The sequence below is a fragment of the Streptomyces sp. CAI-85 genome, assembly GCF_013363615.1.
GTDB classification, from domain to species: domain Bacteria; phylum Actinomycetota; class Actinomycetes; order Streptomycetales; family Streptomycetaceae; genus Streptomyces; species Streptomyces antibioticus_B.
Genome location: NZ_JAANNX010000038.1, coordinates 1 through 47,291, shown reverse-complemented (window position 1 = coordinate 47,291; position 47,291 = coordinate 1). Strand labels below are relative to the sequence as shown.

Here is a 47,291-nt window from a genome sequence, read left to right as displayed (position 1 = left end):
GTTAAGCACGCCGCCAGCGTTCGTCCTGAGCCAGGATCAAACTCTCCGTGAATGTTTACCGGTCATCCGGTGCAACACATCACGGGAGCGGAACGAGAGGAGGAATAGTCCCCTCGCATCCAGCGTCCTCGCTGTGTTTGTTTCTTCAAAGGAACCTCATCCACGGCTATCACTGCCGATGGACGGGGTATCAACATATCTGGCGTTGATTTTTGGCACGCTGTTGAGTTCTCAAGGAACGGACGCTTCCTTCGTACTCACCCGAGAGACTCTCTCAGGCTTTCCTCCGGGCAGTTTCCCTTCGGTCTTGCGTTTCCGACTCTATCAGATCTTTTCCCGATCCGATTTCCTCGGCGCTTTCCAGGTCCCGCTCTCGCGTTTCCTTTCCGGCGGTTCCGACTCTATCAGATCCTTTCGGCGTCTGATTCCCAGTCAGAGGGGGTTTGCCTTCCCGGCTGTTGGGCCGTTCCGACGTCTCAAACCTTAGCGGATCCGCTCGGCAGTTCCTAATCGGGCTGCCGGCCCCGAATCGAATTGAATTCGGGCATGCGAATTCAACCCCGTCGGGAGATCGTGCGTTTGGTGTGAGGTGCCGCCAGAGCGGCGGAGCGTCACCGAAGAACCGTTACGGCTCCGCGGCAACCCGAAGAACTCTACGGATCCCGACGGGTCGGGTCAAGCCCCTCTGTCAAGATCTTTTCGCTGTCCCTGGTGAAGACCTTGGTGGAGCCCCTGGTGGAGGGGGTCAGTCCAGGTCGCTGAGCCGTCCGCCGGCGTCCGGCTGGGCGTGCTCCACCCGGCGCAGGAGACGGGTCAGGGCCTCGCCGAGGGTCGCGCGCTCGTCCGCGGCGAGGTCCTGGAGCAGCTCCTCCTCGAAGACCGAGGCGAGCCGCATGGCTTCCAGCCACTTCCCTCGGCCCTCCGGTGTCAGCTCCACGATGACGCGGACCCGGTTGGACTCGTCCCGCTCCCGGGTCACCAGCCCCTCGGTCACCATGCGGTCGATCCGGTGAGTCATCGCGGCCGGCGTCAGGCCCAGCCGCTTGGCGAGGTCGCTCGGGCCCATCCGATAGGGGGCGCCGGAGAGGACGAGAGCCTTGAGGACCTCCCACTCGGCGTTGCTGATGCCGAGGGCGGCGGTCTGGCGGCCGTACGCGACGTTCATACGGCGGTTCAGCCGGGAGAGCGCGGACACGATCTTCTCGACCTGGGGGTCGAGGTCCTGGAACTCGCGCTGGTAGGCGGCGATCTGTTCCTCGAGTGTCGGCTCCGGGACGCCGCTGGTGTCGGCCATGGCGGCAGTATCCCACGATCGCCCTTTGCCTTGAAGTTCTTCGATGTGTACTCTTTAGCTTCGAACTTTAGCTTTGAAGTCTTCACTCCTAACTGGTTGAGAGAGGTGAACGTGACCATGGCGATGGGCGCAGCGATGCGCCGGATCCACGTGGGCAACGCACTCAGCGCGTTCGGGCTCGGTTTCACGGTCCCCTACCTGTACGTCTATGTGGCGCAGGTACGGGGCCTCGGAGCCATGACGGCGGGACTCGTGCTCGCCGTCTTCGCCGTGGCCGCGCTGATCGTGCTGCCGTTCGCCGGCCGGGCGATCGTGCGGCGCGGACCACTGCCGGTCCTGCTCGTCGCTCTGGTCACCGCCGCGCTGGGCGCACTGAGCCTGGGGCTGGCCGGCAGTGCGGCCGCCGTCCTGGCCGCCTCGGCGGCGCTGGGTGCCGGGCAGGCCGTGATGCAGCCGGCGCTCGCGACGATGATCGTGGACTGCTCGACCGCGGCGACGCGGTCGCGGGCCTTCGCCACGCAGTTCTTCCTTCAGAATCTCGGCCTGGGCGTCGGCGGTCTGATCGGCGGGCACCTGGTGGACACCACGCGTGTCTCGTCGTTCACCCTGCTGTTCTCCATCGAGGCGGCGATCTTCCTGATGCTGGCCGTCGTGATGACGACCGTGCGGATGCCGCGCGCCCCGCGCGTGGAGGACGCGCCCCAGGGGTCCGCCAAAGGCGGCTGGAAGCAGCTCCTCGGCAATCGGGCCATGGTTCAGCTCTGTGTCCTGGGCTTCGTCCTGTTCTTCGCCTGCTACGGCCAGTTCGAGTCGGGTCTGAGCGCGTACGGCGTGGAGGCGGCCGGGATCTCCACCTCGGCGCTGGGGACCGCGCTCGCCGCCAACACCGCGGTGATCGTCGTCGCGCAGTTCGCGGTGCTGCGGTTCGTCGAGCGGCAGAAGCGGACCCGGGTGATCGCGGCCGTCGGGCTGATCTGGGCCGTGGCGTGGGCCGTGGCCGGGTACGCCGGTCTCGGGCACGGCAGCCAGGCGATGGCGACGGCGGCGTTCGTGTCGACGTACGCGCTGTTCGGGCTGGGTGAGGCGATGCTGTCGCCGACCGTCGCGCCGTTGGTGGCCGATCTGGCGCCGAGCGGGCTCGCGGGGCAGTACAACTCGGCGTTCGCGCTGGTCAAGCAGCTCGCGCTGGCCGTGGGGCCGGCGGTGGGCGGGCCGATGGGGGCCTCGCTGCACGCGCCGTACATCGTGACGTTCCTGCTGTTCTCGCTGGGGATCAGTTGGCTCGCGCTGCGGCTGGGCAGGCAGCTCACCGCCGTGCAGGATCAGCCGTGGCTGGTGCGGAACCGGGTGGTGGCCAAGGGTGGGGCCGCTGTGGAGTCCGTGGGCGCGGGGGCCTGAGGTCGTCGTACGGGCGGGCGGTCGTCGTGCGGTGCGCGGCGGCCGCCCTCTCGTCGTGCGCGGGCCGGGTCAGCGGACGGCGGTCACCAGGGTCGCGGTGAAGGGGAAGGCCGTGGTGGCCTCGGGGAGGCGGTCGACGATCGAGCGGGCCGTCCTCAGGAGTGCCTCGTCGTCGTCGCTGTCGGCGATGGCCTGGCCCCAGGGGGTCGCGGAGAGATGGCCGGGGACGTACTCCTCCAGCGGGGGGAGGGTGACGGTGAACGTCAGCCGGCTGCGGATGATGTCGTGGAAGCCGGCGCGGGCGGCGGCCGCGGTCAGGCGGTCGGCCGCTTGGAAGGCCGCCTCGAAGGGCACCACCGTCTCTCCGTGCTCGGCCAGGGCGTCGCGCTGGGCGACGAAGTAGGGGGAGTCGTCGAGGTGGGACCAGACGGTGGCGGCGAAGCGGCCGCCGGGGCGGGTGACGCGCGCGGTCTCCCGCAGGGCGGCGTCGAGGTCGGGGAAGAACTGGGCGCCCTGCTGGCAGAGCACGGCGTCGAAGGCCGCGTCGGGGTAGGGGAGGTCGTCGGCCGGGGCGGGGGTGAACTCGATGTCCGGGTAGAGGCGGGGGTGGCACGCCGTGGCGATCTTGAGCATGCCGTCGTTCAGGTCCGCGCCGGCGACGCGTCCGGTGGGGCCCGCCTGGGCGGCCGCGGCGCGTGCGGCGAAGCCGGTGCCGCAGGCCAGGTCGAGGACGGTGGCGCCGGGGAAGAGGTCCGCGGCGTCCACGAGTGCCGTGACGAAGGGCGCCATGAGGGGCGCGACGTAGTGTTCGTAGCGCTCGGGGGCGCTTCCCTTGAGGTGAAAGCCCGTTGCGTCTGCCATGGGGAGCTAGTAGCACCGGGGGGCGGGTTCGCCTAGGTGCTACGCGCGGGGAAGGGGTGTTCGGGTCCCTGTTTCGGTCGTTTCTCCCTCGCCGCGTGCTCCGTCAGCCCGCCCGGTCGGCCGGTTTCGGCAGGGCGAACTCGCACCACACCGCTTTTCCGCCGCCGGGGGTGCGGCGGCTGCCCCAGTGGGTGGCGATCGTGGCGACGATGGCGATGCCGCGGCCCGACTCGTCGGCGGGCTCGGCGCGGCGGCGGCGCGGCAGGTGGTCGTCGCCGTCGGTGACCTCGATGATCAGGCGGCGGTCGGTGCGGCGCAGGCGCAGCCGCATCGGCGGGGTGCCGTGCTGGAGGGAGTTGGCGACGAGTTCGCTGGTGGCGAGGACGCCGGTGTCGTGCAGTTCGGGCGGGAAGCGCCAGCTCGTGAGGACGCCGGAGGCGAAGGCACGCGCGCGTGGGGCGGCCTCGACGCCGCCGAGGAGGTCCAGTGCGGCGTTGCGGAACAGTTCGCCGTCGGGGCCGTTGCGGGCGGGGTGCTGGAGGACGAGGACCGCGACATCGTCGTCATGGTCGGCGGTGACGCCCGCCGAGCGGACCAGACGGTCGCAGACGACCTGCGGGGTGCCGGTGGCGCCGGCCAGGGCGCGCTCCAGGGCGGCGATGCCCTCGTCGAGGTCTTCGTTGCGCCGCTCGACCAGGCCGTCGGTGTAGAGGACGGCGGTGGAGCCGGGGCCGAGGGCGATGGAGCCGGAGGAGTGCATCCAGCCGCCGGTGCCCAGGGGCGGTCCGGTGGGTTCGTCGGCGCGCTGGACCCGGCCCTGGTCGTCGCGGACCAGGATGGGCAGATGGCCGGCGGAGGCGTACACCAGGCGGCCCTCGTTGGGGTCGTGGATGGCGTAGACGCAGGTGGCGATCTGGTTGGCGTCGATCTCGGTGGCGAGGCCGTCGAGGAGCTGGAGGACCTCGTGCGGGGGGAGGTCGAGGCGGGCGTAGGCGCGGACGGCGGTGCGGAGCTGGCCCATGACGGCCGCCGCGCGGACGCCGCGTCCCATGACGTCGCCGATGACGAGGGCGGTACGGCCGCCGCCGAGGGTGATGACGTCGTACCAGTCGCCGCCGACCGCGGCTTCGGTGCCGCCGGGCTGGTAGGTGGCGGCGATGCGCAGGTCGTCCGGCTGTTCGAGTTCCTGGGGGAGCAGGGAGCGCTGGAGGGTGACGGCGGTCTCGCGCTGGCGGCGCTCGCTGGCTCTGAGGCGTTCGGCGGCCTCGGCGTGGTCGGTGACGTCGGTGGCGAAGACGAGGACGGCGCCTTCGCCGTTCTTCTCGGCGGCCGGGGTGCAGGTGAAGGTGTAGGAGCGGCCGTCGGGGGCCTTGCGGGACTTCAGGGTGCGGGGTTTGCCGCTGCGCAGGGCCTGGTCGAGGAGAGGGAGCAGGCCGAGGTCGCGGAGTTCGGGGAGGGCCTCGGCGGCGGGTGCGCCGCAGGAGCGGTGGCCGAAGGCGGCGGTGTAGGCGTCGTTGACGTACGCGAGGCGGTGGTCGGGGCCGTGGACGAGGGCGACGAGGGCGGGGACGCGGTCGAGGACCTCACGGACCGGGAGTTCGTCGACGGCGGGGACGGGGGGCGGTTCGTCGGTCAGGTGTTCGGCGCGGGCCGCGGGTACGGAGCCCTCGCTCCGCCGGTCCGTGGTGGTGACCGGGTGCTCGGCCCGCGCGGCGGCGCGGCGCTGCGTTCCGGGGAGCCGGGCGCTCCAGCGCGTGAAGTTCACGAATCCTTGCCTCGTGTAGTCGTCGTCGGCCGGCTCCGGGCCCGGCCTGGGCTCCGGTGGCCGCGCGGCGGTGGCCGCACATTGTCGCAGTACCCGGGAGGTGGAGCGGGTGGGAACGGCGTCGTGGGATGGGTGGGGACGGGGGGTTGGGGAGGGGCTCGAGCGCGGGGGCTGTGGGCAGGGAGCAGTCTGGCAGTGCGGCCGCCGTCGGGGGTCCGGTATTCGTCAGACGCGGGGGCGGCCGGGGGAGTTCCTGGATCCGGTCAGGACGACCCCTTCGGGTCGTCGGAAGACCTGTCAGAAGGCTTTCCACCGGCCGCGAGTTCGAACTCGGCGCGGGGATGTTCGAGAGATCCGAGCGAGACGATCTCCCGTTTGAAGAGCCCGGAAAGCGTCCATTCGGCGAGCACGCGTGCCTTGCGGTTGAAGGTGGGCACGCGGCTGAGGTGGTAGGCGCGGTGCATGAACCAGGCCGGGTAGCCCTTGACCTTGCGCCCGTAGACCTGGGCGACGCCCTTGTGGAGGCCGAGCGAGGCGACGGATCCGGCGTACGCGCGGGAGTAGGTGCGCAGGGGTTCGCCGCGCAGGGAGCGCACGATGTTGTCGCCGAGGAGCTTGGCCTGGCGGACGGCGTGCTGGGCGTTGGGCGCGGTGAGGGCGCCGGGTTCGGAGGCCGTCACATCGGGTACGGCGGCGGCGTCACCGGCTGCCCACGCGTGCGTGACGCCGTCGACGGCCAGCTCGGGGGTGCATTTGAGCCGGCCCTGCTCGGTGCGGGGCAGGTCGGTGGCGGCGAGCACGGGGTGGGGTTTCACCCCGGCGGTCCAGACGACCGTACGGGTCGGGAAGCGGGCGCCGTCGCTGAGGACGGCGATGCGGTCGGCGCAGGACTCCAGGCGGGTGTCGAGCCGTACGTCGATGTTGCGGCGGCGCAGTTCGCTGACGGTGTAGCGGCCCATGTCCTCGCCGACCTCGGGCAGGATCCGGTCGGACGCCTCGACCAGGATCCACTTCATGTCCTCGGGTTTGACGTTGTGGTAGTAGCGCGTGGTGTAGCGGGCCATGTCCTCCAGTTCGCCGAGCGCCTCCACGCCCGCGTAGCCGCCGCCGACGAAGACGAAGGTGAGGGCGGCGTCGCGGATCGCGGGGTCGCGGGTGGAGGAGGCGATGTCCATCTGTTCGATGACGTGGTTGCGCAGTCCGATGGCCTCCTCGACGGTCTTGAAGCCGATGGCGAAGTCGGCGAGGCCCGGGATCGGGAGGGTGCGGGAGACGGAGCCGGGCGCGAGGACCAGCTCGTCGTACTCCAGTTGCCGGGGTCCGGTGCCCTCCTCCTGGGTGGCGAGGGTGGTGAGGGTCGCGCTGCGCTTGGCGTGGTCGACGGCGGTGACCTCGCCGACGAGGACCCGGCAGTGCGGCAGGACGCGGCGCAGCGGGACCACGACGTGCCGGGGGGAGACGGCGCCGGCGGCCGCCTCGGGCAGGAACGGCTGGTACGTCATGTACGGCTCGGGGGTGACGACGGTGATCTCGGCCTCGCCCCGGCGGAGTTCCTGTCTCAACTGCCGCTGGAGCCGCAGTGCCGTGTACATCCCGACGTAGCCGCCGCCGACAACGAGAATGCGCGCACGTTCCTTCACCATCCCATGACGCACCGGGCGCCGGACTTTGTCCACAGCCTCGACAATTTGTGTGACCGCGCGTCATGGCGCCGCGGGGTTGGCCGAAACCGGGGAGTGCGCGGCAGGTTCGCAGGTCAGCGGGGGTGCGCCGGGGTGCCGGAAGGGGCGCAATCGGGACGTATACGGCTCGTACTCCGATCGGGGGGCGCTCCGTGCGGAACCTGCCCCTTCTGAATTGACTGTCTCTCAACTATGTTCGTGTCGACGGGGTGTAGGGGGATACACCTTCCGTGTCCGCGAGCGGCGGACGCGGGCCGGTCGCGATCCCCTGTGCCACACACCCCAGGTTTTCGATGACGGGGAGTCTCCGGGGGGAGACGTCATTACCGGGGGATCATTCATGCACATTCAGGACACTCATTGGTCGTCCGCCTCCGCCCTCGCGCACAGCGGCGGCGCGGGAGCGTCGGTGGACAGCGGACGCGGGGACGCGCGCAGCGCACCCCTGCGCGTGGACGCACAGCGCAATCTCGAACACGTCCTGCGGGCGGCGCGCGAGGTCTTCGGCGAGCTGGGGTACGGCGCGCCGATGGAGGACGTGGCGCGGCGCGCGCGCGTGGGCGTGGGCACGGTGTACCGGCGGTTCCCGAGCAAGGACGTCCTGGTGCGGCGGATAGCCGAGGAGGAGACCTCCCGGCTGACCGAGCAGGCCCGGGCGGCGCTGGGGCAGGAGGACGAGCCGTGGTCGGCGCTGTCGCGCTTCCTGCGGACGTCGGTCGCCTCGGGCGCCGGACGCCTGCTGCCGCCGCAGGTGCTGCGGGTCGGCGTCGCCGAGGAGGACGGCGCCGAGGGCGCGCCGGCGGACCAGGCCCGGGTGCCACAGCAGCGGACCCAGCCGGGCGGCGGCGAACTGCGGCTGGTGGCCGACGAGGGTGCGTCGGGGGCTGCGGGTGCTTCGGCTGCCGCCTCGGACGCGGCGGGTGCCTCCCTGGGCGACGACTCCGGGGCGGCGGCGCTGCTCGACGTGGTGGGCCGGCTCGTGGAGCGGGCGCGCGAGGCGGGCGAGCTGCGGCCGGACGTGTCGGTCTCCGACGTCCTGCTGGTGATCGCCACGGCCGCGCCCTCGCTGCCGGACGCGGCGCAGCAGGCGGCGGCCTCGGCGCGACTGCTGGACATCCTGCTGGAGGGGCTGCGGTCCCGGCCGACCCCGGCTTCCTGACACGGACCGTCCGTCGCGGCTGCGGTCGCGGCGGCGGTCCCGGAGCGGCGGTCCCGGGCCGGCGGCCCAACTCGTGCCCTGAGAACGGCAGTTGAACCTTCCCCGTTCGAGTGAAAGTTAGTACTGGATCTCGACAGTTCCCCACGGAAGAGTGGATGGTCCGTCCTGGCGGGTCGCGAGCAAAGTCGCTATGGCAGTCTGACCCGGTGGTCTGGACGGGTAGGACAGTCGGCGGGGGCTTTCCGCGATGAGCGTTGACGGACGCGACGAGCAGGTACCGAGCCAGGGCGGGCGGGCGAGTGCGTCCGGTGCCCCCGGCGGGCGCTCCGGCGGCCCAGGTGCCCAGGGCGCACCACAGGGCGGTGTACCGGCCCAGTGGGAGCGGTCCGACGACGGCGTGCTGCCGCCGCCGCGCGATCTGCCGCCGCCCGACACCGATCTGATCGCCCGGATGCGCTCCGGGGACGACAGCGCGTACGAGGAGCTGTACCGGCGCCACGCCGACGCCGTACGCCGCTACGCCCGCACCTGCTGCCGGGACGCCCACACCGCCGACGACCTCACCGCCGAGGTCTTCGCCCGCATGCTCCAGGCCGTGCGCGGCGGCTCCGGGCCCGAGTACGCCGTCCGCGCCTATCTGCTGACCTCAGTGCGGCGGGTGGCCGCCGGCTGGACGCAGTCGGCCAAGCGCGAGCAGCTCGTCGACGACTTCGCCGTGTTCGCCACACAGGCCGCGCGCGCCTCCGAGGTGGCCGACGACACGGTTTCCATGGGCTCCTTCGGGGCGGGCCTGGACCTCGGCGCCGACGTCCTCGCGATGCACGAGGCCGAACAGTCCATGGCCATGCAGGCCTTCCGCTCGCTGCCCGAGCGCTGGCAGGCCGTGCTCTGGCACACCGAGGTCGAGGACGAGTCGCCCAGCGAGGTCGCGATGCTCTTCGGCCTCGACGCCAACGGCACGCGCGTGCTCGCCAGCCGCGCCCGCGAGGGCCTCAAGCAGGCGTACCTCCAGGCCCATGTCAGCGCCACCCTCACCGACGACGAGGAGTGCGCCGCCTACGCCGACCAGCTCGGCACCTACGCCCGCCGCCGACTGCGCACCCGTGCCGAACGGGGCCTGCGCAAGCACCTGGAGGAGTGCGCCAAGTGCCGGCTGGCCGCCCTCCAGATCGAGGAAGTGGCCAGCAGCATCCCGGCGGTGGTGCCGGTCGCGGTCATCGGCTGGTTCGGCGCCGCCGGATACGCCAAGGCCCTCGCGCTCGTCGCCGGGGGCACCGGAGCGGGCGCTGCGGGCATCGCGGGCGCGGCGGCCGCGGCGAGCGGCGGCACCTCGGGCGGCGCCGGAGCCGGAGGCGGGGCGGCCGTCTCGGAGGGGCTGGGCGCCCCGGTCAAGGCCGGGATCGCCGCCGGTGTGGTGGCGGTGGCGGCCGCCGTCGTCGCCCTCGCGCTCGTCGGCGACGACAGCCCGGTCCCACGGCCGCAGGCCGAGCCCGCGCCGTCCGCGCCCGTGGTCCAGCCCGAGGTGCCCACGCCCACGCCGACCCCCACCCGGGCGCCCGCGCCGGTGCCGCCGGTGGTCGTCCCGGCCGCCGCCCCGACGCCGACGCCGACCCCGACACCGCGGGCCACGCCCACCCCGACACCGACCCCCACACCTACGCCGACCCCCTCGCCCACCCCCACACCGACTCCGACGCCCACGCCGACCCCGACGCCCACTCCCCCGCCGGCTCCGGCCGTCTTCCCGCTGAGCGAGCTGTCCTTCGACATCACCGGGGACGGCAGCGGACCGGAGATCCGGCTCGCCCGCAGCAGTTGGGTGTGGCAGCGCTCCGGACTGTCCATCGCCGGGCGGGAGTACGCGCGCGGGGTGACCGTGCACGGCGCCTCCGGCGTCACCGTCGACCTCAACCGGCCCTGCACCGCCTACGACGCGATGGTCGGCCTCGACGACCTGACGATGAAGCTCGGCAAGGTCACTTTCGCCGTCCTCGCCGACGGGGTCCCGCTGTGGCGGTCCGGGGTGATCGAGGGCGGTGACCCCGCGGTGCCCGTCCATGTGAACCTCGCCGGCCACGAGACCGTGCGCCTGGTGGTCGAACCGCACAACCACTTCGACAAGCTGGCCCTCGCGGACTGGGCGGACTCCAAGTTCACCTGCGCGTAGGCCGCCTCAGCGCCGCGCGGGCACGGCGTGGGCGTGGGCGGCGGCCGTCAGCTCACGCACCACCTCGGCCACCGGCAGGGCCTCGCCCCTGGCCCGTTCCGCCGCGTACCGCTCGGCGCCCAGGGCCGTACGGGCCGCGGCTTCCGCCTTCGCCGCCTGCGCGGCCTGCGGGGCCGGGCGGGGGAACGGGCCGAGCAGCACGTCGGCGGCCGCCAGCAGTCCCGCCGCGCGCGGGTAGTCCCCGAGCCGGACCAGCAGGTCGACGGCGCTGTCCACCAGCGCCGACATGATCGCCTCGGAGCACTGGTCCACCAGCGCCCGCCGCAGCGCGTCGGCGAGCAGCGGCAGACCGTACGCCGGACCCGACTCGGCCGCCAGGATCTGCGCGTCGAGCATCCGCAGCGCCGCCGTGAACTGGGGCGGCGGGCTGCCCCTCCCCGTCTCCACCCGGGCCGCCTCGCACAGCTCGCGCGCGCCGGCCACATCGCCGTCGGTGAGCGCGATATGGGCCCGCAGCAGGGACACGAACGCCTGGGCGTCCAGGGCGCTGTGCCGGTCGGCGGCGATCTGCGCCTCGTCGAGCGCCGCCCGGGCGGCGTCGAGGTCGCCCGAGCGGTAGGCGATCTCCGCGAGCCGGGTCATCAGGAACGGCGTCTCGGTGTACGCCCCGACCTCGTACGCCAGCCGCAGCCCCTCGCGGTACTCCTGTTCCGCCTCCGCGAAACGGCCGCGCGCCATCGCCGCCTCGCCGGACGCGCCGCACACCTGGGCCCGCATCCAGCGGTCGCCGACCCGGCGGGCGATCTCCCGCAGCTCGGCGAGGTCGTCGTCGACGCCGCGCAGCCGGCCGGGCGAGTCGACGACCGTGTGCGCGCGGAACATCAGGGCGCAGCCCAGCTCCCATTCCCCGCCGTGGCGGCGGCAGTTGGCGACGGCCTCGTCCATCAGGACACGGACGTCCATCACACCGCCCGTCGAGACCCGCGCACCGCCCGTCGGGAGGCTCACGTCCGACGGGCCGAGCGGAGCCTGCGGGTCGAGCGGCTCCCTCGGGTCGAAGGGGGCCGGCGGGTCGACGCCGTCCCGGAGCTGGAAGGCCGTCACGGGCCAGATCAGGCCGGGCATCCTGGCGGACTCGGGGCCACCGCGCTCGTACCGGGCGAGCAGGCGCAGCAGGTACTCCCGGTACCGCCCGTCGGTCCTCATGCCCGGCCGGGACTCGGACAGCAGGAACAGATGCAGCATCCGCAGGTCCATCCGCCCGGTGTGCCGCGGATGGTGCCGCTCACCGTCCGGCTCGGCGAGGAAGACCTCCAGGGGGTCGACGGCGGCCATGCGGGCGTCGAGGTCGTCGGGGACGGTGCCCGGGCCGTCGGTGAAGGTGTCCAGGACCGCGGCCAGGCGAAGGGTGCCGTCGGTCCACTCGGCGCCTTCGTGACGGTAGTTGCGCAGCCACCAGAACCAGCCCATGGCCAGGCACAGGGCGGTGGCCTCCTCCTCGTCGCCGGAGGTGAGCGCGCGCCGGGTCGCCACCCGGATGTTGTCCAGCTCGGTCTCCAGCCGTGCGATCCACGGCAGTTGCTCCGCGGTGCGCAGCTTGGAGTCGGCCCGCTCGGTGAGCGCGCGCACCCACGCGCGGTGCCGTCGCTCGGCGGCCACGCGCGCGTGCGGGACCTCGGCGGCGCGCTCGGTGGCGTACTCGTGGATCGTCTCCAGCATGCGGTAGCGCATGCCCTCGGTGCCGTCCGGGCCGGGCGGGGCCGGGGTGGCGACCACCAGGGACTTGTCGACCAGGGCGCCGACGAGGTCCGCGACCGGGCCCGTGCACACGGCCTCGGCGGCGTCGAGGTCCCAGCCGCCCGCGAAGACGGACAGCTCGCGCAGCAGGGTCCGCTCGGGTGCGTCGAGCAGGTCCCAGGACCAGTCGACGACGGCTCGCAGGGTCTGCTGGCGGGGCAGGACCGTGCGGCTTCCGGAGGTGAGGAGGCGGAAGCGGTCGTCGAGCCGGTCGGCGATCTGACGGGGGGTGAGCAGGCGGAGCCGGGCGGCGGCCAGTTCGATGGCCAGGGGCAGGCCGTCGAGCCGGCGGCAGATCTCGGCGACCGCCTGTTCGTCCCGCTCCCGGAGGGCGGCGGCCGCGTCGGGACGGACGGCGGCCGCGCGGTCCCTGAAGAGGCGGTGCGCCTGGTCGGGCAGGAGGGGTTCGACCGGGCGGACCTGCTCGCCGGGGACGCCCAGGGGCTCACGGCTGGTGGCGAGGATCGTGAGGCCCGGGCAGCGGGTGAGGAGGGTCTCGGCGAGGGCGGCGGCCGCGCCGATGACATGCTCGCAGTTGTCAAGGATCAGGAGTTCGCTGCGCGGGGCGCAGTACTCGACGAGCAGGGCTACCGGGTCGTCCTGCGGGACGGCCAGGTCGGAGGCCAGCAGGACGGTCTCGCGCAGACCGAGGGCGCTGACCACCGCGCCCGGCACCGCCTCCGGCCGGTCCAGCGGGGCCAGTTCGACCAGCCACGCCTTCGGAAGCCCGGCGGCGGCTTCCTCGGCGAGACGGGTCTTGCCCGAGCCGCCCGGTCCGGTGAGGGTGACGAGACGGGCCCTGTGCAGAGTGGAACGGATGGCGTCCAGCTCGGGTTCCCGGCCCACGAAAGAGGTAAGACGCGGACGCAGGTTGCCGCTCCGCTCGGGCGGTGGGGGTGGGGTGAGGGGCGCTGTCCGGTGGACGGGGGCGAAATCCGGGGCGGGACCCCAGGCAGGCTCCGTCCCCGCCGAACGGCCGCCGCCCGCCTCCCCGTCGAGAAGTTCGGTGTACAGCGCACGCAGCTCCGGCCCGGGGTCCGTGCCCAGGCCGTCGGCGAGTGTGCGGCGGGCCGTCTCGTAGGCGGCGAGCGCGTCGGCGGCGCGGCCGGTGTCGCGCAGGGCGCGGATGAGGAGGGCGTGCAGCGGTTCGTCGTACGGGTGCGCCGCGGTCAGTTCCGACAGGCGGGGGACGGCCTCGTGGGCGCGGCCGAGGAGGAGGTCCGCCTCGGCGCGGGCCCGGACGGCGTCCCGGTGCAGGGCCTCGGGGCGGGCGGCCGCGGTGCGGTCGGGGAGGTCGGCCAGGGCGGGGCCGCGCCACAGGGCGAGGGCGGTGTCGAGGGCGTGGACGGCGTCGGACGGGTCGCCGTGGCGCAGGGCGGTGGTGCCGCGGTGCACGAGTTTCTCGAAGACGAAGAGGTCCACATCGTCCTCGGTCGCGGCGAGGCGGTAGCCGCCGGGTCCTGAGGTGACGGCGTCCTTGCCCACGGTGCGGCGCAGCCGGCCGACGAGGGCCTGGAGGGCGGCGGGGGCGTCCTGGGGCGGGGCGTCGGCCCAGACCTCGTCGATGAGGACGTCCGGGGCGGTGAGACGGCCGGGCCGCAGCGCCAGCGCGGTGAGCAGCGTGCGGAGCCGGCTGCCGGGAACGGGTACGGGGGTGCCGTGGTCGTCCGCTGTCTGGGTGACGCCCAGGATTCTGTACCGCACCCGCCCATTGTCACCGGGGCGCGGGGAAGGGCGTCGCCGATTTACCCGTGACCGGCTGGAGTGGCCTGCCGACCTGCCTGACAGGCCGCCCCGAAGGCGCGGACGCGGCTCAGCCCGAGGGCTCACGGCCCGCGGCTCAGCCTGGCTACTCAGCCACCGAAAACGCGGCCCGCGGCTCCTCCCGGGCGCCTCGACCTCCGAAGGCTCCGCCCGACGGCGACGTCCCCACTCGGCGACTCGGACCCGGAAGGCTCCGCCCGACGGCCCCACCCGGCGACTCTGCCCGGACGCTCGGCCCCAGAGGGCTCCACCCGACGGCCCCGGCCCGGACACCTCAAACCGACGACTCCACCCGGACGCTCGGACCCGGAAGGCTTCACCCGGCGGCCCCGCTCGGGCTACTCGGCCCGGCGGCCCCGCCCGGCGACTCAGCCCGGACGCTCGGACCCAGAGCGCTCCGCCCGGACCCTCGGAGCCGGAAGACTCCGCCCCACGGCCCCGCTCGGGCGACTCGGCCCGACGACCCCGCCTGGCGGCTCAGCCCGACAGCTCCGCCCCGACGCTCGGCCCCAGAGGGCCCCGCCCGACGGCCCCGGCCCGGACGCCTCGGACCGACGACTCCACCCGGACACTCGGACCCGGAAGGCTCCACCCGGCGACTCCCCCCAACGGCCCCGCTCGGCGATTCGGCCCGACGGCCCCGCCCTGGCCGACCTCCCCGACAGCTCCGCCCGGACGCCCGGCTCCAGAGGGCTCCGCCCGGACCCTCAGACCCGGAAGACTCCGCCCAACGGCCCCAGCCCGACGGCTCGGCCCGACGACCCCGCCTGGCGGCTCAGACCGACAGCTCCGCCCCGACGCTCGGACCCAGAGGGCCCCGCCCAACGGCCCCAGCCCGGACGCCCCGCTGCCGCGAAGGCCCCACCCGACGCCTCACCCCCCGAAGGACACCAAGGCCCCCTCCCCCGAAAGACACCGCAAGCCCCCTCACCCACCCCGAAAGACACCACAGGCCCCCCACCCACCTCAAAGGACACCGCCCGCCCCTCACCCCCCGGACGAAACCGCCCGCCTCTGCGGTGCGATACCCGCCGGCACCGCACGTGCGCGTGCCGGTGTTCCTGTCCAGCAGGTGCCTCGGCGGGAGAGGAGGCGGCGGAGCCAGAGTTCGAGGGAGACGAGGTCGGCCAGGCCGTCCAGGGGGAGGCGTTCGCCGGAGGCGGCCGCTCTGAGGGCCTTGCGGACGACTCTCGCCTCGATCAGGCCCGCCTCGGCGAGGAGGGGCGCGTCGAAGAGGGAGAGCAGCGGGTCGGTGGACATCCGCAGGCCCGCGCGGGCGGCGGCGTCGGCGGACGCCTGGGAGGGGGTGCCCCAGCCGGCCGGCAGATCGGCGATGCCGGACGCCTTGAGCACCGTACGCAGGATCTCCGCGCGGGCGCCGGGCCGTACGCGCAGGGTCTCGGGGAGGGCGCGGGAGGCGCGGACGACCTGGTTGTCGAGGAAGGGCGCGTGCAGGCGCTGGGAGCGGATCTCGGCGGCCTGCTCCAGGACGCGGAGGTCGGCGGCGTGCCGGGACAGGGCGGCACGCGCGCGGTGGTCGCCGGGGCGCTGTCCGGGGCCGCCGCCGTTGCGGTACGCACCGCCCTCCAGGCGAACCGATACTTCAGCCAGGGCCTCGCCCGTCAGCCAGCGTGCCGCGGGCCCGGGGCCGCCCCACGCGAGGGCGGCGAGGGAGGCACCGACGGCGCCGCCGGGCTCGTCGAAGCGGCGCTGGCGGAGCCGTTCCGCGAGGCCCTCCACGCCGGCGCCGTAGGGGGTGCGGGCGAGGCGGCGGGCCGCGCCGTACACGCGCGCGGGGACGAGGACCGAGCCCTCGGCCTTGGTGAGGGCAGCGACGGGGCGCACCAGGTGCCGTCGCTTGCGGTCCATCAGCAGGTCGGCGAGGCGGGCCGGGTGGGCGTCGAGGACCTGGCGGGCGCCGTGGCCGGTGAAGTGGTCGGCGCTGCCCGCGGCGAGCCGCGCGCGGTGCCGTGCGGCGGTGACCAGGCTCGGGCCGGGTTCGTCGGTCAGCGGGCCGTCCAGGTCGGCGTACGGCAGGGTCTCCTCGTCGCCCGCCACGACGACGTGGTGCAGGCGCGGGTTGGCGGCGAGGGTGCCGGCCCGCTGCACCTCGGCCTCGCGGCCGCCGACGGCCAGATCGTTGAAGGTGACCGCCAGAAGGCGTTCCCCGGCGCCGGTGCCGTGGCCCAGGACCGTGCCCGGCCGGCCGGGCAGGCCCGCCGCCAGCAGGGCGAGGGTGCCCGAGGCGGGACCGCCGGAGAGGTCGGCGCCGATGCCGGGGACGGGCATCCCGCGCGCGGCGCGCCGTTCGGCGGGGCCCATGCCGGGGACCGGGCCCGGATCGATGTCAGGGACGTGGCGGGGTGCGGCGAGGCGGGCGCGGACGGCGTCGACGAGGGCGTCGCGGACGCCGTCGACGGCGCTGTCCGGGTCGGCCGGGGGTGCCGCGACGGCGAGGGAGGCGACCGGCTCGTAGCCGGCGATCTCACGCGCCCCGGCGCGCAGAATCAGCGCGTGCCCCGGCGGAACGCGTCGTACGCCGTCGTAGGGGGTGGAGTCGTGCAGGGCGGCCGGGACGTCGGGGGCGGCGAGGAGCGCCGCGAGGTGGCCGAAGTCGAGGTTGGCCTCGATGAGGTCGGCCAGCGGCAGCGCGGCCGTCGCGTAGGCGGTGCCGCCCGCCCACGGGGTGTGGAACACCGGGCGGGCGCCCGCCAGATCGCCGCAGACGGTGATGCGCCGGCCGACCTGGACGACCGCGGTGTAGCTGCCGGGCCAGGCGGTGAGATGGCGCAGCGCGCCCCCGCGCGCGGCGAACAGCCCCACGCGCAACTGCTCGTCGCTGGCCCCGCAGATGCCGAGGACGGCGATCCGGGTCTGGGCGTCGGCCCGGACGACGCGCACCTCGTCGGGGCGCCAGTCGCCGACCGCCCACAGCGGATCCGGGTCACCCCACAGGAGTTGGGACCCGACGGGGTGCAAGGTCTCGCCCTCGTCGCCCACTTGGCCGCCGTAGGGCTCCCGGCCGTCGAATCCGACGGTCTTGCCGAGGGCACCAGCGGCGGTGCTGCTCCATCCCACCAACCACCGCATCGACGCCTCCACAGGCTGTGGACAAACGAGTGCACCGTACGAACGGTTCACATGCTGCCACGAAGAACGCGTGCCAGAGGGAGGCGGCGCGGCTTGCGATCCGGGGAGTGTGCCCGCACACCGGCGCCGGCGACGGCGGGAGGGGGCGACGACACCCCTGCCGCTGCGACGTGAATGCGCCCCCGCTACGCTCCCCGAAAACGCCCTGCGCGCCCTCGATTTGCATGGTGGGAGGCGTTGTCACCCATGGAACAGAGGGTCGGTTTTCAGCCAAATCCCGTACGCGCGGGCCGAGTCGGCGCGCCGACGGGCAGGCTGCGCACACGCTCCGTACACACGCGCGTGCCCGTGACGGGCAGCGCCGGTCCGGGAGACGGACGCCGCCTCCCGGACCGCTCCGCCGCCCGCGGGGATGAAGGCGGCGGTGTCCCCCAGCCCACTGGATCCAGTACAGCGGGCCGACCCACGCACGGCCCATGGAACCGCTTCCCCCATGGCCGGAGAAGAGCGCACGCACGGGCGCACGGCCACACAGCGGGAGCACACCGCGACAGACCGTGCCGAAGCCCGCACTTCAGTACGGACCACAATCCCGCCATCCGGAAGAATGCCCCTTAACGCTTGGGATGCGGCGAACTACGCTGGGTTTACGAATGCCGCATGGTTATGCCAAGCGCGGCAGCCGTCTGTGTCGAGGGGTGGCGCAATGTCCAGGGAGCAACGCGGGCCGAACGAAAAACTCGGCGCCGTTCTCGCCCTCGCGGGAATCAGCAACGCAGGACTCGCGCGGCGCGTCAACGACCTAGGCGCCCAGCGCGGGTTGACACTTCGCTACGACAAGACGTCCGTGGCGCGCTGGGTGTCGAAGGGCATGGTGCCGCAGGGCGCCGCGCCACACCTCATCGCGGCCGCCATCGGACAGAAGCTCGGCCGCCCGGTGCCGCTCCACGAGATCGGCCTGGCCGACGCGGATCCCGCGCCCGAGGTCGGCCTCGCCTTCCCGCGGGACGTCGGCCAGGCCGTGCGCTCCGCCACGGACCTGTACCGCCTCGACCTGGCCGGCCGCCGGGCCGGCTCCGGGGGCATCTGGCAGTCGCTGGCCGGATCGTTCGCGGTAAGCGCGTACGCGACGCCCGCGTCCCGCTGGCTGATAACCCCGGCCGACAGTTCGGTGGCGCGTGAGCCCTACTCGCTCGAGGGGTCGGGCGCACCGCTCAAAGTCGGCCACAGCGATGTGCAGAAGCTGCGGGAGGCCGCCGAGGACGCCAGGCGGTGGGACTCCAAGTACGGGGGCGGCGACTGGCGTTCGTCGATGGTGCCGGAGTGCCTGCGGGTGGAGGCGGCGCCGCTGCTGCTCGGGGCGTACTCCGACGAGGTCGGACGCGCCCTGTTCGGGGCGAGCGCCGAACTGACCAGGCTGGCCGGGTGGATGGCCTTCGACACCGGCCAACAGGAGGCGGCGCAGCGGTACTACATCCAGGCGCTGCGCCTCGCGCGCGCGGCGGCGGACGTCCCCCTGGGCGGCTATGTGCTGGCGTCGATGTCGCTCCAGGCGACCTACCGGGGCTTCGGCGATGAGGGCGTCGACCTCGCGCAGGCCGCGCTGGAACGCAACCGGGGGCTGGCCACCGCCCGCACCATGAGCTTCTTCCGTCTCGTCGAGGCCAGGGCCCACGCGCGCGCGGGCGACGCCCAGGCCGCCGGGGCCGCCCTCAAGGCGGCCGAGAGCTGGCTGGAACGCGCCCGCGAGGGCGACAACGACCCGTCCTGGCTCGGCTTCTACTCCTACGACCGGTTCGCCGCCGACGCCGCCGAGTGCTACCGCGACCTGAAGGCGCCGCGCCAGGTCCGCCGCTTCACGGAACAGGCGCTGTCGCAGCCGACGGAGGAGTTCGTGCGCTCCCACGGGCTGCGGCTGGTGGTCTCGGCGGTCGCCGAGCTGGAGTCGGGCAACCTCGACGCCGCCTGCGAGCAGGGTGTGCGGGCCGTGGAGGTCGCCGGCCGGATCTCCTCCGCCCGCACCACCGAGTACGTGAAGGACCTGCTGCACCGCCTGGAGCCGTACGGCGACGAGCCGCGGGTCGTGGAGCTGCGCGAGCGGGCCCGGCCGCTGCTGATGGCCGCCCCCGCCTGACGGCCCCGCCTGGCGCCCGGGCCGCCCCCGTCCGCCCCGTCCCGGGGCCCCTCCCCCACGTTTGAAGGCATTGTCAGTGGTGCAGTGCACTATCGGATGTGGGAGGTGGTGCGGGTGCAGGTGCGGAACACCGCGTACGACTGTGATGTGCTCGTCGTCGGCGGCGGCATCGTCGGGCTGTCGGTGGCGTACGCGCTCACGCGGTCCGCGCCGGGCACCCGGGTGACCGTGCTGGAGAAGGAGCCGGGACCGGCCCGGCACCAGACCGGCCGCAACAGCGGGGTGATCCACAGCGGGATCTACTACCGGCCGGGCTCGCTCAAGGCGCGGTACGCGGTCCAGGGTGCCGCGGAGATGACGAAGTTCTGCGCCGAGTACGGCATCCCGCACGCGGTCACCGGCAAGCTGATCGTCGCCACCGACCGCGCCGAGCTGCCCCGGCTGCACGCGCTCGTCCAGCGCGGCCGGGAGAACGGCATCGTGGTCAAGGAGCTGGGCGCCGCCCAGATCGCGGAGTACGAACCCGAGGTGCGCGGCCTCGCCGCGATCCATGTGCGCTCCACCGGCGTCTGCGACTTCACGGCCGTCGCCCGTCGGCTCGGCGACGCCTCCGGCGCGGACATCCGCTACGGCGAGCGGGTCGTCCGGATCGACCGCCGGCCCGAGCGGGGCGTCGCCGTGCTCACCGCGCGCGGGGAGATCGTGCGCGGCCGGGTCCTGGTGAACTGTGCCGGGCTGTACTGCGACGACATCGCCCGGATGACCGGCGACGAACCCGAGGCGCGGATCGTGCCGTTCCGCGGTGAGTACTACGAGCTGACCCGGCCCGGCCTGGTGCGCGGGCTGGTCTACCCGGTGCCCGACCCGGCGTTCCCGTTCCTCGGCGTGCACCTGACCAGAGGCATCGACGGCGGGGTGCACGTCGGGCCGAACGCGGTACCGGCGCTGGCCCGCGAGGGGTACGGCTGGGGTGTCGTCCGGCCGCGCGAGGCCCTGGCGACGGCGGCATGGCCCGGCACCTGGCACATGGGCCGCCGGCACTGGAGGTACGGCGCCGGGGAGCTGCGCCGGTCGGTGTGCAAGGCGGCGTTCGTGACGGCGGTACGACGGATGCTGCCCGCGGTGGAGGCGGACGACCTGGTGCGCGCGGGCGCCGGGGTGCGGGCGCAGGCCGTGCTGAGGAACGGCGCGCTGGTGGACGACTTCCTGATCCAGCAGGGGCCGCGCGCGGTGCACGTGCTGAACGCGCCCTCCCCGGCGGCGACGGCCTCGCTGCCGATCGGGCGGGAGGTGGCCCGGCGGGCGCTGGAGGTGCTGGCCTCCCGGTGAACGGCACCCGTGCGGCCCGGCGCCGTAAAATCGATCTCACTGTGTCTGATTCCCTCACCTCCCCCGAACCCGCCCGCCCCGCGCCGGGCGGATCCACCGCGACGCCCGCCACGCCGTTCACGGCGACGCCCGCGACGCCCGCCACGAGTACCGCTGCCGGCGCCTCCCCCGGCTCCGAGCACGCCGAGTCGGAGCACGCCGAGTCGGAGCACGCACCCGGTGTCTCCGTGCGGCACAGCCGGGCGAAGGGGGAGCCCCGGTTTCCCGACGGGCCCAAGGCCGATCCCGCCGGGTCGCACTTCGAGCGGCGGATCCGCAGCTTCCAGCCCCGGCGGAGCCGGGTGACGGCCGGGCAGGCCGACGCCCTCCAGCGGCTGTGGTCCCGGTGGGGCCTGGACATCGACGGACACCACGTCGACCTCGCCGAACTGTTCGGGAACGACCGGCCGGTGGTCCTGGAGATCGGCTTCGGGATGGGCGAGGCCACCGCGCAGATGGCGGCCGCCGACCCCGGCACCAACATCCTCGCGGTGGACGTGCACACCCCCGGCCAGGGCAATCTGCTCAACCTCGCCGACCACAACGGCCTGACCAACGTCCGGGTGGCCAACGGCGACGCGATCATCCTGCTGCGCGAGATGCTGACCGCCGACGCGCTCGACGGACTGCGCGTGTACTTCCCCGACCCGTGGCCCAAGAAGCGGCACCACAAACGGCGGCTGATCCAGCCGGAGTTCCTCGATCTCGCCGCCACCCGGCTGCGGCCGGGCGCGATCGTGCACTGCGCGACCGACTGGGAGCCGTACGCGGAACAGATGCTGGAGGTGCTCACGGCGCACCCCCGCTTCGAGAACACACGGGCGGACGGCGGGTTCGCGCCGAGACCGGGCTTCCGGCCGCTGACCCGTTTCGAGGGACAGGGGCTGGACAAGGGTCATGTGGTGAACGACCTGCTCTTCCGTCGCGTACCGCACGGGGACCGCTGACCCGGGGAAAGCCCCGGACCGGGCCCCGGAAAAATCCCGTCCACCACCGTCCTCTCCCTCGTTAGGGTCGATGCCGTGGCCATCAGTCCCCCGTTCCCGCCGTACCCTCCGCGCCCCGTCGGCCCCGCCGAGGGCGCCGCGCTGCGGCACGCGCACTGGTGGCGGCGCGCATGGGTGCGCTACGGGGCGCTCATCACGCTCCTCGCGCTGTCCGGGCTGGTCATCCTGGCGCTGGTGCGGGAGCAGACCGGCACCCAGGGGTTCCTGGTCGGGCTGGGGCTGGCCGTGCTGCCCGTGCCGCTGCTGATCGCCGCGTTCCGATGGCTGGACCGGGTGGAGCCCGGCCCCTGGCCCAACCTGGTCTTCGCGTTCGCCTGGGGAGCCTGTGCGGCGGCGCTGATAGCCATCGTCGCCAACAGCTTCGCGACCCGCTGGATAGCCACCGCGACCGCCGACCCGTCCAGCGCCGACACCCTCGGGGCGACGGTGATAGCGCCGGTCGTCGAGGAGTCCGCCAAGGCGGCGGCCGTCCTGCTCGTGTTCCTGTTCCGCAGACGGGACTTCACGGGGATCGTCGACGGCGTGGTCATAGCCGGGATCACCGCCACCGGCTTCGCCTTCACCGAGAACATCCTCTACCTGGGCACCGCCTTCGGCACCGACCAGATGACCGGCGACAGCGGTATCGCCTCGGTCACCGCCGCGACCTTCTTCGTGCGGATCGTGATGTCCCCGTTCGCGCACCCCCTGTTCACCGTGCTGACCGGCCTCGGCTTCGGCTTCGCCGCGTTCGCCGGGGACCGCCAGCGGGTGCGGCGGGTGCTGCTCCCGCCGGCCGGACTGCTGCTCGCGATGGGCATGCACGCCCTGTGGAACGGCTCGGCGGCCTTCGGTGAGCTGGGCTTCTTCGCGGTGTACGCGTCGTTCATGGTCCCGGCGTTCGGGCTGCTGACCTGGCTCGTCGTCTCGACCCGCCAGCGCGAGCTGCGCACCGTGCGCGAGGAACTGCCCGCCTACGCCGCCACCGGCTGGCTGAGCCCGGCCGAACCCTTCGCGCTCGGCTCGATGCGGGCCCGGCGGCTGGCCCGCGAGTACGCCGGCCGCCATCTGGGCCGACAGGCCGCGCGGGCGGTCGCGGAGTACGAGGCGTACGCCACGTCACTGGCGTTTCTGCGGCACCGGGGCCGGCGCGGGCGGGCCGGCGCCGACTTCGTCGTACGGGAGCGGGAACTGCTCAACGAGCTGTGGCGCCGCAAGGACGTCGCCCGCCCGGCCCTGGACCACGCGGCCCGGATGACGGCCCCACCGGTACGGATCCCGGTGGCGCCGTGGCCGGTGTACGGCGTGTACGGCCAGGGCCAGGGCTACGGCCCTCCCGCAGGCTACGGACACGGCCATCCCCCGGCCTACGCATATCCGACGCTCCCCCACCCGCTCCCCAACCCGTACCGGTCGTAGGGCGCCGGGACGGTCCGGCCTCCGACCGTCCCGCGCCGACGCCGCGGCACGACGCCCAGCCGCTCAGCCCAGCACCGCCCGGCACGGCACCTCGTCGCCCCCGCCGCTCAGTCCGACGCCGCCGTGAGCCGCCCCACTTCGTCCTCCGTCAGCTTCAGTTCCGCCACCGCCAGCAGGGCGGGGAGCTGTTCCGGGGTGCGGGCCGAGGCGATGGGGGCGGTGACCGTCGGGCGGGCGGCGAGCCAGGACAGGGCGACCGTGGCGACCTCGGCGCCGTGCTCGCGGGCGATCTCGTCCAGCACGGTGAGGACCCGGCGGCCCCGCTCCGTCTCCAGATGCCCGCCGGCCTTCCCGGCCCGCGCGCTGTCCACCGTCGCACCGCCCGGCCGGTACTTGCCGGTGAGGAAGCCGGAGGCGAGCCCGGAGTAGGGGAGGGCGGCGAGCCCCGAGCGTTCGGCGAGGTCCTGGAGGGGGCCCTCGTAGGTGTCGCGGGAGACCAGGTTGTAGTGGGGCTGGAGGGCCACGTACCGGGCGAGGCCCTCGCGGTCGGAGAACTCCAGGGACGCCCGGAGGCGTTCCGGCGAGATGTTGGAGGCGGCCGTGTACCGCACCTTGCCTGCCCGCACCAGGTCGTCGAGGGCGCCGACGATCTCCTCGACCGGCACCTCGGGCTTGTCGAAGTGGGTGTAGTACAGGTCGATGTGGTCGGTGCCGAGGCGGCGCAGGGAGGCGTCGGCGGCGGCCTTGATGTTGGCGGCGGTCAGGCCGGGGAAGTCCGGATGCTGGCTGACCTTGGTGGCGATCACCAGGTCGTCGCGGTTGCCGCGGGCGGCGGTCCAGCGGCCGATCAGGGTCTCGGACTCGCCGCCGCTGTTGCCCTCGATCCACGCCGAGTAGGAGTCGGCGGTGTCGAGGAAGTTGCCGCCGGCGGCGGTGTAGGCGTCGAGGACGGCGAAGGAGGTGGTCCCGTCGGCGGTCCAGCCGAAGACGTTGCCGCCGAGGGAGAGCGGGAAGACCTGGAGGTCGGAGGTGCCGAGCTTGCGAAGAGCGGTCATGCCTCTTCCCAACGGTCACCGGTGCCGAACCGATTCCGCCCGCCGTGCGAACAGCATGTGAAGCGGCGGGCGGATCAGTCTCGGGGAGGGAACCTCAGGGGTTGAGGCCCTTGCTCCGCAGCCAGGCGCCCGGGTCGATGCCCGACGCGCTGCCGCCCGGGTGGACCTCCAAGTGGAGGTGGGCGCCGGTGACGTTGCCGGTGGCGCCGACGCGGCCGATGACATCGCCGGTGGCGACCTTCTGGCCGACGCTGACGCTGATCGACGACTGGTGGGCGTACCAGATCTCGGTGCCGTCGTCGAGGGTGAGCACGGTCTTGTAGCCGTACGAGCCGTCCCAGCCCGCCGACGTGATCGTGCCGCTGTGCACGGCCTTGATCAGCGTGCCCGTGGGGGCGGCGAAGTCCAGGCCGGTGTGGTAGCCGGAGGACCAGTAGGCGCCGGCCTCACCGAAGGTCGAGGTGATCGTGTACGAGGAGGTCGGCAGCGCGTACTGCGTGGCCAGCTCGGCGAGGCGCGCGGCCTCGGCCTTCTCCTTGGCCTCCGCCTCGGCCTTCTCCTTGGCGGCGGTGGCCTTGGCCTCCGCCTCCTTCTCGGCCTTGGCGACGGCGTCGGCCTCGGCCTTGGCCGCGGCTTCCGCGGCGGCGAGCTGGGCCTGCGTCTCGACCTGCGTCTGCTGCGACTCGACCTGGGCCATGATCCGGCTGCGCAGGGCCTCGCCGGCGTCGGCGGCGCTCTGCGGGGCGGTGTCGTCGGCCTGCGGGGTGGTCACGCTGCCGAAGCTGCTGAGCGTGGGGGCGGTGTCCTCGGCGGGCTCGTCGTCGGATATCAGCGAGCCGACGTTGGGCAGGTCCGGCAGGGAGATGGAGACCGGGGCCTTGCCGGTGTTGGCGCTGGCCATCCCGCCGGCGCTGACGGCGGCGATGACGCCGACGCCGAGCACGGTGGAGCTACGGGCGAACCCGCCGCCGCCGCGCTGCTTGGCGACCCGGTGCTTGCCCCGGGGCGGGCGGACGGACTCCGCGGTGGGGTTCCACTCCTCCCAGGGGCCCTCGTCGTCGGTGCGCGCGCCGCCGTAGACGAAGGTGTCGGCGGACCGCTGACTCGGCACGAACGGGGCTTCGGGGGCAGGCCGGTTGGACACCACGCGGGCGCACTCCTTTCCTTCCGCCGCCTACCGGGTTAGCTGACGGGTTCGGAGCGGGAAGGTCTCCTACGCGCGTATACCGTTCGTGACTCTGTGAGTTCAGAGGTCACGGCGGCTGCCGTGCGATTCACCCCAAGGTGGTGGTTCCCCGGTTCCCTTGCGGGATTCGGCGCGTGCGCACGGAGCCGTCGCTTGTGACGGCTGGGACGACCGCGCTGCGTTATCGAACGTTAATAGACCCGGGGGCGCTATTCCAAGCTGTTCCCCTTGATCAACAACATTTCTGGCCTGGACTTTCAGGCCATGAACGATGAAAAACGGGCGAGTTGACCGGCACCGCCCCTACCCCGGGAACCGTTCAGTAGTCATCCCCGTTTTGATGGTGACTCACTTGTTATGCGCAGCGCGCACGACCGATCACCGGAGGTGACCGCGCATGGAGGGACGGAACGCACCGAGGGCCGGAACCCTCTCGGATTCCGGCCCTCGGCCTTCAGTAGCGGGGACAGGATTTGAACCTGCGACCTCTGGGTTATGAGCCCAGCGAGCTACCGAGCTGCTCCACCCCGCGTCGGTGAACACCACTCTACGCCATCCCCGGGGTGGAAAGCACATCGGTTGTCCGGGGGATGTAGGTTCCGGGTCTGCGTTAGCAGTGTCGGTCGATCTCTAGCAGTCGGCTAGCAACCTTCCGGGTGGCGTTAGCAGCACCTGTGGTCGGTGGTGGTCAGTCCCGGGAACTTCTCGGTCATCCGGCCTCTTGGTCCTGGGCGACTTCCTACGGTCAGCTCATGGTCACCAAGCGTACAAGCGTGAGGGCTGGCAGTCAGGAGTCTGCGACGGCTTCGATCCGGTACGAGGACGACTCGGTCCGCAGCGTGGAGTTCAGCCAGCTGCGTCGGGGCAGTTTCGACGGGTCCGTGCCGTGGCGGCGGGTCAGGTCGGCGAAGGGGCACAAGCATCATCCCGGGGAGTACGCGTCGGCGACGACGCGTGGGCTGGTGGTCTATGAGAGCCGTCTGGAGCTGGCTCGGCTGCTGCTGGCGGACTTCGACCCGCAGGTGGTCAGGATTTTTGCCCAGCCGTGCCGTCTGCGGGCGCGGGTGGGTGGGCGGTGGCGGCTGCACGTGCCGGACTTCCTGCTGGTGCTGGGGGACGGCAACGTGCGCGTGGTCAACGTGAAGCCGGCCGACCGCCTTCTTGATCCGAAGATCGCGGAGGCTCTGGCCTGGCCCGGGGACCTGGTGGAGGGCCACGGCTGGCAGTACGAGATCTGGTCGGGGGCGGATCCGGTGCTGCTGGCCAACGTGCGGTTCCTGGCCGCCTACCGGCGGGCCGGGCTTGTGCCGGACGAGGACATCGCGCGGGCCTGGGAGGTGGTGCAGGACGGGGATCCCCTCACGGTCGCCGAACGGCGCCTGGCGGCTGGCCGGCCGGTCGAGGACGTACGGCCCGCCGTCCTCGCGCTGGTGTGGTCGGGGCGGCTCTCGGTCGACCTGAGCCGCCCGCTCGACGGTGACTCGGTGCTGCGGAGGGCGGCATGAGCAACTGGACGGTTCCGTTGCGGGCGGGACTCGCCCTGAGTTTCCAGGGTGAGCCGTTCACGGTGTCCGAGGTGCGAGGCCGCGAGGTCCTGCTCCAGCAATCCGGGCCCGGCGGGGTGCGGTGGAGGCTGGTCGACGTGGCCGGACTGCTGGCGGACCCGACGACCCAGCTGCTGGGCGAGCTGCCGGACGAGGAGGAGTCCACGGCCGTCGCCCTGGGGCTACTCGACCAGGCCGAGGAGGGTGAGGTCACCCAGCGCTTCCAGCACGTCCAGGAGGTCCTCTTCGGCTACCGGCTGGGCTCGCAGGAGCTGGCTCAGGAGGGCGAGCCGCGGCCGGAGTACGCCCCGGGCGTCCCGATGATGCACCGCTACCTGGCCAAAGCCCGCGAGTTGGGGGTCGGCGAGAGCACCGTCCGGCTGTGGGTCACGCAGGTGAAGAAGTCCGGTCCGGCGGGCCTGGTCCGCACGAGCAAGCTGCGACGGAACGCCCAGGACAGGGTGGATCACCGCTGGCTGGAGTGCGCCCGCACGGTCCTGGACAGCTACACGAATGCCAGTCGGCCGGTCCGCGGGCTGATCCTCTTGGAGATCGAGGAGCGTGTCGCGGCCGAGTACGGCCGGGGCACGGTGAAGATACCCGCCCAGTCGACCGGCTACGAGGTGCTGCGCGAGCTGGACGCGGGGACGAATGCGTTCACGGGCAGCACCAAGGGGAAGCGGTCGATCGCGAACCGCCCGCAGACCGTCTACGGTCGCCTGCGGGCGACCCGGCCGGGTGAGTACGTGCTGCTGGATACCACCCGGCTGGACGTGTTCGCGATGGAGCCGGTGACCTGCCGCTGGGTGCAGTGCGAGCTGACGGTCGCGATGGACCTCTACAGCCGGTGCATCACCGGGCTGCGGCTCACCCCGGTGTCGACGAAGGCCGTGGACGTCGCCGCGGTGCTCTTCGAGACGGTGCGGACGCGCCCAGAGCTGTTGCCGGGAAGGAACCTGCCCCGGCTTGGCGTCCCCTCTACGGTGGTCGTCCCTGCGGACAAGCTGGTCGACGCGGAGGGCAGGCCGCTGCTGCCGTCGGTCGCGGCCGAGACGGTGGTCTACGACCACGGGAAGATCTACCTCTCCAACCACGTCCACAGCGTCTGCGCCCGGTTCGAGATCTCGCTGCAGCCGGCCCGGCCGCTGACGCCGACGGACAAGGCGCCGATCGAGCGCTGGTTCAAGACCCTCAACCAGGGGCTGCTGGCGGCTCTGCCGGGCTACAAGGGCCCTGATGTCCACAGCCGCGGCCAGTCGGTGGAGGACTTCGCGTTCTTCTTTATCGACGAGCTGGAGATGATCATCCGGGAGTGGGTCGGCCTGACCTACCACCGGCGCCGCCACAGAGGTCTGGTGATCCCGGAGGTCCCGGGCCTGAAGCTGAGCCCGCTGGACATGTTCGACCACGGCGTCGCCCGGGCGGGCAACCTACGGATCCCGGCACGGCGCAACTTCGCCCTGCATTTCCTTGAGCAGGCATGGTGCACCATCCAGCACTACGGGGTGGAGCTGGAGGGGATGCGCTACAACGGCAGCGGGTTGGACGGGCTGCGGGAGGCCAAGAGCCCCTATACCGGGGTTCATGAGGGCAAGTGGCCGGTCTCCGTGGACCCGGACAACATCCGGCAGGTCTACTTCCAGCGGCCGGACCACTCCTGGCACGCCCTCCAGTGGGAGCACGCTCCCGCGCTGGACGGGCCGGTGAGTCGCGAGGCCATGCGCTACGCGCGCAAACTCGCGCTCACGACGCATCGCTTCCCTGATCCGAAGCGGGCCCTGGTCGAGCTCTTGGAGCGTTGGGGAGTGGGTCTGACCGGGAACCGGGCCGAGCGGCGGATGGCCGTGCGTCTGTCGGAGGACCGCCTTTGCCTGGTCGGCTCGGACGAGGTCGAGGACCCGGAGGATCCGCTGCGGCTTCCGACGCTCAAATCGATCGCCGCCCTGGATACGGTCCCCGCTGCTGCCGAAGCCGCCGATGACCTCGGCGGGGACGACGACGAGGACGAGGACTTGGAGGCCGCCTTCCCGGGCGAGACCGACGAGTTCATCGACGAGGACGACTACTACGCCGACACCTGGGAGAGCCGGTGAGCGCGATCAGCGGCACGGTGTTCGAGGGAGATGATCGTCAGTACGCGTTGACGCGCCTGTCCGGCTGGCTCGAGCTGGTCTTCGGGCCGGAACGGGTCCAGCCGCCCCGGCTGACGCGCCGGCAGATGGGCGAACTGTCCGAGCTGGAGCTGAGGCGCTACCAGGACCTGCGGGCCGTTTGGCATGCGAACCTCGGCCCGATCAAGACTCCGCAGATGATCGCCCTGCATGAAGCCCTCACCGAGATCGTGGACTCGAACCGGCAGGACGGCGACAAGGCCAAGCCCGCGGCCCTGCTCGACGCATACCCCGGCATCGGGAAGAGCACGGCGATTCGTGAATACGCGCGGGACTTCCACCGCGAGCAGGTTCGCCTGCATGGACAGACCACGCCGGAGGGCCATAGGAGAGTCCCGGTCGTCTACGTCAACCTGACCGGCAACACGCAGATCCGCGGTCTGAACGCGTCGATCTGCCGGTTTTACGGCCTGCCGACCAGCGGCGACGCGGACACCCTCGCTGAGCGCGCGGTCGACGCGGTCCTGAGCATGAGGACCGCGGTCTTCGTCATCGATGACGTGCACTTCCTGGCCCCGGGGAAGTCCTCGGCGGTGCGGATGGCCAACCATCTGAAGTTCCTGTCGAACGTGTTCCCCGTCACCCTGCTTTACGTCGGCGTCGGCGTCGCCGACCGCGGGATCCTGCGTGAGGGCCTGTCGCCGCAGCAGGCCCTGCTCGCTCAGTTCGGCCGCCGCACCACCGCACTGACCCTGCGTCCTTTCCAGATCGACGACGAACAGGGGCGCAAGGAGTGGCGGGTTCTCCTGAAGACCATCGAGAAGAAGATCGTCCTGGCCGAGAAGCACCCGGGGATGCTCGCCGACCTGGCCGACTACCTGTTCGCCCGCACGACCGGGCACTTCGCGTCACTGATGGCGCTGATCAACAGGTCCTGCCTGCGAGCCGTCCGCTCGGGCGAGGAGAAGCTCGACAAGGATCTGATCGACACGGTGAAGAACGACGCCGCCGCCGAAGAAGCACGGCGCGAACTCGAAGCGGCGATCGAGGCCGGTCTCCTCAGCGCCCGCCCGGGAGGCCCGGCCCGCAAGCGGCGGTCGGCGTGACCTGGGCCACCGACCGCTTGCCGATCGTTGTGCCCCCGCTGCCCGGAGAGGCCCTGGACAGCTGGATCGAGGCTTACGCCCGCCGGCTGCGAACGTCCTCCACTGGCCTTCTGCGGTTCCTCGGCCTTCCCGGCATCGCGGCGAAGCACTTGGTCTTCCGCCTGGAGGAAGCGGACCTGAAGGCGCTTGCGCGGCTGACCGACGCCGACGCGTCCGAACTCGACCGGATGACTTTGCGGTCCGTCGCGCGATCCGACCTGCTGCCGCAACTCCCGCAGAACGGGGACGAGACGGCCCCCGTCTGGCGTCACCTCGGGCGCCACAGCCGCTTCTGCCCCCGATGCCTGGCCGACAACGGGGGCCGCTGGCCCCTGGCTTGGCGGCTGCCGTTCTCATTCGCCTGCCAACAGCACCAGTGCCTGCTGGTCGACCACTGTCCTGGCTGCCGGGACAGGCCACAGCTGTTCACCAATCAACAGCTCGGCCGCAGCGCCAGCGGCGCTCACTGCATGCGCCTGGTCCTGCGCGACGCACGCAGGACGGCCTGCCGACACGACCTCACCCGGACGCCGGCACAACCGTTGCCACCAGAGGGAACAGCCCTCGCCGGCCAGCAGCACCTGGACGCGCTCGTCCAGGCAGGGTCTCCCGCTCTGCATCACCTGTACTTCCTCAGCCGACGATGCCTGCGCAGCCTGATGCTCAGCCCCTGGGCGGCGCCCGAGGCCGTCGGGCTCGCACTGCGCGAATGCAACGGAGGACTTCTGCCCGACAGCCCGCACGACCTGGCCGACGCCAGCCGGCTCGCGATCGGCACCACCCTCGCGATCTGGGCCTCGGACACCGCTACGGCCACCGGGAAGGCCGTGTTCGAGTGGCTCATACGAACCGACCAGGCCCACCGTCGGAACGTCTCTGCCGCCAATCTGTCCATTGATCAGCGCCTCCTTTCCTGGGGACGGGCCAGCCCCGAGATCGTCAGCCGGGTGATCGCCGACGCGGACCAGGACCTGCCGCTGGACACGCGGCTTCGCTACCGATCTGCGGCCCATCCCCGCAGGCCAGACCTCACAGATGCCGACATCCGGAAACGGGCGGACAAGATCCCGACAGCCCTCTGGCCTTCCTGGACTCTCCGGCTTCTCCCCAACACCCCCATCGACCCGCGAACCGTCGACGGCTTCAGGCGAGGCTGCCGCAGCAAGCTGCTGCTCGCCGGCGCCAAGTCACAGCACCACCCTTGGGCCCAGCCCTCCAACCGTTTGATCATTCGGATGGCCTTTCGGCGCGTGATCACCTCGCCCGAGCACGAGACCGCCATCGCCAGCTGCCTCACCCAGCTCGCCAGCCACCTCGACGATGAAGGCTCCCCGATCGACTACGGCAGACGACGCCACTTGTTCACGTCCGAGAGCATCACGCTCAACCTCGACGAGTACACGCAGCTCTGCCGCCAGCAGGGCTGGGCCCGTGGTGGAACAGGGCGAATCCACATGCTCAGGTGGATGCTTCTGAGTTTCCTCCTCGGCACACACGCGGACCTGCCTCCGAGGAACATCCACGCCCGTGACGAGTTCCGCTACCAGGTCCCGCCGCTGATGCGCGCCTTCCTGCTGGAACAGGCGGCCACAAACCTCGCTGCCCACCGGATCGACGAACCCGTGCTCTGGGAGCCCCCCACCGAATGGTGCGACTGGACCGACTGGCCCGGGGCTACCCCCGAACAGATTGCCGACAGCGACTTCGACACCTTGATCGCCGACCGGACCCCGGCCGAGGAGACGGCCGCCGCCCTCGGACTGACCGCAGAGCACGTCCGGCTCTACTGCGACACCACCGGCACCACCCAACCGCCGCCCCCTCCCGCATCCCCCGGCCTTGGTCGGCGTCGGCCTCGACGCGGGCTGCTCGACCCGGGCTTCCTCCGCACCACTCACTCCAGCGGAACTCTCAACCAGAGCCTGATCGCCCGCAGTGCCGGCTGCAGCCTCTCAACCGTCCAAAACGCCCTGGAAGAAGCCGGGATCCCCGCCACACCACGCCCCGAACCGCTCAGCCTTCGCATCACTCGCGAGGAACTCGAACAGGCCTACCTGCACCGACGCCTCAGCATCCCCGACATCGCCGAACAGTTCGGTCTCGACAGGCACCGCCTCAACCTGCTGGCCAAGAAGTGGGGCATCGAGATCCGTCCGAACAGCGCCACCAGCAACCCGTTCGCGCTCCTGCCGGACGCACCGGCCCTGTCCGAGTCGATGGCGGCCGTCAGCAACGTCCGCAACTGCGTCGAACGCCTCAGACGCCTGGTCCGACTGCCCGGCCAACGGAACCTCTGCGCGGCCGCCAGGAACCTCGGAACGCTACCGGCGACGCTCACGCACCAACTGAATGCCCTGGAGAAGGCCGCAGGCGTTCAGCTGATCAAACGGACCAGCCCCCTCGCAGCCACTCCCGCGGGCACCGCTCTCATCCACGAAGCAGAGCACCTGCTCAGCCTCTTGGACGCAGTGCAATCCTCCGTCACCTGACCGGCGGCTCGACCAGCATCACGACACGGTCCGCCTCGACGTCGAACCCGGCTACGAACCCTCCGTGAACGCGGTGGCGTGGTCGGCGGCCCACTGGCAAAACGTTCGCGGCGCCGTCCCAAGGATGTCGGCCACCGCAGTGGTGACGTACGCGGGCTGTCCGACCGCAGCGCTCCACGCGGCGAGCAGCATGTCGACGACCGAGCTGGGCGCCGTGCCCTCCGACAGCCTTCGGAACTCGTCCGGCGTCATCTCCTCGAATGCGATCCGGCGCCCCAGGGCGTCACCGATGACGCCCACCTGCGCGGCTTGGGTCAGCGACTCGGGGCCCGTAAGCACGTAGTCAGCTCCGACGTATCCGTCCTGATAGAGCGTCCGAGCCGCCACAGCTGCGACGTCGCGGTCGTCGACCGGTGCCGTCTCGGCAGCGCCGTAAGGCCACCGGACGACCTCGCCGGCCCGGATCGCGGGTCCCCACCAGGCCAGCGAGTTCGACGCGAACATCCCCGGCCGGATGATCGTCGACTCGAGTCCGGTGGCCGCGATGAGCCGCTCGATGTCGGCGTGCAGCACAGCCATGGGATTGGGCTGCTGGAAGAAGGGGTGCGGCGTCTGGTGCGGGGAGGAGAGGAAGACGACCCGCCGCACGTGGACTGCCAGCCGCTCAACGACTGCCTCGGCGGTCTCAGGCGGGGCGGTCCAGACGAGGAAGACCGCACCGGTGCCCTTCAACGCCGGGTCGAGTGACTCGGGCACGGTGAGGTCGCCGGTGAAGACCTCGACCTTCGACGGCAGCGTCGCCGCCATCTCGGCGCGATGGGTGAGGGCGCGGACCGGCACGCCCGCTTCGAGGAGTTGGTCGATGACGACGCGGCCGACCCGGCCCGTCGCTCCGGTTACGAGCACGGGAGGAATGTCTGTCTGATTCACGCCGCCCATGAAAACGTTACTCAGTTAAAAAAGCAACTCGGTAATGAATGTTACGGTGGTCAGATGAGCGAGCCGACGGGACTGCGGGCCCGCAAGAAGGAGCGGACGCGCGACGCCATCGGCGACGCGGCCGTCTCACTGTTCCTGGAGCACGGCTTCGACCGCGTCTCGGTCAACGACATCGCCGCGGCGGCCGAGATCTCCAAGCCGACCCTCTTCCGGTACTTCCCCACCAAGGAAGACCTGGTGCTGCACCGGTTTGCGGACCACCAAGGAGAGGCGGCACGCGTCGTACGTGACCGCAGGTCCGGTATCAAGCCGGTGACGGCGCTGCACCGGCACTTCCGGGCCGGCCTCGATCGGTACGACCCCGTCACCGGCCTCAACGATCATCCCGAGGTGGTGGCGTTCCATCGGCTGGTGTTCACCACACCGAGCCTGGCGGGACGGCTCACGCAGTACCAGCTCGAAGACGAGAAAGCACTGGCGGACGCCCTCGGCGAAGGCATCCAGGCACGCCTGCGAGCCGCCCAGGTACTCGCGGTCCAACGGGTGCTCGCCCGGACCAACTGGCAGAAGATCGCCGACGGTCGAGCCGCCCACGACGTCCACCCCGAAGCCGTAGCCGACGCCGACCAGGCATTCAACCAACTGCGGTGACAGGTGGCACTCCCGGTGGAAGAAGGCCCCGCGGCTCGGCACACGCGTTGCCACGGGCCCGGTCAGGCCCCATGGATGCTGGTGGCCAGGCTGGCCCGAGAACGTGCCGATAGACCAGGCATGGGTCAATCCGACGGCGACGTCACTACGGGAAACCGGCGTGATCGAGGACTGCGCGCCGCTGGCTGGTGGCCGGGACGGCGCAGCCCGATCGACTGCTGGCGCGAGACGCTCGAGAAGACCGGCTTGGTCCGCATGCACGCGAGCCTCAGTCCAACGGTCCCTCCGGGCGGGCCACGTGATTGCTAAAGATCAGCCGACCTACCCACTGCTAACACAACATGGAATCCGGAGTCTCAGCAGGACTCACTGCTAACGGAGCGGCTCAACCTACAGGGGAGGTGTCTGCCCGGGCCGAGGGATGCCCGACCGGCCGTCTTCCTTGCCCGCCGGGGCCTGCAAGGAACCGAGACCGGCATTCGAGGTCAGGTGGGCCGATCAGCGACAGCAGATGCAGCTCAAACCGGTGGACCCGCGGCCGGACCGGCCCGAGGATGTGCCGGTGGATCAGGCATGGATCGACGCGACGGCCACATCTCTGCGGAAGACCGGCGTGATCGAGGAGACCTTGCGCGCCGGCGGCTGGACGCCGGGGCGGCGCGTCCCGACCGACGGCTGGCGCGAAGCCGCCGAACCTACAGCAGGTGCCGGTTGGGGTTCTGGGCCCGTTCCGCGTATTCCGGGAGGACGACGACGTCGACGCCGTGGGCCGTCAGCAGGCCGCTGCCGTCCGCGTTCTCGACGAAGGTGTCCGGCTCCCGCCAGGCGGTGACGACCCGGCGCACCCCCGCGTCCAGGACGAGCCGGGCGCACGGCGTGGGCCGGGAGGCGCGGACGGCGCAGGGTTCGAGGCTGCTGTAGACGGTGGCGCCGGCCAGCCGCGGGTCGGCCCGGTCGAGCTTGGCGAGGGCCGCCTCCTCGGCGTGTGCCTGGAGGTCACCGCCCTCGCGGGAGTGGCCGCGGGCCAGCTCGGTCCCGTCGGCGGCCACGACCACCGCGCCGACGCTGAACGCCGTGTCCGACGGCGGGCACTGCGCGGCCAGCTCGCAGGCGAGGGCGAGCCAGTGCCGGTCGGCCGCGGCGGGGAGGTCACCGGTGCCGGGTGCGGTGGGCTCGTAGCGCATGAGGACGACGTCCTCGATCCGCCGGGTCTCGGTCAGCCGGAGGCGTCCGCCCTGGTAGGCGCCGGGGCCGAAGAGGCGGGGCGCGTCCGCGTCGCCCACGAACAGCGGGGCGAGGACGAGCTGGAGTTCGTCGGCGAGGCCCTGCTGGAGGAGCTGGCTGTGGACGGTGCCGCCGCCCTCGACCATCAGCCGGCGCACCCCGCGCTCGTCGTGCAGATGGGTGAGGAGCCGCCGCCAGTCCAGCTCGGCACCGAGGGGGACGACGTCCGCCGCGATGCCGAGCGCGCGGGCCCGGGCCGCGCCCTTCTCCGTCGTATACACGACCTTCTCACCGCCGCTGTGCCAGAAGCGGGCCTCCGGGTCCAGTTCGCCGGAGCCGCTGACGGTGACCTTGAGGGGGTACTCCGGCCGGCCCTCGGCGAGGCGGGCGGCGCGGCGGTCGGGGGAGTTCACCAGCAGCCGGGGGTTGTCGGCGCGGATGGTGCCGGCGCCGATCAGGATCGCGTCGACCGAGGCCCGTACGGCGTCGACCCGGTCGAAGTCGGCGGGGCCGGACAGGAGCAGGCGCTCGGAGGTGGTGTCGTCCAGGAAGCCGTCGAGGGAGACGGCGGCGGACAGCAGGACGTACGGGTACGGCATCGGCGCGGTTCTCCTGGGACGACGGAAGGTGTGAAGGGCCGGGGGATCTTGGTTCAAGTTTGAAACAAACCTACACTGGGGGCATGACGACCCGCTGGCTCACGCCCGAGGAGCAGCGCGCCTGGCGCGCGTACATGGCCGGCTATCTCCTCCTGGAGGACGCGATCGACCGGCAGCTCCAGCAGGAGGCCGGCATGCCCCACCTGTACTACTCCATCCTGGCGCACCTGTCCGAGACGGCGGAGCAGCGGCTGCGGATGACCGATCTCGCGGAGCGGCTGAAGATCACCCGCAGCAGGCTGACGTACGCGGTGACCCGGCTGGAGAAGGACGGGCTGCTGCGGCGCGAGGACTGCCCCTGGGACAAGCGCGGCAGTGTCGCGGTCCTGACGGACGAGGGCATGTCGGTCCTGGAGAACGCGGCGCCCGGCCATGTCGAGACGGTCCGCGCCACCCTCTTCGACCGGCTCACCCCGGAGCAGGTGGGGCAACTGGAGGAGATCTTCACGCAGGTCGCGCGCGGGCTCCAGGAGAGCGACGGGGACGCCGGTCCGCCGGAGGAACTGCCGTGGCGCAGACGCTCGTCGCCCTGCTCGGGCACCGCCTGAGGCACCCCCGGAACCAGTTGCTTCAACTTTAAAGCATGGGGTAGGGTCACGTTTCGTCGATCTGCTTCAAATCTGAAGCAGAACGGCGCTCGATGGCCCACCGGACCCGGGAGACCCGTATGCCCGACACCCCCGCCGCCACCCAGCGCGCCCGCGTCCGGGTACCGCTCCGCTTCCCGGACGGCTACTCCGTCGACGCCGAGCTGGTCACCTTCCACGGTCTGGCCGACGGCCGGGAGCACATCGCCGTGGTCCTCGGCGAGCCGGACCTGGGTGAGTCGGGCGGGGTCCCGCTGGTCCGGCTGCACTCCGAGTGCCTGACCGGTGACGTCTTCGGTTCCGCCCGCTGCGACTGCGGACCCCAGCTCCGCGAGGCCGTCGAGCGCATAGCGGGCACCGGCGGCGTCCTGCTCTACCTCCGCCAGGAGGGCCGCGGCATCGGCCTCTACAACAAGCTCGACGCGTACGCCCTCCAGGACCAGGGCCTCGACACCTACGAGGCGAACGCCGCCCTCGGCCTGCCGGAGGACGACCGCGACTACACGGCCGCCGCCCAGATGCTCCGCGCCCTCGGCATCACCCGCCTCGACCTGCTGTCGAACAACCCCGACAAGGCGGGCCAGTTGCGCGACCTCGGCATCGCGGTCGACGAGCGCGTCCCGACCGGTGTCTTCACCACCCCGCACAACGTCCGCTATCTCCGCGCGAAGGTCCTCCAGACCCAGCACACGCTGCCCTTGCCGGAACTCACCGACCTGACGGCGGGCTGACAGCGGGCTGCCCCCCTCAGTTCCCCGGCACCAGCCGGAACGTGAGGCAGACCAGCGGGGTGCCGTCCTCGACCGGTGTGCCCTCGGCGGCCCAGAACCGGCTGTGCCCCGCCCGCCACTCCGCGAGGTCCGCGTCCCCTTCCCCCTCGGCCGCCGCGTGCTCCCACGTCACCTCGCCGAAGGTGGTCCGCTCCACCCCGGTGATCTCGAGGGTGGCGACGGAACGCCCCTCGGTGTCCAGGAGCGCGAGGCGCTCACCGACGTGCTCCAGTTGCTCGCCCTCCTCCGTGTACTCCGCGAGCAGCCCGGTGGTGGCGCGTTTACGGCCGGACAGGACCAGCGCGTTCAGCCGGCCGCGCATCTCGCCCGGACTGCCCAGCTCCAGCGCACGCATACCGTCGACTCGGGGCCACATCGGGTCTCACCTCACTGGCGTGTTCGGGTCGGGGGAACAAAGGACCCACCCTAGGTGACGCGTATCCACCAGGTTCACGTCCAGGTTCACGTCGAGCTGCGCGGCAGATCCCACACCACGCGCTTCTTCCGCGGCCCCCGCAGCAGCCCGCTCGTCTGGGCGGTGATCGCGGCCAGGGCGTTGATGGTCCAGTAGGCCAGGGGGTAGACCGGCAGGAGCAGGCAGGCGTACGGAAGTCTGGGGTCCAGGCGGAGTTCGACGGCGACGGCGATGCCGATCTGGAGCACCGCGACGACGGCGATGCCGACGCCCCACGCGATCATCCAGCGGAACTTGGTGTCGCCGGGGTGGCCGATCCAGTGGACGACACCCCACACGGTGGCGACCAGCATCGTGACCACCCAGACGTAGGAGAGCAGCGCCTCCGCCGCGACGGGCCACAGGGTGAACTGGCGCGGGCGGACGACCGTGCGGGCGTGGGTGCGCAGCACCTCGCCCTGGCCGCGCGCCCAGCGGGTGCGCTGGGCCCAGATGCCGCGGACGGACTGCGGTACCTGCATGCCGACCAGGGCGTGCGGTTCGAAGGCGGTGAGATGGCCGGCTTCGAGGAGCCGCCAGGTCAGTTCGATGTCCTCGGTGGCCATCCTGGGGTCGTAGCCGCCGACGCCGAGGACGGCGTCGCGCCGGAACAGTCCGAGGACCCCGGCCACGGTCCCGACCTTGCCGGCCAGCGCGTGCGTACGGCGCATCAGGCCGATGAGCGACGCCGATTCCAGCATCTGCATGGCCGTGATGACCTCGCGCCGGTTGGTGACGCGCGGGCTGCCCGCGACGGCCGCGTACCGGGGCGAGCGGCTGATCCGGGCGGCGAGGTAACGCACCGCGTCGGGGTGCAGATGGGTGTCGGCGTCGGTGACCAGGACGAGGCCGTGCCGCGCCCGGCGGAAGCCGTCGTTCAGACGGTCGGCCTTGCCCATGTTCACGCCGTCGTCGAGCACGGTGACCCGGGGATCGTCACCGGCCGCGGCGCGCGCGGCGGCCACCGTGCCGTCGCCGGAACCGTCGTTGAGGATCAGGATCTCCAGGTGGGGGTAGTCCACCTTCCTGAGCGCCTCGACACAGTGGCCGATCACCGGCTCCTCGTTGTAGGCCGGGACCAGGACGGTCACGCCGGGCCAGCCGCCGTCCGGGACGACGACGGCCCGCCGTTCCTCCAGGACCCGGAAGAGGACACCGCCCACCATCCACGCGGCGCCCGTCACCACGGGGTAGAAGGCGAGGAACGCGAGCAGGACGTCAAGGAAGCTCACGGCGCTCCTCCTTGAGCCGCATCGCCCGGCCGCAGAGCAGCGCCACCCCGAACACGGCCCACGAGACGACGACGGCGATCAGCAGACGGCGCAGGATGTAACTGTGCCCGAGAAGGACGACCGCGAGGGCCCCCGCAGCGATCCAGACCAGGGCACCGAGCAGGAACAGGGCGACCCTGCGGCGCGCGGACACCGTACGAGTGGGTTCGAACCTGACGCTCACCTGATGCACCGTACAAACCTATGTACCGTTCTGCCCGCTTCCGTGCGGCAGAGGCCCGGTCACCGCTCCCGGCACCCGCTGACACCCAGCCCGGAAAACGCCGCGGCGCCCAACTCGACCGAAGCCGAACCGGACGCCGCATCGCAGGTCAGAAGGGGTTTTCCCCATCCGCGCAAGTAGGTCCTGTGGGACTGGAACCCACAACCAGTGGATGGGAAGTTCAGGTACAGACGTACCGCCGAATGGTGCCGGATGACGGCCCCTTGCTTCCCGCGCAGTTCAGCAGGCTAGAGCCTCACACCATGTACCGGCCTGTGTCGGCCCTCTACAGCGCGTCCGTGACCACTCATGTGACCCGTGACCACCTCGCCACCGACACGACGACGGCGCCACCCGATGCTCGCACGATCAGACGCCTCCTTGATCCGAACCCTTTCTGATCAAGGAGGCCAGACCCATGCAGGACCGCTTCGTGATCTGCTGCCCGCCCCCGTCGGCGTGAGGCGGACTGGACTACCGGGCGTCGTCGAGGTCGACGAACGTGCAGCCGTGCAGTGACCGGACGCACGCCAGGCATACCGGGGGATGCGTGGTCATCAGCCCATCGGGCCAGCCGGACCAATCAGCTCTGCTGTCCTCCAACAGCCACAGGGTCCCGCGGTCGTCGCGGTCGGCGGATGCACCGCACACCTGGCACAGCAGATGCGCCATGGCCTCGCGTTGTCTGCCCGGGTGCACTTCGCCGAACCGTGGGCGGCCCGCTCCGCGGGCTCGGGCGCGGCCGTTCCACAGAACTCCGTGCTGGTCGCGGTCGTCGGGCTGTTCATCGACGTACGCGATGCCGTCGGTCCGGCACATGATGCGCCGTTGGGTGGTCTGCTCAGCGGACCACGCTGCGATGTACGGCACGGGCAGCAAGGGCGCGGTCATGGGGCACCTCCGGCGGCGTCGGCAGGCGGGGCGACTGCGAGACGGGAGGCTGCGCAGGCCGGACTTCCAGCATCCTCAGGGGGCGTTGGTTGCCCGCACAGTGCGCAGGTCATGCCGTGCAACTGCTCGATGCGGTGCCGTCCGAGCGACGGAAGGTACGCGCGCTCCGACCCGGTCACAGACCAGCGCCCCTGCGGGCTCGGGTGGCGTCCCGCAGGGCTTGGCGTAGCCGTCTGCCGGTCTCACAGGTGCGTTCCGCGCTGTTGCAACCGGGGCACGGCGGGCTCGTCTCCGTACGGCTGACGTGCATCACCAAGTCGCGGTACGCCTCCTTTTCCTGAGGCGACCACGGAACGTTCTGAGGGCTCGGTACAGGTGTCCGTGTGGTCATGTCGGGCAAGGTAGGCAAGGTGATTGCACGGCTGGGCGCCGGTTGCTCACGATTGCGCGTGTGCCTACCGGCGTTGGGGCAGGTTGCTCACGTGATGTCGAGGGAGGCTCGTGCGCGCATGATCAGGCGGTGCGCCTTGTGATCGAAGACGGCCGACGCACTCAGGAGTTCCCACGTCTTCCGATAGACCGCGACATCGTCGGTCGTGTCCAGCCACAGTTCCGCGTTCCACGTGTCGGCGACGACCAGCCGGTCGTCAATGATCCAAAAGCCGTGCTTCGGCGAGAACGGCGTACGGACACCGAACGGGATGATGCCGAGCGTCACGGTGTCGAGGCCGATCATGGAACTGAGGCGGTCGAGTTGCGCGGCCATGGCCGTTGGAGCGCACCGGACGACGTGCAAGGCGCCTTCCCACAACAGGGCGTGGAAGCGGTGGCCAGGCTGGTACAGAGCCTCCTGGCGACGCATACGAGCCCGTACGCCTTCCTCGATGTCCCGTGGGGTACCGAGGCGGTCAGCAACGTCCGTGAGCACACCACGGGCATACTCGGGCGTCTGGAACACGCCGGGAATGATCCCGGACTCGAAGAGATGGATGACTTTGGCCTGAGCCTCCTGAACGCCGTGATTCTCCTGTACGGCACGGTGGCCGGCCGAGAGTTGGCGCTTCCAGCTTCGGTGCGTGGTTTCCAGACCGCGCACGCGGCCTTTCAGCTCGGTGGCGGTCTCCGAGACGCCGGCCGCCCGCGCCCATGCCTCGACGTCGGCTGCCGTGGCGGTCTGTTTGCCGTTCTCCAGCCGTGAGACCTTGGACCGCTGCCAGCCGATCCGGGCGGCGAAGTCCTTTCCGTTCAGCCCTGCCTCGGTACGCAGCTCTCGCAGCCGCGCACCGAGGGCTTCACGGGCCTGTTGGAAGTCAGTGCTCACGCCGTCGAAGCTACCTGCCCCGCGAGGTCCCTGCGCCGGATCGCTCGAGGCCAGGAGTCGTCTCGGATTCGGCAGAACTCCGTTATCTTCGCGGGGTCTTCGACGAGTTCGGCGCCGAGGTACTCATCTGCGTCATCGAAGTGGAGAATCAGGGCGCGCCGGTCGTCGAAGAGCCAGAAGTCGACCGCGGGCAGTCGGAGGCGTTCGGCGTCAGCACGCCACAGGTGCCGGATGTCCTCGCCCGACGCCTCATTGTTCGTGGCACGCGCCAAGAGGAATCGCTGCCCCTCGGTAGGCGGGTCGTCGACGATGCGGATGCGCTCGAACCTCTTCCCGGCTGCGGTCTGCCGTCGCACGTTCTCGCTCCATGCGCGGGGTGCGTCGTGGCTGACGTCCTCGCCAGCCTGCCAGCGTGCCCAGTTGGGACCTTCCCGGTCGGAGGCGTAGCCGCGTCGGGTCTCCAGTCTCCACGCGGTGTGCTCGAACGTCTCGAAGTAGGTGCCGAACGTCGAGTCGTCGATGAACTCGGGCACGTCGTCTACTCCTTGGGGGCGAACCGGGTGAGCAGATCACGGGGCACGACGACGAACGATTCACCGTCGAGGACGTTCTGAAGCTGGGCGACGTCGTCGGGGTCGGCGACGGTGTAGCCCTGCACGATGATGTCGCCCGTGTCGATGTCCTCATACAGCGTGGGGCACTTGCCTTCCTCGCTGGTCGTACCGAGCATGCGGAGCCGTCGGGCCATTGCCTGCCTCCTCAGTCTTGCTGCGGTTGGGCTCCCAGAATGCTGCGGATAGCCGAACCGCGCTGGACAATTGCGCGAGATTGCGCGCAATCCGCAGCTTGGCGCAAATGTGAGGATCCCCCGCAGTACCTCGGATCGGTGGGGAATGAACATGCCCCGGCACCGCGGGTGCGGCGGGACCGGTCATGCTCGGGCAAATTGGTGGATTTGCTTGCGGTCCGGGCCAGCTACTAGTAGGGCTCGTTAGGGAGTCGCCGGGCGAGTACCCACTCCTCGTCCCCAACACGGCAGGTGATGACTAAACGAATGGGGTGACCGCGGTACTCGTCCTGCCAGGTCTCTATCGTCTTGCCCTCCATCCAAAGACCGGGCCGGGTTCGCTCCATCTGGAACGGGCGGCCCCTGCCCACACGTAGAGCGAACGAGCCGAGGGCGCGACCGTGCTCGTCGGCATTGTCTGCACGGGGCGTGAACCTGAATGGCCCCCAGACGTGGTTGGAGATGTCCTCCGCGGTGGCTCCGCCGGGCGTCAGGTTGCTGCGGTCCTTGTCGTCATCTTCGACACGAATACTCACGAACTCGACGACCCCCAACTCGTCAGGGCCAGCCAAGTGCACGTTGAGGATCGAGTGGTCTTGGAAACGGCTCTCCATGCTCAGTTCCAGTTGCGGCCGCCGCTCCTCGTGCCGCCGGTCCCGTTCCATGCGAGTCAGCGTCTCGGCCGTGGCCGCAGACCGGCGAGCGGCCAGCCAGGCGCCGACTGTGGCGATCGCGCCGAGCGCAGCAGTGGAGACGGTGCCGATGTCTTCCCAGGGGAAGCCGTCAGTGCTCATGCGCGGGAGGGTATCCGCAGGCTGGACTATCGTCTGACCAGCTTGACGCGGCCGACTGTGCTCGGTATTGGCCTCGCGCCCTGCAGAGCACGGTTCACTCGAACGGTGCTACGGCGCGGAGTTCGGGTGCTGTCAGACTGGGCGGAGCGTCGATCGCTGGTTCAGGGCCGGGTTGTCGCAGTAGCCGCTGGTTTTGGGCCGGGCGACATCACTCGCAATTGAGGAACGCCCGATGCATATCGATCACGTGATGGTGCTCTACCAAACGAACGCCACACTCGCCGCTGCCGTCCTTGGCGCTCTCGTCACTGTGCTGCTCTCCGAGAGCGGGAGAGGCTAGAGCCGCCGTCGCCCCGCTCGTCGCCGCTGACACGGTGAGGAGCGGGGCACCTTTGGTTGCAGAGACTGCCGGTCAGAACCCCGCCACGCCGCCAGGCTGATGCATCGAGCGGCGCAGGAGATCCAACACCGCTGACGCTCTTCCGTTGGGGGCGAGGTCCTCGGGGATGTCCACGTCGCCAACGCCAGCGTTGTACACGGTGTGCTGTGCGCAGAGCGCTGTGCCCTGCCAGAGCGTGGCGGCGCGCATCCATGTCCCCTCTCGGATGCACTCGGCGCACCAGCCGAGTTGGGGGAGCGCACGCGGATCTTCTGATGTGCGAGTCATGCTGCGACGCTATCCGTCGGCACTGACAACACCCTCGCCGCTGACTCGATGGAGGGGCGACGACTTCCTGCGTAGTCAGGGCGAATGGAAGGGAGCAGGTCCCAGCCCTGAGCAGCCACTCTCACCGGAGCTGCCTCCAGTGGCCATGAACGCACTCTCGCGGCCGTCGGGCATACGGAGGCATCCAGGTGCCGCCTCGAACAGGTCGACACCATCTTCGTCGTGCAGGAGCGTGATGCTCCCCGCCCACGTGCTGTGCCGGTCATAGCTGAAGTTCTCCACCATCGAGGGGTCCAGGCGCAGCACGAGAGACGCGGTGACGGAGACCTCCCTGCCGTCAGGGAAGACGACAGTAGCTGGCCCTACGTAACGAGGGCGGCCGTCTTCGGGATGGAAGGGGAGTCGTGGCTTCATTGGCGCGAGAATAACGCGGGCCATGGGGGACTACTTCAGGAAGACGTTCTGCCGCCGCCCACGTCCTTCGGCACCACCCTCATCGATCAGACCGCCGCCACGGGCACATCCGCTCACGCATCGCACACGCACAGCGCCGAAAACGAGTCAGCGTCCGAGCCGACCGAAGCCGACCCGGACGCTGCACAGCAGGTCAGAGGGGATATCCCCGCCACCCGCACCGTAGGCCCTGTGGGACTCGAACCCACAACCAATGGATTAAAAGTCCACTGCTCTGCCAATTGAGCTAAGGGCCCAGGCGAAGTTGCCTCCCCGAGCATAGCCGGACGTGGCCGTCTCTCCGATCGGGTATCGGGGACACGGCCGCGCCGCGGTACGCCACATGGTGAGGAACGGTCACGGATCCGCCGGTTCCGGCACGGTCGCGGCGCGTGCCGACTCCCGGGCGATGGTCCGTTCGTGGGACGGGTCGAGGAACCACTCGCGGGCCGACAGCACCCACCACAGCCCGGCGAAGCCCAGGACGACGAGGACGGCGACCGGGGCGTAGTTGAAGGTCTCCCAGGTCACCGGGGAGACCTGGGGCAGCATGAACAGCACCGTGATCACCGCCACCCACACCACCGACACCACGCCGATCGTGCGGGACCAGCGGCCGAGGTGCCACGGCCCGCGCTCGAACTCCTCCCCCTTGCGCAGCCGCAGCAGCGTCGGGACGACGTAGGCGATGTAGAGGCCGATCACGGCGATGGAGGTGACGGCCGCGTACGCGGTCACATTGATCAGGTAGGGCAGGCCGAGGACCAGCGCGCCGCCGGCCGCCAGCCAGACGGCCGCGACGGGGGTACGGGTGCGCGGGCTGACGGTGTGCCAGAGGTGCGACCAGGGCAGGGCGCCGTCCCGCGAGAAGGCGTAGATCATGCGGCTGTTGGCGGTCACGGACGCCATGCCGCAGAACAACTGGGCCCCGATCACCACCAGGAGGAGCAGCTTGCCCGCGGTCACGCCCAGCGCGTCCAGCAGGATCTGGGCGGGCGGCGCGCCGGTCGGGGAGTCCAGGGCGCCCTGGTAGGACTGGATGGCGAAGGTGAAGCCGAGGAGCAGGACGAACCCGGCGATCCACGAGGTCCAGATCGACCGCACGATGCCCTTGGGGCCCGCCGTCGACGCGTCGTGGGTCTCCTCCGTCATATGGGCGGAGGCGTCGTAGCCGGTGAAGGTGTACTGGGCCATCAGCAGGCCCAGCAGGACGACGTAGATCCCGCTGCCCCAGCCCGTGTTGTTGACGAACTCGCCGAAGACGAAGGACGCGGACTGGTGCCGGTCGGGGACGAAGGCGAGCGCGCCGACGATGACGCCGACGCCCAGCACGTGCCACCACACGCTCACGCTGTTGAGCAGGGCGACGATCCGCACGCCGAAGGTGTTCAGCAGCCCGTGCAGCAGCAGGATCGCCGCGAACAGCAGGATCGTGCGGCCCGGGGTGACGGTGAAGTCGAACTGGAGGTTCAGGTAGGCGCCGAGGAAGGACGCGGCCCCGAAGTCGATGCCGGCGGTCACCGCCACCTGGCCGAGCACGTTGAACCAGCCCGTGAACCAGGCCCAGGCGGCGGCCGAGCGGGGCGGCGCGAGACGGTGGGCCCAGAAGTACAGGCCCGCGGAGGTCGGGTAGGCCGAACAGATCTCGGCCATGGAGAGGCCGACGAACAGGGTCATCAGGCCGACGGCGACCCAGCCCCACATGATCACCGCGGGGCCGCCGGTGTTCATGCCGAACAGGTACAGCGTCAGACAGCCGGACAGGACCGAGATGATCGTGAAGGAGACCGCGTAGTTGGAGAAGGCCGACATGCGCCGGGCGAGGACCTGGGTGTAGCCGAGCTGGGCCAGCCGCTCTTCGTCCGAGAGCCCGCTTCCGGTGGTGTCATCTGTCATGCACCCAGCAATTCCCACGGTGCGGGCGCGACACACGCGTGTGTACGACCCACGCGTGGGCGGACGCGGAAACGCCGTGGCCCCCACCGGAGATTCGGTGGGGGCCACGGCGTCGGATCAGTGCCGGCACCCGGTGCCGGCCGTGGGATCAGCCGTTGCGCTTCCAGCGCGGCTTGTCGTCACGGCGCCCGAAGGAGGAGGAGCCGGTGCCACCGCGGTGGTCGTCACGACGGCCGTACGGGCGGTCGTGGCCGCCGGAGCGGAAGCCCGGACGGTCGTCGCGGCGCTCGCGGTTGAACGGACGGTCGCTGCCCCGGTGGCCGGTGCGCTCGTCGCGGCGGAAACCGCCCCGGTTGTCGTCCCGGCGCTCGAAGGAACGGCCGCCGCCGCGGTTGTCGTCACGACGCTCGAAGGAGCGACCGCCACGGTCGTCGCGGTCACGGTTGAAGGAACGGCCACCACGGTCGTCACGGTCCCGACCGAAACCACCGCGGTTGTCGTCACGACGCTCGAAAGAACGGCCACCGCGGTCGTCGCGGTCACGGTTGAAGGAACGGCCACCACGGTCGTCACGGTCCCGACCGAAACCACCACGGTTGTCGTCACGACGCTCGAAAGAGCGACCGCCACGGTCGTCGCGGTCACGGTTGAACCCGCCCCGGTTGTCGTCCCGGCGCTCGAAGGAACGGCCACCGCGGTCGTCACGGCGCTCACGGCGCTCGTACGACGACGTGGACGGGGCGCGGTCCTCGCGCACGGTCCGGTCGACGTCCCGCGCGGCCGGCTGCTCCGGCACGGAGACCTCGACGGCCGCCTTGACCTCGGCCTCGGCCTGCTCCTGCGCCTCGGCGACCGCGGCCTCCGGGTCCTCGCCGCGCTCACGGGCGACGCGGGCGACCAGACGGTCCGCCTCCTCGCGCAGCTCGGACGCACGGCGCTGCGCGCGCTCCAGCTCCTTGGTGAGCTGGGAGACCTCACGCTCGGCCTGCTGCGCCGCGTTGCCCGCGGACTCGGCCTGGACCTCGGTCATCGACCGGGCGCCGGTGATCTCGGCGACCTCCGGGTCGAAGGCCGCGCCGCCCTGGATGATGTGACGCCCGGCGTCGACGCCCGCGTCCTCCATCAGACGGAAGATCTGACGGCGCTGGTGCGGCAGCGACAGGGAGACGACCGTGCCCGTGCGGCCGGCACGCGCCGTGCGGCCCGCGCGGTGCAGGTAGTCCTTGTGGTCACCCGCCGGGTCCACGTTCAGGACCAGGTCGATGCCGTCGACGTGGATACCGCGGGCGG

General features: G+C 71.5%; 34 protein-coding genes, 2 tRNA genes and 1 riboswitch. Of the genes, 14 read left to right on the top strand and 22 right to left on the bottom strand.

From position 1 onward, the window contains the following. Positions 1 to 745: 745 nt before the first annotated feature. Complete coding sequence (locus G6W55_RS27900; protein WP_175523555.1) at positions 746 to 1,294, bottom strand: MarR family winged helix-turn-helix transcriptional regulator; 549 nt, start codon at positions 1,292 to 1,294, stop codon at positions 746 to 748. Positions 1,295 to 1,417: 123 nt separating this feature from the next. On the opposite strand from G6W55_RS27900, the gene G6W55_RS27895 reads away from it, so the two are divergent. Next, a complete protein-coding gene (locus tag G6W55_RS27895) occupies positions 1,418 to 2,692 on the top strand; it encodes an MFS transporter (protein WP_175523560.1) in 1,275 nt (424 codons plus the stop codon). Positions 2,693 to 2,761: 69 nt separating this feature from the next. Here G6W55_RS27895 and G6W55_RS27890 read toward each other — a convergent pair whose 3' ends face one another. The 3 genes from G6W55_RS27890 to G6W55_RS27880 all read right to left on the bottom strand — a co-directional run bounded on the left by G6W55_RS27890 (position 2,762) and on the right by G6W55_RS27880 (position 6,961). After that, positions 2,762 to 3,553: a class I SAM-dependent methyltransferase gene (locus G6W55_RS27890; RefSeq protein WP_175523554.1), complete on the bottom strand. Its 792-nt coding sequence runs from the start codon at positions 3,551 to 3,553 to the stop codon at positions 2,762 to 2,764. A 103-nt stretch (positions 3,554 to 3,656) separates the two neighbouring features. After that, positions 3,657 to 5,318, bottom strand: a complete 1,662-nt coding sequence (locus G6W55_RS27885; protein ID WP_175523553.1) for a SpoIIE family protein phosphatase — start codon at positions 5,316 to 5,318, stop codon at positions 3,657 to 3,659. A gap of 263 nt (positions 5,319 to 5,581) precedes the next feature. Then, positions 5,582 to 6,961, bottom strand: a complete 1,380-nt coding sequence (locus G6W55_RS27880; RefSeq protein ID WP_175523552.1) for an NAD(P)/FAD-dependent oxidoreductase — start codon at positions 6,959 to 6,961, stop codon at positions 5,582 to 5,584. Between the two features lie 379 nt (positions 6,962 to 7,340). On the opposite strand from G6W55_RS27880, the gene G6W55_RS27875 reads away from it, so the two are divergent. Both G6W55_RS27875 and G6W55_RS27870 read left to right on the top strand, forming a co-directional pair. Then, a complete protein-coding gene (locus G6W55_RS27875) occupies positions 7,341 to 8,159 on the top strand; it encodes a TetR/AcrR family transcriptional regulator (protein ID WP_175523551.1) in 819 nt (272 codons plus the stop codon). A 247-nt stretch (positions 8,160 to 8,406) separates the two neighbouring features. Beyond that, positions 8,407 to 10,326: a sigma-70 family RNA polymerase sigma factor gene (locus G6W55_RS27870; protein ID WP_175523550.1), complete on the top strand. Its 1,920-nt coding sequence runs from the start codon at positions 8,407 to 8,409 to the stop codon at positions 10,324 to 10,326. 6 nt (positions 10,327 to 10,332) lie between these two features. Here G6W55_RS27870 and G6W55_RS27865 read toward each other — a convergent pair whose 3' ends face one another. Together G6W55_RS27865 and G6W55_RS27860 are read right to left on the bottom strand one after the other, a co-directional pair. Beyond that, on the bottom strand, positions 10,333 to 13,827 hold the full coding sequence (locus G6W55_RS27865; RefSeq protein ID WP_175523549.1) for a BTAD domain-containing putative transcriptional regulator: 3,495 nt from the start codon (positions 13,825 to 13,827) through the stop codon (positions 10,333 to 10,335). 1,047 nt (positions 13,828 to 14,874) lie between these two features. Continuing rightward, positions 14,875 to 16,977 carry an asparagine synthase-related protein gene (locus tag G6W55_RS27860; protein ID WP_175523548.1) on the bottom strand — a complete coding sequence of 701 codons (2,103 nt, stop codon included), beginning with the start codon at positions 16,975 to 16,977 and terminating at the stop codon, positions 14,875 to 14,877. Between the two features lie 706 nt (positions 16,978 to 17,683). Between G6W55_RS27860 and G6W55_RS27855 the strand changes: the two genes are divergently transcribed. The 4 genes from G6W55_RS27855 to G6W55_RS27840 all read left to right on the top strand — a co-directional run bounded on the left by G6W55_RS27855 (position 17,684) and on the right by G6W55_RS27840 (position 22,884). Next, positions 17,684 to 19,111 carry a hypothetical protein gene (locus tag G6W55_RS27855; protein WP_030798085.1) on the top strand — a complete coding sequence of 476 codons (1,428 nt, stop codon included), beginning with the start codon at positions 17,684 to 17,686 and terminating at the stop codon, positions 19,109 to 19,111. A 96-nt stretch (positions 19,112 to 19,207) separates the two neighbouring features. After that, positions 19,208 to 20,440, top strand: a complete 1,233-nt coding sequence (gene lhgO, locus G6W55_RS27850) for an L-2-hydroxyglutarate oxidase (protein WP_175523559.1) — start codon at positions 19,208 to 19,210, stop codon at positions 20,438 to 20,440. 227 nt (positions 20,441 to 20,667) lie between these two features. Continuing rightward, entirely contained in the window at positions 20,668 to 21,426 is a 759-nt protein-coding gene (gene trmB / locus G6W55_RS27845; protein ID WP_175523558.1) for a tRNA (guanosine(46)-N7)-methyltransferase TrmB, read from the top strand. A 75-nt stretch (positions 21,427 to 21,501) separates the two neighbouring features. Then, positions 21,502 to 22,884 carry a PrsW family intramembrane metalloprotease gene (locus tag G6W55_RS27840; protein WP_175523547.1) on the top strand — a complete coding sequence of 461 codons (1,383 nt, stop codon included), beginning with the start codon at positions 21,502 to 21,504 and terminating at the stop codon, positions 22,882 to 22,884. A 107-nt stretch (positions 22,885 to 22,991) separates the two neighbouring features. On the opposite strand, the gene G6W55_RS27835 is transcribed toward G6W55_RS27840, so the two are convergent. The 3 genes from G6W55_RS27835 to G6W55_RS27825 form a co-directional block, all read right to left on the bottom strand. Further along, positions 22,992 to 23,939 carry an aldo/keto reductase gene (locus G6W55_RS27835; RefSeq protein WP_175523546.1) on the bottom strand — a complete coding sequence of 316 codons (948 nt, stop codon included), beginning with the start codon at positions 23,937 to 23,939 and terminating at the stop codon, positions 22,992 to 22,994. A 94-nt stretch (positions 23,940 to 24,033) separates the two neighbouring features. Beyond that, positions 24,034 to 25,086, bottom strand: coding sequence for a M23 family metallopeptidase (locus G6W55_RS27830; RefSeq protein WP_175523545.1), 1,053 nt, complete (start codon positions 25,084 to 25,086; stop codon positions 24,034 to 24,036). A gap of 7 nt (positions 25,087 to 25,093) precedes the next feature. Beyond that, a riboswitch (cyclic di-AMP (ydaO/yuaA leader) is annotated at positions 25,094 to 25,268 on the bottom strand. Positions 25,269 to 25,583: 315 nt separating this feature from the next. After that, positions 25,584 to 25,657 (bottom strand) — tRNA-Met (locus tag G6W55_RS27825). Between the two features lie 241 nt (positions 25,658 to 25,898). Between G6W55_RS27825 and G6W55_RS27820 the strand changes: the two genes are divergently transcribed. From G6W55_RS27820 to G6W55_RS27805, 4 genes are read left to right on the top strand one after another with little or no spacing between them, the layout of a single operon-like run. Further along, positions 25,899 to 26,630, top strand: a complete 732-nt coding sequence (locus tag G6W55_RS27820) for a TnsA-like heteromeric transposase endonuclease subunit (protein ID WP_309243832.1) — start codon at positions 25,899 to 25,901, stop codon at positions 26,628 to 26,630. Then, positions 26,627 to 28,762, top strand: coding sequence for a DDE-type integrase/transposase/recombinase (locus G6W55_RS27815; RefSeq protein ID WP_175523544.1), 2,136 nt, complete (start codon positions 26,627 to 26,629; stop codon positions 28,760 to 28,762). Before G6W55_RS27820 ends, G6W55_RS27815 begins: the two co-directional genes overlap by 4 nt. Beyond that, positions 28,759 to 29,886: an AAA family ATPase gene (locus G6W55_RS27810; RefSeq protein WP_175523543.1), complete on the top strand. Its 1,128-nt coding sequence runs from the start codon at positions 28,759 to 28,761 to the stop codon at positions 29,884 to 29,886. The genes G6W55_RS27815 and G6W55_RS27810 overlap by 4 nt, the downstream gene beginning before the upstream one ends. Then, the gene (locus G6W55_RS27805; protein WP_175523542.1) at positions 29,883 to 32,414 is read left to right on the top strand and encodes a TniQ family protein; all 2,532 of its coding nucleotides are present in this window, start codon (positions 29,883 to 29,885) and stop codon (positions 32,412 to 32,414) included. Before G6W55_RS27810 ends, G6W55_RS27805 begins: the two co-directional genes overlap by 4 nt. Positions 32,415 to 32,465: 51 nt before the next feature. On the opposite strand, the gene G6W55_RS27800 is transcribed toward G6W55_RS27805, so the two are convergent. Then, positions 32,466 to 33,353, bottom strand: coding sequence for an NAD(P)H-binding protein (locus G6W55_RS27800; protein WP_217687455.1), 888 nt, complete (start codon positions 33,351 to 33,353; stop codon positions 32,466 to 32,468). 54 nt (positions 33,354 to 33,407) lie between these two features. Between G6W55_RS27800 and G6W55_RS27795 the strand changes: the two genes are divergently transcribed. Continuing rightward, positions 33,408 to 34,004 carry a TetR/AcrR family transcriptional regulator gene (locus G6W55_RS27795; RefSeq protein ID WP_175523541.1) on the top strand — a complete coding sequence of 199 codons (597 nt, stop codon included), beginning with the start codon at positions 33,408 to 33,410 and terminating at the stop codon, positions 34,002 to 34,004. A 695-nt stretch (positions 34,005 to 34,699) separates the two neighbouring features. Here the strand turns inward: G6W55_RS27795 and G6W55_RS27790 are convergent. Beyond that, a complete protein-coding gene (locus G6W55_RS27790; protein WP_175523540.1) occupies positions 34,700 to 35,827 on the bottom strand; it encodes a dihydrofolate reductase family protein in 1,128 nt (375 codons plus the stop codon). A gap of 83 nt (positions 35,828 to 35,910) precedes the next feature. Here G6W55_RS27790 and G6W55_RS27785 point away from each other — a divergent pair, with 83 nt between their 5' ends. After that, a complete protein-coding gene (locus G6W55_RS27785) occupies positions 35,911 to 36,435 on the top strand; it encodes a MarR family winged helix-turn-helix transcriptional regulator (protein ID WP_175523539.1) in 525 nt (174 codons plus the stop codon). Between the two features lie 119 nt (positions 36,436 to 36,554). Then, on the top strand, positions 36,555 to 37,205 hold the full coding sequence (gene ribA, locus G6W55_RS27780) for a GTP cyclohydrolase II (protein WP_175523538.1): 651 nt from the start codon (positions 36,555 to 36,557) through the stop codon (positions 37,203 to 37,205). A 16-nt stretch (positions 37,206 to 37,221) separates the two neighbouring features. On the opposite strand, the gene G6W55_RS27775 is transcribed toward ribA, so the two are convergent. The 11 genes from G6W55_RS27775 to G6W55_RS27720 form a co-directional block, all read right to left on the bottom strand. Next, positions 37,222 to 37,620: an ASCH domain-containing protein gene (locus G6W55_RS27775; protein ID WP_175523537.1), complete on the bottom strand. Its 399-nt coding sequence runs from the start codon at positions 37,618 to 37,620 to the stop codon at positions 37,222 to 37,224. Positions 37,621 to 37,706: 86 nt separating this feature from the next. After that, entirely contained in the window at positions 37,707 to 38,930 is a 1,224-nt protein-coding gene (locus G6W55_RS27765) for a glycosyltransferase (RefSeq protein WP_309243831.1), read from the bottom strand. Next, positions 38,917 to 39,153, bottom strand: a complete 237-nt coding sequence (locus G6W55_RS27760) for a hypothetical protein (RefSeq protein ID WP_217687454.1) — start codon at positions 39,151 to 39,153, stop codon at positions 38,917 to 38,919. Before G6W55_RS27760 ends, G6W55_RS27765 begins: the two co-directional genes overlap by 14 nt. A gap of 513 nt (positions 39,154 to 39,666) precedes the next feature. Further along, positions 39,667 to 40,083 (bottom strand): hypothetical protein, encoded by a 417-nt coding sequence (locus G6W55_RS27755; protein ID WP_175523535.1) that lies wholly within the window; start codon positions 40,081 to 40,083, stop codon positions 39,667 to 39,669. 478 nt (positions 40,084 to 40,561) lie between these two features. Continuing rightward, positions 40,562 to 41,404, bottom strand: a complete 843-nt coding sequence (locus tag G6W55_RS27750; RefSeq protein WP_175523534.1) for a helix-turn-helix transcriptional regulator — start codon at positions 41,402 to 41,404, stop codon at positions 40,562 to 40,564. Further along, positions 41,401 to 41,937, bottom strand: coding sequence for a DUF6879 family protein (locus tag G6W55_RS27745; RefSeq protein WP_175523533.1), 537 nt, complete (start codon positions 41,935 to 41,937; stop codon positions 41,401 to 41,403). Before G6W55_RS27745 ends, G6W55_RS27750 begins: the two co-directional genes overlap by 4 nt. 5 nt (positions 41,938 to 41,942) lie before the next feature. After that, on the bottom strand, positions 41,943 to 42,152 hold the full coding sequence (locus G6W55_RS27740) for a hypothetical protein (protein ID WP_175523532.1): 210 nt from the start codon (positions 42,150 to 42,152) through the stop codon (positions 41,943 to 41,945). Positions 42,153 to 42,382: 230 nt separating this feature from the next. Continuing rightward, positions 42,383 to 42,985 carry a hypothetical protein gene (locus tag G6W55_RS27735; protein ID WP_175523531.1) on the bottom strand — a complete coding sequence of 201 codons (603 nt, stop codon included), beginning with the start codon at positions 42,983 to 42,985 and terminating at the stop codon, positions 42,383 to 42,385. Between the two features lie 1,304 nt (positions 42,986 to 44,289). Continuing rightward, positions 44,290 to 44,362: transfer RNA gene (locus tag G6W55_RS27730), tRNA-Lys, on the bottom strand. A gap of 100 nt (positions 44,363 to 44,462) precedes the next feature. Next, complete coding sequence (locus tag G6W55_RS27725) at positions 44,463 to 46,001, bottom strand: amino acid permease (protein ID WP_175523530.1); 1,539 nt, start codon at positions 45,999 to 46,001, stop codon at positions 44,463 to 44,465. 148 nt (positions 46,002 to 46,149) lie between these two features. After that, positions 46,150 to 47,291 (bottom strand): helicase-related protein (locus tag G6W55_RS27720; RefSeq protein WP_303049944.1); only part of this gene is annotated, 1,142 nt, incomplete at its 5' end.

What these genes read in the sequence shown, in the direction of transcription:
- G6W55_RS27900 (WP_175523555.1), bottom strand. Translation starts at nt 1,294, where the DNA reads ATGGCCGACACCAGCGGCGTCCCGGAGCCGACACTCGAGGAACAGATC.
- G6W55_RS27895 (WP_175523560.1), top strand. Translation starts at nt 1,418, where the DNA reads ATGGGCGCAGCGATGCGCCGGATCCACGTGGGCAACGCACTCAGCGCG.
- G6W55_RS27890 (WP_175523554.1), bottom strand. Translation starts at nt 3,553, where the DNA reads ATGGCAGACGCAACGGGCTTTCACCTCAAGGGAAGCGCCCCCGAGCGC.
- G6W55_RS27880 (WP_175523552.1), bottom strand. Translation starts at nt 6,961, where the DNA reads ATGGTGAAGGAACGTGCGCGCATTCTCGTTGTCGGCGGCGGCTACGTC.
- G6W55_RS27875 (WP_175523551.1), top strand. Translation starts at nt 7,341, where the DNA reads ATGCACATTCAGGACACTCATTGGTCGTCCGCCTCCGCCCTCGCGCAC.
- G6W55_RS27870 (WP_175523550.1), top strand. Translation starts at nt 8,407, where the DNA reads ATGAGCGTTGACGGACGCGACGAGCAGGTACCGAGCCAGGGCGGGCGG.
- G6W55_RS27860 (WP_175523548.1), bottom strand. Translation starts at nt 16,977, where the DNA reads ATGCGGTGGTTGGTGGGATGGAGCAGCACCGCCGCTGGTGCCCTCGGC.
- G6W55_RS27855 (WP_030798085.1), top strand. Translation starts at nt 17,684, where the DNA reads ATGTCCAGGGAGCAACGCGGGCCGAACGAAAAACTCGGCGCCGTTCTC.
- lhgO (WP_175523559.1), top strand. Translation starts at nt 19,208, where the DNA reads ATGTGGGAGGTGGTGCGGGTGCAGGTGCGGAACACCGCGTACGACTGT.
- G6W55_RS27835 (WP_175523546.1), bottom strand. Translation starts at nt 23,939, where the DNA reads ATGACCGCTCTTCGCAAGCTCGGCACCTCCGACCTCCAGGTCTTCCCG.
- G6W55_RS27815 (WP_175523544.1), top strand. Translation starts at nt 26,627, where the DNA reads ATGAGCAACTGGACGGTTCCGTTGCGGGCGGGACTCGCCCTGAGTTTC.
- G6W55_RS27800 (WP_217687455.1), bottom strand. Translation starts at nt 33,353, where the DNA reads ATGGGCGGCGTGAATCAGACAGACATTCCTCCCGTGCTCGTAACCGGA.
- G6W55_RS27795 (WP_175523541.1), top strand. Translation starts at nt 33,408, where the DNA reads ATGAGCGAGCCGACGGGACTGCGGGCCCGCAAGAAGGAGCGGACGCGC.
- G6W55_RS27790 (WP_175523540.1), bottom strand. Translation starts at nt 35,827, where the DNA reads ATGCCGTACCCGTACGTCCTGCTGTCCGCCGCCGTCTCCCTCGACGGC.
- G6W55_RS27785 (WP_175523539.1), top strand. Translation starts at nt 35,911, where the DNA reads ATGACGACCCGCTGGCTCACGCCCGAGGAGCAGCGCGCCTGGCGCGCG.
- ribA (WP_175523538.1), top strand. Translation starts at nt 36,555, where the DNA reads ATGCCCGACACCCCCGCCGCCACCCAGCGCGCCCGCGTCCGGGTACCG.
- G6W55_RS27775 (WP_175523537.1), bottom strand. Translation starts at nt 37,620, where the DNA reads ATGTGGCCCCGAGTCGACGGTATGCGTGCGCTGGAGCTGGGCAGTCCG.
- G6W55_RS27755 (WP_175523535.1), bottom strand. Translation starts at nt 40,083, where the DNA reads ATGACCGCGCCCTTGCTGCCCGTGCCGTACATCGCAGCGTGGTCCGCT.
- G6W55_RS27740 (WP_175523532.1), bottom strand. Translation starts at nt 42,152, where the DNA reads ATGGCCCGACGGCTCCGCATGCTCGGTACGACCAGCGAGGAAGGCAAG.
- G6W55_RS27735 (WP_175523531.1), bottom strand. Translation starts at nt 42,985, where the DNA reads ATGAGCACTGACGGCTTCCCCTGGGAAGACATCGGCACCGTCTCCACT.
- G6W55_RS27725 (WP_175523530.1), bottom strand. Translation starts at nt 46,001, where the DNA reads ATGACAGATGACACCACCGGAAGCGGGCTCTCGGACGAAGAGCGGCTG.